55 protein-coding genes (1 of these 55 cut by a window edge) are annotated in these 55,792 nt (G+C 72.7%); 25 read left to right on the top strand and 30 right to left on the bottom strand.

The window, feature by feature from the left end; all coding sequences use genetic code 11:
* The 17 genes from RIU97_RS17430 to RIU97_RS17350 all read right to left on the bottom strand — a co-directional run.
* On the bottom strand, positions 1-68 hold the start of the coding sequence (locus tag RIU97_RS17430; protein ID WP_404957780.1) for an NADase-type glycan-binding domain-containing protein. 646 nt of this gene lie to the left of the window's left edge; only the first 68 of its 714 coding nucleotides appear in the window; it begins with the start codon at positions 66-68; its stop codon lies off the left edge, out of view.
* Between the two features lie 1,646 nt (positions 69-1,714).
* Entirely contained in the window at positions 1,715-2,287 is a 573-nt protein-coding gene (locus tag RIU97_RS17425; RefSeq protein WP_404957778.1) for a phage tail protein, read from the bottom strand.
* Positions 2,284-4,254: a putative baseplate assembly protein gene (locus RIU97_RS17420; RefSeq protein WP_404957776.1), complete on the bottom strand. Its 1,971-nt coding sequence runs from the start codon at positions 4,252-4,254 to the stop codon at positions 2,284-2,286. Before RIU97_RS17420 ends, RIU97_RS17425 begins: the two co-directional genes overlap by 4 nt.
* Positions 4,254-4,676 carry a GPW/gp25 family protein gene (locus tag RIU97_RS17415; RefSeq protein WP_319733867.1) on the bottom strand — a complete coding sequence of 141 codons (423 nt, stop codon included), beginning with the start codon at positions 4,674-4,676 and terminating at the stop codon, positions 4,254-4,256. The genes RIU97_RS17420 and RIU97_RS17415 overlap by 1 nt, the downstream gene beginning before the upstream one ends.
* Positions 4,676-4,993 (bottom strand): PAAR domain-containing protein, encoded by a 318-nt coding sequence (locus tag RIU97_RS17410; RefSeq protein ID WP_404957774.1) that lies wholly within the window; start codon positions 4,991-4,993, stop codon positions 4,676-4,678. Before RIU97_RS17410 ends, RIU97_RS17415 begins: the two co-directional genes overlap by 1 nt.
* Positions 4,994-5,043: 50 nt before the next feature.
* Positions 5,044-6,861: a VgrG-related protein gene (locus RIU97_RS17405; RefSeq protein ID WP_404957772.1), complete on the bottom strand. Its 1,818-nt coding sequence runs from the start codon at positions 6,859-6,861 to the stop codon at positions 5,044-5,046.
* Positions 6,858-7,583, bottom strand: coding sequence for a LysM peptidoglycan-binding domain-containing protein (locus RIU97_RS17400; protein ID WP_404957770.1), 726 nt, complete (start codon positions 7,581-7,583; stop codon positions 6,858-6,860). The genes RIU97_RS17405 and RIU97_RS17400 overlap by 4 nt, the downstream gene beginning before the upstream one ends.
* Positions 7,584-7,663: 80 nt before the next feature.
* Positions 7,664-8,089, bottom strand: a complete 426-nt coding sequence (locus tag RIU97_RS17395; RefSeq protein ID WP_319732158.1) for a phage tail protein — start codon at positions 8,087-8,089, stop codon at positions 7,664-7,666.
* A gap of 34 nt (positions 8,090-8,123) precedes the next feature.
* Positions 8,124-11,489, bottom strand: coding sequence for a hypothetical protein (locus tag RIU97_RS17390; RefSeq protein ID WP_404957767.1), 3,366 nt, complete (start codon positions 11,487-11,489; stop codon positions 8,124-8,126).
* A 4-nt stretch (positions 11,490-11,493) separates the two neighbouring features.
* Positions 11,494-11,652, bottom strand: a complete 159-nt coding sequence (locus RIU97_RS17385; RefSeq protein WP_404957765.1) for a DUF6760 family protein — start codon at positions 11,650-11,652, stop codon at positions 11,494-11,496.
* Entirely contained in the window at positions 11,649-12,146 is a 498-nt protein-coding gene (locus RIU97_RS17380) for a hypothetical protein (RefSeq protein ID WP_361761634.1), read from the bottom strand. Before RIU97_RS17380 ends, RIU97_RS17385 begins: the two co-directional genes overlap by 4 nt.
* Positions 12,143-12,583, bottom strand: a complete 441-nt coding sequence (locus RIU97_RS17375) for a phage tail protein (protein ID WP_030388073.1) — start codon at positions 12,581-12,583, stop codon at positions 12,143-12,145. The genes RIU97_RS17380 and RIU97_RS17375 overlap by 4 nt, the downstream gene beginning before the upstream one ends.
* A gap of 35 nt (positions 12,584-12,618) precedes the next feature.
* Positions 12,619-14,178 (bottom strand): phage tail sheath family protein, encoded by a 1,560-nt coding sequence (locus tag RIU97_RS17370; protein ID WP_404957762.1) that lies wholly within the window; start codon positions 14,176-14,178, stop codon positions 12,619-12,621.
* A 170-nt stretch (positions 14,179-14,348) separates the two neighbouring features.
* On the bottom strand, positions 14,349-16,442 hold the full coding sequence (locus tag RIU97_RS17365) for an ATP-binding protein (protein ID WP_404957760.1): 2,094 nt from the start codon (positions 16,440-16,442) through the stop codon (positions 14,349-14,351).
* A complete protein-coding gene (locus tag RIU97_RS17360; RefSeq protein WP_404957758.1) occupies positions 16,439-17,143 on the bottom strand; it encodes a DUF4255 domain-containing protein in 705 nt (234 codons plus the stop codon). Before RIU97_RS17360 ends, RIU97_RS17365 begins: the two co-directional genes overlap by 4 nt.
* Positions 17,140-20,328, bottom strand: coding sequence for a hypothetical protein (locus RIU97_RS17355; RefSeq protein WP_404957756.1), 3,189 nt, complete (start codon positions 20,326-20,328; stop codon positions 17,140-17,142). Before RIU97_RS17355 ends, RIU97_RS17360 begins: the two co-directional genes overlap by 4 nt.
* Positions 20,329-20,506: 178 nt before the next feature.
* A complete protein-coding gene (locus tag RIU97_RS17350) occupies positions 20,507-21,178 on the bottom strand; it encodes a LuxR C-terminal-related transcriptional regulator (protein ID WP_404957753.1) in 672 nt (223 codons plus the stop codon).
* A gap of 171 nt (positions 21,179-21,349) precedes the next feature.
* Here RIU97_RS17350 and RIU97_RS17345 point away from each other — a divergent pair, with 171 nt between their 5' ends.
* Complete coding sequence (locus RIU97_RS17345; RefSeq protein ID WP_404957751.1) at positions 21,350-22,732, top strand: hydrolytic protein; 1,383 nt, start codon at positions 21,350-21,352, stop codon at positions 22,730-22,732.
* Between the two features lie 403 nt (positions 22,733-23,135).
* Positions 23,136-24,083 carry a helix-turn-helix domain-containing protein gene (locus RIU97_RS17340; protein WP_404962867.1) on the top strand — a complete coding sequence of 316 codons (948 nt, stop codon included), beginning with the start codon at positions 23,136-23,138 and terminating at the stop codon, positions 24,081-24,083.
* Here RIU97_RS17340 and RIU97_RS17335 read toward each other — a convergent pair.
* Together RIU97_RS17335 and RIU97_RS17330 are read right to left on the bottom strand one after the other, a co-directional pair.
* Positions 24,080-25,804: an ice-binding family protein gene (locus RIU97_RS17335; protein WP_404957749.1), complete on the bottom strand. Its 1,725-nt coding sequence runs from the start codon at positions 25,802-25,804 to the stop codon at positions 24,080-24,082. The genes RIU97_RS17340 and RIU97_RS17335 overlap by 4 nt on opposite strands.
* Positions 25,805-26,382: 578 nt before the next feature.
* The gene (locus RIU97_RS17330; RefSeq protein ID WP_404957747.1) at positions 26,383-26,991 is read right to left on the bottom strand and encodes a hypothetical protein; all 609 of its coding nucleotides are present in this window, start codon (positions 26,989-26,991) and stop codon (positions 26,383-26,385) included.
* Between the two features lie 133 nt (positions 26,992-27,124).
* On the opposite strand from RIU97_RS17330, the gene hemL reads away from it, so the two are divergent.
* The 8 genes from hemL (at position 27,125) to RIU97_RS17290 (ending at position 35,517) form a co-directional block, all read left to right on the top strand.
* Positions 27,125-28,447, top strand: coding sequence for a glutamate-1-semialdehyde 2,1-aminomutase (gene hemL, locus RIU97_RS17325; protein WP_404957745.1), 1,323 nt, complete (start codon positions 27,125-27,127; stop codon positions 28,445-28,447).
* The gene (locus RIU97_RS17320; RefSeq protein ID WP_404957743.1) at positions 28,444-29,124 is read left to right on the top strand and encodes a histidine phosphatase family protein; all 681 of its coding nucleotides are present in this window, start codon (positions 28,444-28,446) and stop codon (positions 29,122-29,124) included. Before hemL ends, RIU97_RS17320 begins: the two co-directional genes overlap by 4 nt.
* Before the next feature lie 175 nt (positions 29,125-29,299).
* A complete protein-coding gene (locus RIU97_RS17315) occupies positions 29,300-30,526 on the top strand; it encodes a hypothetical protein (RefSeq protein ID WP_404957741.1) in 1,227 nt (408 codons plus the stop codon).
* A 198-nt stretch (positions 30,527-30,724) separates the two neighbouring features.
* The gene (locus tag RIU97_RS17310) at positions 30,725-31,369 is read left to right on the top strand and encodes a TlpA family protein disulfide reductase (RefSeq protein WP_404957739.1); all 645 of its coding nucleotides are present in this window, start codon (positions 30,725-30,727) and stop codon (positions 31,367-31,369) included.
* 55 nt (positions 31,370-31,424) lie between these two features.
* Positions 31,425-32,147: a cytochrome c biogenesis CcdA family protein gene (locus RIU97_RS17305; RefSeq protein ID WP_404962866.1), complete on the top strand. Its 723-nt coding sequence runs from the start codon at positions 31,425-31,427 to the stop codon at positions 32,145-32,147.
* Between the two features lie 13 nt (positions 32,148-32,160).
* Entirely contained in the window at positions 32,161-33,906 is a 1,746-nt protein-coding gene (locus tag RIU97_RS17300; protein ID WP_404957737.1) for a cytochrome c biogenesis protein ResB, read from the top strand.
* Complete coding sequence (gene ccsB, locus RIU97_RS17295) at positions 33,903-34,988, top strand: c-type cytochrome biogenesis protein CcsB (RefSeq protein ID WP_404957735.1); 1,086 nt, start codon at positions 33,903-33,905, stop codon at positions 34,986-34,988. Before RIU97_RS17300 ends, ccsB begins: the two co-directional genes overlap by 4 nt.
* Before the next feature lie 25 nt (positions 34,989-35,013).
* Positions 35,014-35,517, top strand: coding sequence for an SRPBCC domain-containing protein (locus RIU97_RS17290; RefSeq protein WP_404957733.1), 504 nt, complete (start codon positions 35,014-35,016; stop codon positions 35,515-35,517).
* A gap of 73 nt (positions 35,518-35,590) precedes the next feature.
* Here RIU97_RS17290 and RIU97_RS17285 read toward each other — a convergent pair whose 3' ends face one another.
* Positions 35,591-36,055 carry a MarR family winged helix-turn-helix transcriptional regulator gene (locus RIU97_RS17285; RefSeq protein WP_404957731.1) on the bottom strand — a complete coding sequence of 155 codons (465 nt, stop codon included), beginning with the start codon at positions 36,053-36,055 and terminating at the stop codon, positions 35,591-35,593.
* A 93-nt stretch (positions 36,056-36,148) separates the two neighbouring features.
* Between RIU97_RS17285 and RIU97_RS17280 the strand changes: the two genes are divergently transcribed.
* Complete coding sequence (locus tag RIU97_RS17280; RefSeq protein WP_404957728.1) at positions 36,149-36,520, top strand: AraC family ligand binding domain-containing protein; 372 nt, start codon at positions 36,149-36,151, stop codon at positions 36,518-36,520.
* Here the strand turns inward: RIU97_RS17280 and RIU97_RS17275 are convergent.
* A complete protein-coding gene (locus RIU97_RS17275) occupies positions 36,471-37,139 on the bottom strand; it encodes a calcium-binding protein (protein ID WP_404957726.1) in 669 nt (222 codons plus the stop codon). The genes RIU97_RS17280 and RIU97_RS17275 overlap by 50 nt on opposite strands.
* On the opposite strand from RIU97_RS17275, the gene RIU97_RS17270 reads away from it, so the two are divergent.
* Both RIU97_RS17270 and RIU97_RS17265 read left to right on the top strand, forming a co-directional pair.
* Entirely contained in the window at positions 37,138-37,359 is a 222-nt protein-coding gene (locus RIU97_RS17270) for a hypothetical protein (RefSeq protein ID WP_404957724.1), read from the top strand. The two genes, RIU97_RS17275 and RIU97_RS17270, sit on opposite strands and share 2 nt — an antisense overlap.
* Positions 37,360-37,374: 15 nt before the next feature.
* Positions 37,375-38,499, top strand: a complete 1,125-nt coding sequence (locus tag RIU97_RS17265) for a hypothetical protein (RefSeq protein ID WP_404957722.1) — start codon at positions 37,375-37,377, stop codon at positions 38,497-38,499.
* Here RIU97_RS17265 and RIU97_RS17260 read toward each other — a convergent pair.
* Positions 38,496-38,822 carry a PLD nuclease N-terminal domain-containing protein gene (locus RIU97_RS17260; protein WP_404957720.1) on the bottom strand — a complete coding sequence of 109 codons (327 nt, stop codon included), beginning with the start codon at positions 38,820-38,822 and terminating at the stop codon, positions 38,496-38,498. The two genes, RIU97_RS17265 and RIU97_RS17260, sit on opposite strands and share 4 nt — an antisense overlap.
* An 89-nt stretch (positions 38,823-38,911) precedes the next feature.
* On the opposite strand from RIU97_RS17260, the gene RIU97_RS17255 reads away from it, so the two are divergent.
* Genes RIU97_RS17255 through mqnP form a run of 4 tightly spaced genes read left to right on the top strand, consistent with a single transcriptional unit; the run spans position 38,912 to position 42,151 of the window.
* Positions 38,912-40,369 carry a menaquinone biosynthesis decarboxylase gene (locus tag RIU97_RS17255; protein WP_383574776.1) on the top strand — a complete coding sequence of 486 codons (1,458 nt, stop codon included), beginning with the start codon at positions 38,912-38,914 and terminating at the stop codon, positions 40,367-40,369.
* Positions 40,366-40,833 (top strand): hypothetical protein, encoded by a 468-nt coding sequence (locus RIU97_RS17250; protein WP_404957718.1) that lies wholly within the window; start codon positions 40,366-40,368, stop codon positions 40,831-40,833. Before RIU97_RS17255 ends, RIU97_RS17250 begins: the two co-directional genes overlap by 4 nt.
* The gene (locus RIU97_RS17245; RefSeq protein ID WP_404957716.1) at positions 40,830-41,231 is read left to right on the top strand and encodes a hypothetical protein; all 402 of its coding nucleotides are present in this window, start codon (positions 40,830-40,832) and stop codon (positions 41,229-41,231) included. The genes RIU97_RS17250 and RIU97_RS17245 overlap by 4 nt, the downstream gene beginning before the upstream one ends.
* Positions 41,228-42,151, top strand: coding sequence for a menaquinone biosynthesis prenyltransferase MqnP (gene mqnP, locus RIU97_RS17240; RefSeq protein WP_404957714.1), 924 nt, complete (start codon positions 41,228-41,230; stop codon positions 42,149-42,151). Before RIU97_RS17245 ends, mqnP begins: the two co-directional genes overlap by 4 nt.
* Before the next feature lie 32 nt (positions 42,152-42,183).
* Here mqnP and RIU97_RS17235 read toward each other — a convergent pair whose 3' ends face one another.
* Positions 42,184-42,804, bottom strand: coding sequence for a rhomboid family intramembrane serine protease (locus tag RIU97_RS17235; protein WP_404957712.1), 621 nt, complete (start codon positions 42,802-42,804; stop codon positions 42,184-42,186).
* Between the two features lie 91 nt (positions 42,805-42,895).
* Between RIU97_RS17235 and RIU97_RS17230 the strand changes: the two genes are divergently transcribed.
* Complete coding sequence (locus RIU97_RS17230) at positions 42,896-43,585, top strand: UbiX family flavin prenyltransferase (RefSeq protein WP_404957710.1); 690 nt, start codon at positions 42,896-42,898, stop codon at positions 43,583-43,585.
* Here the strand turns inward: RIU97_RS17230 and RIU97_RS17225 are convergent.
* Positions 43,582-43,716, bottom strand: coding sequence for a hypothetical protein (locus tag RIU97_RS17225; RefSeq protein WP_404963118.1), 135 nt, complete (start codon positions 43,714-43,716; stop codon positions 43,582-43,584). The genes RIU97_RS17230 and RIU97_RS17225 overlap by 4 nt on opposite strands.
* 122 nt (positions 43,717-43,838) lie before the next feature.
* Here RIU97_RS17225 and RIU97_RS17220 point away from each other — a divergent pair, with 122 nt between their 5' ends.
* From RIU97_RS17220 to RIU97_RS17200, 5 genes are all read left to right on the top strand, one after another.
* Positions 43,839-44,294: an Lrp/AsnC family transcriptional regulator gene (locus RIU97_RS17220; RefSeq protein WP_030710106.1), complete on the top strand. Its 456-nt coding sequence runs from the start codon at positions 43,839-43,841 to the stop codon at positions 44,292-44,294.
* Positions 44,295-44,354: 60 nt separating this feature from the next.
* Entirely contained in the window at positions 44,355-45,518 is a 1,164-nt protein-coding gene (gene mqnE / locus RIU97_RS17215; RefSeq protein WP_030710107.1) for an aminofutalosine synthase MqnE, read from the top strand.
* A gap of 108 nt (positions 45,519-45,626) precedes the next feature.
* Positions 45,627-46,151: a GNAT family N-acetyltransferase gene (locus RIU97_RS17210; protein WP_404957707.1), complete on the top strand. Its 525-nt coding sequence runs from the start codon at positions 45,627-45,629 to the stop codon at positions 46,149-46,151.
* 138 nt (positions 46,152-46,289) lie between these two features.
* Positions 46,290-46,601, top strand: a complete 312-nt coding sequence (locus RIU97_RS17205) for a DUF4229 domain-containing protein (protein WP_404957705.1) — start codon at positions 46,290-46,292, stop codon at positions 46,599-46,601.
* A 374-nt stretch (positions 46,602-46,975) separates the two neighbouring features.
* Positions 46,976-48,292 carry a dicarboxylate/amino acid:cation symporter gene (locus RIU97_RS17200; protein WP_404957703.1) on the top strand — a complete coding sequence of 439 codons (1,317 nt, stop codon included), beginning with the start codon at positions 46,976-46,978 and terminating at the stop codon, positions 48,290-48,292.
* A 76-nt stretch (positions 48,293-48,368) separates the two neighbouring features.
* On the opposite strand, the gene RIU97_RS17195 is transcribed toward RIU97_RS17200, so the two are convergent.
* The 5 genes from RIU97_RS17195 to RIU97_RS17175 all read right to left on the bottom strand — a co-directional run bounded on the left by RIU97_RS17195 (position 48,369) and on the right by RIU97_RS17175 (position 52,846).
* Positions 48,369-48,683 carry a hypothetical protein gene (locus RIU97_RS17195; RefSeq protein ID WP_404957701.1) on the bottom strand — a complete coding sequence of 105 codons (315 nt, stop codon included), beginning with the start codon at positions 48,681-48,683 and terminating at the stop codon, positions 48,369-48,371.
* Entirely contained in the window at positions 48,680-49,000 is a 321-nt protein-coding gene (locus RIU97_RS17190; RefSeq protein WP_404957699.1) for a hypothetical protein, read from the bottom strand. Before RIU97_RS17190 ends, RIU97_RS17195 begins: the two co-directional genes overlap by 4 nt.
* Positions 48,997-50,388, bottom strand: a complete 1,392-nt coding sequence (locus tag RIU97_RS17185; RefSeq protein ID WP_404957697.1) for a hypothetical protein — start codon at positions 50,386-50,388, stop codon at positions 48,997-48,999. Before RIU97_RS17185 ends, RIU97_RS17190 begins: the two co-directional genes overlap by 4 nt.
* Positions 50,385-50,768 (bottom strand): hypothetical protein, encoded by a 384-nt coding sequence (locus RIU97_RS17180; RefSeq protein ID WP_404957696.1) that lies wholly within the window; start codon positions 50,766-50,768, stop codon positions 50,385-50,387. The genes RIU97_RS17185 and RIU97_RS17180 overlap by 4 nt, the downstream gene beginning before the upstream one ends.
* A 140-nt stretch (positions 50,769-50,908) precedes the next feature.
* Positions 50,909-52,846: a WD40 repeat domain-containing serine/threonine protein kinase gene (locus RIU97_RS17175; protein ID WP_404957694.1), complete on the bottom strand. Its 1,938-nt coding sequence runs from the start codon at positions 52,844-52,846 to the stop codon at positions 50,909-50,911.
* A gap of 690 nt (positions 52,847-53,536) precedes the next feature.
* On the opposite strand from RIU97_RS17175, the gene RIU97_RS17170 reads away from it, so the two are divergent.
* Complete coding sequence (locus RIU97_RS17170) at positions 53,537-54,310, top strand: helix-turn-helix domain-containing protein (protein WP_404957692.1); 774 nt, start codon at positions 53,537-53,539, stop codon at positions 54,308-54,310.
* Positions 54,311-54,322: 12 nt separating this feature from the next.
* On the opposite strand, the gene RIU97_RS17165 is transcribed toward RIU97_RS17170, so the two are convergent.
* A complete protein-coding gene (locus tag RIU97_RS17165) occupies positions 54,323-54,751 on the bottom strand; it encodes a MarR family winged helix-turn-helix transcriptional regulator (protein ID WP_404957690.1) in 429 nt (142 codons plus the stop codon).
* A 130-nt stretch (positions 54,752-54,881) separates the two neighbouring features.
* Between RIU97_RS17165 and RIU97_RS17160 the strand changes: the two genes are divergently transcribed.
* The gene (locus RIU97_RS17160; RefSeq protein WP_404957687.1) at positions 54,882-55,766 is read left to right on the top strand and encodes an MBL fold metallo-hydrolase; all 885 of its coding nucleotides are present in this window, start codon (positions 54,882-54,884) and stop codon (positions 55,764-55,766) included.
* Positions 55,767-55,792 lie beyond the last annotated feature (26 nt).

Genomic DNA, 55,792 nt, shown 5'->3' with positions numbered 1-55,792 from the left:
AAGCGGCGGTCGGGCGGGTTGGGCGTGCCGCAGGCGGGGCAGGGCACGCCGGCCACGTCTTCGCTCACCGCGACGGGTCGCACGACCGGGCGCGGCGCGACGGCCTTCGCGGGCCGGACGGGCTGGGGGGAGGCGGGTACCTGCGGTGCTGTGGCGGGTGCCTGCGGTGCGACGGCCTCGGGGGCGGCGGGTCGCCTGGCGGCGGGCGGGGCGGCGGGGGGCCGCGCCGGGGGCGCCGTCGCGGGGGGCCGGGGCACGGGCGGCGCTTGCGGCTCGGGCCGCGCCCCGCCGCCGGTCCGGCCCTCCGGCAGCCCGGAGTCCGAGGCGGCGGGCGTGGACGGGGTGGACCGCCTCCGCAGCCAGGACAGCAACCGACCCGCGCCGGCGGGTGCGGACGGGGTGGACCCGCCCCGTGGCCCGGTGGGGGGCTGCCGATCTGTGCCGGCCGGTGCGGGCGCGGCGGCGGACTGCGCGCCGGGGGGTGTGGGTTGGGGTGCTTCCGCGCCGGCGGGCGCGGACGGGGTGGACCCACTGTGTGGTCCGGAGGGGGACCGCTGATCTGTGTCGGCCGGTGCGGGCGAGGCCGGTTCCGTGCCGGTGGGAGCGGGCCGGGGCGACTGCGCGCTGGCGGGTGCGGCCGGGGTGGACTGGGGGTCGCTGGGCGTGGGTTGGGGTAGCTGTGCGCCTGAGGGTGCGGACAGGCCGGACCCGTCGCGCGGCCCGGAGAGGGGTCGCCGATCCGCAGTGGCGGGTGTGGGCGGGGCGGACTGGCCGTCGGAGGGTGCGGACGGGGTGGATCCGCTGCGCGGCCCGGTGGGGGGCTGCGGATCTGCGCCGGCCGTCGTGGGCGCGTCGGAGGGTGCGGACGGGGCGGAACCGCTGCGCGGGCCGGAGGGCCGCTGATCCGTGTCCGCGGGTGTGGGCAGGGGGGCCCGTGCGCCGACCGTCGTGGGCGGGGCCGACTCCGGGCCGGCGGGGGTGGGCTGTGCCCCGGAGGGGGCGGACGGGGTGGATCCGCTACGCGGTCCGGTCGGGGGCTGTCGATCTGCGCCGGCCGTCGTGGGCGGGGCCGACTCCGGGCCGGCGGGGGTGGGCGGGGCCGACTCCGGGCCGGCGGGGGTGGGCTGTGCCCCGGAGGGGGCGGACGGGGTGGATCCGCTACGCGGTCCGGTCGGGGGCTGTCGATCTGCGCCGGCCGTCGTGGGCGGGGCGGGCTGCGGGTTGGCGGGTGCTGACGGGGTGGGCCTGATGGGGGGGCCGGAGGGGGGCTGCCGATCCGCGTCGGCGGGTGTGGGCAGGGGGGATTGCGCCTCGGCGGACGCGGGCGCGGGCGGGGCCGGCTCCGTGTGGGCGGGCGCGGGCGGGTGGGACGGCGCGTTGGCGGGTGCGGGCGGGTGCGAGTCCGTCCCGGCGGACGGTCGGGAGCCCGCCCGTTCCGGGGCCGTGGCCTCGCGGGCCGTCCCCCCCTGTGCCGCGGCCTCCCGGGGCGTGCCTTCCCGGGCAGTGGCCTCCCGGGGTGGGGGATCCTGGGGTGTCGTGTCCGGCTGGGGCGGGTGCTCAAGGGTGTCGTCCACCGAACCCGCGGCGGGCGCCGGGTCGGCCGGGCCCCGCCTGGGGGTGGCGTCCGACCAGCCCAGGTAGGCGCCGCAGTTGCCGCAGAAGTCGTCCGTCACGCCGTTGGACGCCCCGCACACGGGACACGCACGCATCGCCGTCACCTTTCCTCACCCCCGGGCGGTCCCGGCAGGACCTCGACCCGGCAGACCGTGTGGACGGGGCACAGGGTGCGGACGAGCGCGCGGACCCGGTCCGCGTCCACCGCGTACGCCGCCCCCTCGCGGTGCGGCCACACCCGGATCAGGACCTCGTCGGCCGGGGGAGGGGGCAGGTCCGCGCCCGCCGTACGGGACCAGGTGGCCCCGCCGTCCCCGCTGACCTCGGCGGACACGCCCAGGACCAGGCGCAGGGCCTCGGTCAGGCCGCGCCGGGTGCCGCGCCAGCGGTGCAGTTCCACCGCGCGCGCCACCGCCTCGCGCCGCAGTCCGGTCGGCCACCGGGGGTCGTCGATGCCGCCCACCCAGGAGGCCAGCCAGGACAGGAAGTCGGCCGGGGCCAGTCGGGGGTCGAAGTAGGAGGGCAGGTTGTCGAGGGTCGTGAACACCGGGGCCAGGACGGTGTCCAGGCCCGCCGTGAACCGCTGGGCGAAGTCGTCTTCGGCGTACAGCGCGGGGAGCTGCTCGCCGATCGGGTGCCGGCTGGGCAGGCCGGGCACGGCGGCGCGGCTCATCCGTGCACCCCCGTCTCCGGTTCCGTCACGACCACCTGGTGCTGGTAGGAGAAGACGAGCGCGCCCGCTCCGATGTCGATCCGGTCGACGGGGGCGCCGCGCCGCCCCGTGATCGGGTCGGCGGCGAACATGCGGATGTCCTCCACCAGGACGTCCCCAATGGCGCGTTGGAGTACGCCGAACACCTCGCCGTACTGGACGGGGCGCCCGAACGGCCAGCCGGCGCCGTCGGGTCCGCCGTGCAAGGGGTTGAGGTGGCGGAACAGTGCGGCGAGCGCCGCCTCGCGCACCCGGTCGGCGTCCGCGGCGGGCGCCGACAGCCGGGCGACCACGGTGATGCCCTGGTAGACGGGCGGCTCCACGACGAGGCGCGTGCCGATCAGGCGCCGTTCGTCGAGGGTGGCGGTGATCGTGGTGAGCATCTGGTCGGAGGGGATCAGCTGCTCGAAGCGGAGCCGGTCGTCGCCCTCGTCGGCGACCGCGTCCGGCACCACCAGGACGCGTACCGCGCCCGCGCCGCCGGAGCGGTCCCGGTCGGGCAGGCAGCGGACGCGGCGTACCGAGGGCGCCGCCTGGCGGGCGATGATCTCGTAGTCCTCGGCGGTCACCGCGCGTTCCTGCATGCGCAGGGTCTCCGGCGCCCGCAGCTTGGCGTTGTCGATGGTCTCCCCGGCGACGCCGCCGCGCGCCGCCTCCCGGTTGGTGACCCGGGCGACGTAGGGGACGGAGCTGCGCAGTACGGAGATCGCGCCGCGGGAGACGTTGCCCGCCGGGCCGCCTCCGGTGCGGTAGCGGGCCACGCGGACCTGGGAGCCCTTGGGCGGTACGGCGCCGCAGGGGCGCAGGCTGCCGTCGGCCTCGCGCAGCACCGGTGGGAACGAGAACTCGCCGGTGGTGGCGTTCACGCGGACGTGCCGGTCCTCGGGCGCCGAGCGGCCGAAGTGCTCCACCACGTCCCAGCGCTGCCATCCTTCGGGGGAGGACACCTCCACCACCGGGGGTTCCCCGTCGAGCAGCACGGGCGGGCGGCCGAGCCGGAAGGTCTGGCCCGCCACCCCCTCGGACGCGCCGAGCGGTACGTCGGTCACGCGCTCGGCGTGCTCCACGGTCATCGTGCCGCCGACGGTGAAGACGGCGGCCTCGCGCACGGTCGGGGACTCCGAGTAGAACGGCTGGCCGGGCTCGGGTTCGGTGACCCGGCAGCGCAGCCAGCCCGCGCGGGTGCCGCTGATCAGCGATGCGGTGTGCCCGGCCGGGACGTACACGATGATCTCGCCGGGCCGGTTGAGGCCGCCGGTGCTGTCGGAGTCCGTCTCGCAGCGCTGCCACCGGCCGCCGTCCCATGCCTCCCACACCAGCGGGGGCTGGCGCGGGTCGACGCCGACGCCCTCGACGCGGCTGTCGAGGCGGACCGCGACCACGCAGCGCGGTACGGCCGTCGGGAGACCGAACAGGAGCGCGTCGCCGGGCTCGGGGGTCGCCTGGAAGCACGGTATGTCGCGGCCCTCGGCGAGGGCACCGGTCCGGTCGGTCTGATCGCCGGTGCGGGGCGCGGTGACCAGGCGCGTCAACTCGCTGGGCACGATGCGCAGGTCGTCGGAGGTGGCGAAGACCACGGCCTCCTCGCTCTCGCCGGCGGCGGTCGTCACCTCGGTGCCCGCGGGCAGCGTCACCGTGTCGGGCTGCGGGGCCGACAGCCAGAAGTCGACGTCGGCGGCGGCGGCCGAGGGCGGGTACAGCTGGATGTCCAGCAGGTCGAGGAACGCCAGGTAGTTCTTGTCCGGGACCCGGTTCAGCCGGTACAGCAGCTGGTCCACGAGGTAGGCGAACGTCTCGATCAGGGTGACGCCCGGGTCGGAGACGTTGTGGTCGGTCCATTCCGGGGCGCGCTGCTGCACGTACCGCTTCGCCTCGTCGACGAGTTGCTGGAACCGCCGGTCGTCCAGGTTGGGGGAGGGCAGGGCCATCAGTCCGCGACCATTTCCTCGGCCCCCTCCTCGGAGGGGATCGTGTAGAAGGGGAAGACCAGGTTGCGCCGGTCGTTGGTGGTGCGCACCGTGTAGTGCACATCGATGTAGAGGGTGCCCGCCTCGACGGCGTCGAAGGCCACGACGACCTCGTCCACCGCGATCCTGGGCTCCCAGCGTTCCAGGGCCTCGCGCACCTGCTGGGCGACCCGGCCGGCGGTGTCGCCGTCGCCGGGGGCGAAGACGTACTCGTGGATGCCGCAGCCGAATTCGGGCCGCATCGGCCGTTCGCCGGGGGCGGTGCCCAGGATCAGGCGGATGGCCTCCTCCAGCTCCCGTTCCCGCTCGACCATGGCGATCCCGCCGGTGGGGCCGACCCGCAGGGGGAACGCCCAGCCGCGCCCGATGAACCGTTCGCTCATCACACACCGCCGATCAGGACGGTCGGGGCGCCGGTCAGGACCATCGCGCCGCACGCGGTCTGGTCGCGCGCCCGCGCGGCGGGCAGGCCGCCGATGAGCACCGTGCCCGTGGCGACGGCGGCCGGGTTCGGCAGGATCACGTTGGCCGGTCCCGTTGCCGCGTGCGGCGGGACCACGCAGACGTGCAGGCTGCCGACGACGGCGGCGGGCTGCCCGCCGATCAGCACCGTCGCCACCGCCGCGGCGGCGCCGGGCGGCGGCGTGGCGAGCCGGCCACCGTGGTTGGTGGGGTCGCCGGTGCGGGCTGCGGCTGGCATCGGGTGCTCCTCGGGGAAGGCGGTCGTGGGGCAAGGGGGCATGGGGAGACTCAGTTGATCCGGATGAGCCGGGCCTTGAGGACGGCGAGCAGGCCGCCGTTGACGGTGACGTCCGAGGTCCCGTTCACCTTCACCGACCGGCCGCCGATGCTGACCCCGACGGTGCCGTCGATGTCCACCTGGCGGCCGGACACCTTCACGGTGCCCTGCGGGGCGTCGAGCGTGATGCCGTTCTTGTCCATCAGGACCGAGGTCAGCGGCCGGCCCCGCCCCGCGTACACGGTGAGCTCGATGCGGTCCCGGCGGTCGTCCATGCGTACTTCGAGCCGCTCGTCCCCGGTCACCAGCCGCAGCCCCGAGGGGCCCGGCGCCGGCGCGTCGAGCAGTTCCACGCGGTGGCCCGAACGCGACACCACCGAGCGGCGGTTGACCTTGCCGCTGGTCTTGTCGATCAGCGGCACGTCGTGCGGTGAGGGCTGGTCCACGCCGTTGTAGAGCCCGCCGATGACGTACGGGCTGTCGAGCAGTCCCTGTTCGAACCCGACGAGCACCTCGTCGTTGACCTCGGGGCTCACCACGCCGCCGCCGCCCTTGCCGCCCCACTGGACGGTGCGCACCCAGTCGGTGACGTACGTGTCGTCCAGCCAGGGGAACTTCAGGCGGACCGCGCCGCGTTGGGACCCGTTCGGCTCGCGCACGTCCGTCACCACGCCGATCGCGAGACCCGGGATGCGCGGGCCGCGCCCCGGCGCGTTGGCGCCGGTCACCAGGCCGGCCAGGGAGCGGTCCGGGCTGGAACTGACCCACACGGTGGTGCGGTAGCCGCCGTGCGGCTCCAGGACGTGCTGCACGGCCGTGGCCGTGTAGCGGCCGGAGAACGCCTGTCCGACGTTGCCGAGCGCGACCGCCTTGCCGGCCCGCAGCAGCGGGTTCCCCTCGGCCACCGCCTCCAGCTCGCCGAAACCGGAGCTGATCCGGTCCGCCGCCGCCTTCGCGACCGCCGTGGTCTCGGCCTGCGTACGGTACGGGGTGTCGGTGACGGCCACGGCCGACTTGCCGAAGCGCGCGGCGAGCTGGGGGCTGAGGCCCGGCACCACCGTGTCGCTGACCACCGACGGCTGCTGGGCGACCAGTGGCCGCTTGGTGGTGACGTCCCAGCCGCGCACCTGCACGGTCGAGGAGCCGTCGGCGGCCGACAGTGCGGCCCGCAGGGCGAGGAGGTTCCTCCCGTACTCCAGGACCATCGGATTGCGCACGGCCGACGTCGACGGGGCGGGCGCCCCGGAGGCCTTCACGGGCCGGGTGAACTGGAGCAGCCCCTGGTCGTCGACGCGCACCTGTGCGCCGCTCTCGCCGGCGAGGTACTGCAGGAAGTCCCAGTCGGAGACGTTCGCCTGGGACAGCTGCTTGTACGTCACCGGGGCCGCCTCCACCTTTCCGACGGCGAGGCCCGCTCCGGCGGCCACCTTGCGCACGATCGCGGCGGCCGTCATGTTCCGGTACGCCACGACCTTCCGGCCGCGCTGGAGGCGGTGCGCCTTGGAGTAGGCGCGGACGACGGTGAAGGAGCCGGTGCGGTCCCGGTCGATCTCCAGGGCGGTGACCTCGCCGTTGAACAGCCGCTCCCGCGCCTGCCCCTTCACGGTCATCACCGACACGCGCAGCGGGCTGCCGATGGTGATGCCGGTGGCGCGCAGGAACTCGTGGTCGGGGTCGCGGTAGGTGAGCACGGCGGTGTCCGGCAGGCCCACGTTCTCGTCCACCACACAGCTCACCAGCTGCGCCGCCCAGATCGGCGGCAGTTCGCCGGGGGCCTCCACGATCGGGTCGGCCGCGAACGACCGGCCTCCGGGTTCGGACCCGCTCACCGCTGCTCCTCCTCGCCGTGCTGGTCCCGCGTGCCGGGCACCACGATCTCGGTGCCGGGGGCGAGCGCCATCGGGTCGTCTATGCCGTTGGCCTCGGCGATGGCCCGCCAGGCCGTCGCGTCGCCGTATTCGCGCCAGGCCAGCATGGCCAGACTGTCGCCCGCGACCACGGTGTGCGTGCTGCGGGCGGTGCGGGAGCCGGAGGTCGGGTTCTGGCCCGGGGGGTCGACGCTCGCCTCCTCGATGGACAGCGAGCAGGTGGCCCGCAGCGGCTTGCCGTCCACGTCGAAGAGCGTGTACGACACCGACAGGTTCGACAGGACCCCGTCGAACGACGTCGTCCGCGCGCTGCCCCACTCGAAGCGCACCCAGGGGCTCGCCGGCTTCTTGCGGCCGAGGCTGGCCGGGGTCGGCACGCACGCCTTCATCAGCTTCTCCACCGCCTGCTCCACCGAGTTGTCGTGGGTGGCGGTGGCGTCCAGGAACACCTCCAGGCTCAGGGTGCGCGGACCGCTGCCCACGAACTCGGGCAGCGCCGACTGTCCCGCCATCCGGGACGGGGAGCGCCGCCACTCGGTGGTCTTGCCCAGCTGCAGGGTCGACGGGTTGAACTGGAGATCGAGCTTCGCGATCGTCCCGCCCGGTTTGGCCCCGACCGAGGCCGGGGGCTCCTTGAGGGTGAGCTGGGCCCTGGCGCGGCTGGCGCGTGCCGATGAGGCCATGGCGTGGACTCCCTTCCGGAGCGGGGACGACGAGGAGGACGGATGCGGGCGGGGGCGGGACGCGGGCGGGGCGCGGGCGGTCAGGAGGGCAGCAGCCCTTGGTGGGCGATCTCCAACGTCTCCACCGCCGCCGCGGAGTTGGCGGGGTCGAAGGAGGGCCCCTGCCAGCGGACCGGGACGATCCCGAACACCTGCCAGCTGATGATCCGGCTCAGATCGGGCCGCAGGGCGACGATCTCGCCGTCCTTGGGCTCGACCCGCCGCAGCGTCTCGTCCAGCCAGCGGCCGATCTTCGCCGTGTCGGTGGTGACGGGCCGGGTGAGGGTGATGTTCGACCAGGTCACACGGCCCGGCAGCTGCCAGGTGAAGCCGTTGTTGCCGCCCTCGGCGTAGCTCTCCATCTCGACTTCGGCGCCCATGCCGGAGCAGGTGTGGAAGGCGCCCAGGTCGTTGCCGCCGATCGCCAGCCGGAAGAACACGCTGGTCGCGAAGATGTTGTCCGTCATCGGTCCGTCGTCCGTTTCTCGTGCGTACGTGTTCTCAGCGACGGCCGTCGAAGGGCCGGCCCGCGCGTTCCCGGCCGCGCCGCAACTCGGTGCGCAGCAGTCGGGAGACCGGATCGAGCAGGCGGCGTGCGAGATCGTCCAGATCGGCGTCGGCGACCTGCGGTGCCGCGTGCCGGTCGGCCGGGGCGTGCCGGTCGGGCTTGGCGCCCCCGGCCGTCCCCGGGCTGGTCCGGGGCCCGCCCGGGGCGCGCTGCACCGGTGCCGGGCCCGCCGGCCGGGGGACGCCCGGTGGCGGTGCCGCGGGGCCGGCCGTTCCCGGGGCGGCGGTGGGGGCCGGTGTCCTGGGGCGCACGACGGGTACGGGCTGCGCCGAGGGCAGGGCCGGGGCCGGCTGGACCACGAGCGGCGGCGTGTGCGGGCCGGTCACCGGGAGGGGGGTGGCCGCGGCGCGGGCGGGGGCCGACGCGGGCGTGGGACGGGGGCCGGGCGCAGGGCGTACGACGTGGCCTCCCCGCGGCCCGTTCACCGCGGCGCGCTGGACCTGCTGCGGTGCGTCGGACGGGGCGGGCCAGCGAGCCGCGACCACGGGGCGGCTCGCCGGGCGGGGGGCGGGCGGGGCCGCGCTCCCCATGTCACGGGTGCCGAGGGGCAGGGGCCGTGCCGCCAGGAGCTGGAGGGTGCGGGACGCGGAGGGCGCCGCCGTGGCATCGTCTGCGGTCTTGTCGGTGACCGGGCGGGCGACGACCAGCGGGGCCGGGCGAGCGGAACCGGAGGGCGCGGCGGTACGGCGCTGTACGCCGCCGGCCCCCAGCAGGGGCGCGTGGCCGGCCGGCACCGACGGCGCCCCGGGCGCGGGTGCGCGCTGTACGTCGGCGGCGGAGCCGGGTCGAGCCGCGCGGGACCGGTACGAGGGGGAAGCCGGCGGCGTCGCGCTCGGCGGCAGCGAGGGCAGCGGCGCCCCCAGGCCTGTGCGTACGCGCGGCGCGGACCGCCCCGGGCCGGACCCGCGGGTCACCTCGGCGGGCGTGCCCGGCCGGAGCTGCGGGAAGGACTTCGACCCAGTGCCGTCACCGGCCGACGGCTCCGCCTGGCGCTGCACGATGGGCATCGCCGGGGCGGGGGCGGGAGCTGCTGCGGCCCGGCCCGACGGTATGGCGGTGGCGGGGAGCTCGGCGAGGGGTGCGCCGAGCGGCGGCCGGCTGCGGGCACGCTGCACGGGCGTGTCCGGGTCTGCTGCGGGCTCGGCCCGGCGCTGCGCGGTGGGCTGCGGCGCACCGTTGTCGGGAGTGGCGGGCTCCGCCTGGCGCTGCACGATGGGCATCGCCGGGGCGGGGGCGGGAGCTGCTGCGGGGCGGCCCGACGGTATGGCGGTGACGGGGAGTTCGGTGAGGGGTGCGCCGAGCGGCGGGCGGGTTCCCGCGCGCTGCACGGGCGCGCCCGGTCCGGCTGCGGGCTCCGCCCGGCGCTGCAGCATCGGCTTCGCCGGGTCGGCCGGCTGCTCCGCACGGTGCTGCGGCGAGGGCTTCGGCCCACCGTTGTCGGGCGTGGCCGCGCCCTCGGCGGAGGGCTCCGCCTGGCGCTGGACGATGGGCATGGTCGGGGCGGGCGCGGGGGTCGTTGCGGGGTGGTTCGACGGCGTGGCCGTGGACGGCAGCTCGGTGAGGGGTGCACCGAGTGGCGGGCGGCTTTCCGTGCGCTGCACGGGTGCGTTCGGGCCTGTGGTGGGCTCTGCCCGGCGCTGTGCGGAGGGCTTCGGCAGACCGTTGTCGGGAGTGGCCGCGCCCTCGGCCGCGGGCTCCGCCTGGCGCTGCACCACCGGCTTCGCCAGGGCGGCGGGCTGCTCCGCGCGGTGCTGCGCGGTGGGCTTCGGCCTACCGCTGTGGGGTGTGGCGCCGGCCTCGGCCGCGGGCTCCGCCTGGCGCTGGACGATGGGCATCGCAGGGGCGGGGGTCGCTGCAGGGCGGTCCGACGGTGGGTCTGTGGACGGCAGTTCGGTGAGGGGAGTGCCGAGTGGCGGGCGGCTTTCCGCACGCTGCACGGGTGTCTCGGGGCCGGTCGCGGGCTCCGCCTGGCGCTGCGGCATCGGCTTCGCCGGGGCAGCGGGCTGCTCCGCGCGGGGCTGTGCCGTGGACTTCGGCCCACCGCTGCGGGGTGTGGCCGCGCCCTCGGCGGAGGGCTCCGCCTGGCGCTGGACCACGGGCATGGCCGGGGCGGGCGCGGGGGTCGTTGCGGGGCGGTCCGACGGCGTGGCCGTGGACGGCAGCTCGGTGAGGGGCGCGCCGAGCGGTGCGCGGCTTCCCGCGCCCTGTACGGGCGTGTCCGCGTCGGGGGTGCCCAGCGGTGCACGGCCTTCCGCACGCTGTACGGCCGTGGCCGTGAGCGGAGCCGTCCGCGCCGGGACAGGCCGGATGACGGGTACGCGGCGCCTTGGCGTGGCGGGGACGCGCGCGACGGTCAGCGTGCGGCCGACGGCGCGCGGCCGGACCGCGGCGGTGCCGGGGGTCTCCCCACCCGTGCCGGCCGGGGCGGGCGCGGACCCCGTAGAACCGGACGGGCCCGCCGCGGACCGCTGGACGGGCGGTCCGGAGGGGGACGGGGCGGCGCCCCCGGCGGACGCGCCCCGGGTCGCCGGTGCGGCGGGGACCACCGCGATCCGGCGGATCAGCGGGAACCGCGGAGGTGTCGGCGCACGGTCGGGCGCGGCAGGGGCCACGGCGGCACGGCTGCCCGTCGCCGCGGCCCGCTGCAGGGCGGGAGCGGGCGTGCCGAGTACGGCTGCGGTGTGCGTGGACGCGAGGCCGCGGGCGCCGGGCGCCCCGGGTGCCTGCGGCGCGCCGGCGCGCATCGGCGACGCGGCGTTCGGCACGGGCACGCCCGGTCCGGACACCACCGGATCGGCGGCCGCGCCGCTGGCGCCCGAGCTGCTCGGACGGGACGACGGGGCGTCGGGGCGTACGCGCCCCGGTGCGCCCGGAGCCGAGGGCTGGTCCGCTTCGTGCGGCTGTCGCAGTGCCCGCAGCAGCAGCGGGCCGCCGCCGCTGGCGGCGGGGGTGGGGGTGGGGCGGGTGCCGGCGGGGCGGGTGACCCCGCGTACGAGACCGGCCGGGGCGGACGGCAGCAGGGCGTGGGCGAGCCCGGTGTCGAACGACGGATCGCGCCACGCGGCCAGGCCGGACCGGAAGGCGAGCCCGTCGCTGACGCCGATGGCCGCGCGGGACACGGTCAGTGCGGGCGGCGCCGTCATGCGCCAGCCGCCGTCCCAGTCGCCGGGTACACCGACGGGCACACCGGCCTGTGGTGCGGCGGCCTGTGGTGCGGCGGCCGTGTTCCGGGCCGTCGGCGCCGCGGTCGCGGCGTCCGGCACGGCGGCGCGCCGACGCAGCCTGTCCCGCCATGCCATGCGTTCAACCGCCTTCGCTCACACGGGTGTTGATGCGAGCTATCTCGGAGACCCACTCCTGGCGCTCGCCGTGGGTGAGGTCGAGGATCTCCTCGCGTTGCCAGTGGAAGTGGTAGGCGATGTACGCGATCTCCTCCCTGAGCCGGGGGAGGGCGTACGTCACGATTCCCCCAGGCGCCCACCGGAGAGGTCGACCTCGAAGCCGCCTTCGCAGTGCGGGCAGGTGACCGCCGCGCGGGTGTGGCCCTCGCTGTTGACGCGCCGGTAGAAGTCCTGCAGGAACGCGACGTCGGTCGCGTACATCCGTTCCACGATCCCGGCGTGCACGTCGGTGATGGTGCCGAGCCGGGTGATCACCTGGCTGAGCAGCACCACGCTCAGGTACGCCGGATTCTCCTTGACCCGCAGGTCGATCTGGGGCCGCAGTTCGTCGCGGGCGGTGGCCAGGCGCATCGAGCCGTGCCGGTGCACCGTGCCCGCTTCGTCGACGTAGCCGCGCGGCAGCTCGAACTCGAACTCCGTCCGCAGCCCGTGGTCCTCGCGTGCCGCCGGAGCGGCGGCGGCCGGGGGTGCCACCGCCTGCTCCGGGGCCGTCGTGGGCGCCGTGACCTGGAGGATCTCCTCCAGATTGCCCGCAGTCACCGTACGACGTCTCATTCGACGATGATCTCCTCGAACACGATGGTCACGGACTCGGTGGCCGCGGCGGACTCGCCGGCCTTGAGGGAGGGGCCCTCCCACTTGGAGGCCCAGCCCTGCATCAGCTGGATGCGGCGGACGGTCGCACCCGTGGAGTCCTTGATCTCGATGGTGAGGTTCTGCCGAGCGGTGTCGACGGCCCCGTTGTTCAGGGTCTCCTTGATCCACTTGGTGAACTCGCTGCTCTTGTCGAGTCCCCGGGTGATCGTGACCTCGCCGGCCTGGCGGGCGCCGGGCTGCTTGCGGATGATCTGCTTGCCCTCCGCGCTGACCTGGCGGACCTCGACGACCTCTTCTTCGACGGTCAGGCCGCTGATCTCCTGGATCGATTCGACCAGGTAGCCGCCGAGCTGTACGCCGAAGATATGGGTGGAAAGAGCATCGCCCTCTGCCATGACTGTCCTTCACCTTTCCTTGCTGCCCCGGAGGGTCACTCGTCGATGAGGCTGGTGCTGTCGGAGAACTGGGCCAGCCGGAACACCACGAACTCGGCGGGCTTGACCGGCGACACGCCGATCTCACAGACCACGCGGCCCTGGTCGATCGACTCCTGCGGGTTGTTGTCCCGGTCGCACTTGACGTAGAACGCCTCCGCGGCCGTGCGGCCGAACAGCGCGCCGCGGCGCCACTCCTCGGTGAGGAACGCGGTGACGTTGCGCCGGATGCTGGACCAGAGCCGGTCGTCGTTCGGCTCGAAGACCACCCACTGGGTGCCCAGGAGGATGGACTCCTCCAGGTAGTTGAAGAGGCGGCGCACGTTCAGGTAGCGCCAGGCCGGGTCGGAGGAGAGGGTGCGGGCACCCCAGATCCGGATGCCGCGGCCGGGGAAGGCCCGTACGCAGTTCACGCCGATCGGGTTGAGCAGGTCCTGCTCGCCCTTGCTCAGGCGCAGTTCCAGGTCCACCGCGCCGCGGATCACCTCGTTGGCGGGGGCCTTGTGCACACCGCGCTCGGCGTCGCTGCGCGCCCACACGCCGGCGACGTGGCCGCTCGGCGGGACGGTCGTGTTGCGCCCGGCGGCCGGGTCGAAGACCTTCACCCACGGGTAGTAGAGGGTGGCGTAGCGGGAGTCGTAGCCCGCCTCGTCGTTGCGCCAGGTGCGCACCTGCTGGGCGGAGAGTCCGGGCGGGGTGTCCAGGACGGCCACCCGGTCGCCCATCTGCTCGCAGTGCGAGATCACCGCGAGCTGCACGGTGCGGACGCCTTCGGAGTCGATGTCGCCGCGCTGGTAGGCGCTCATCAGGTCCGGCACCGCGACCATGGTGATCTCGTCGATGGTCTCCAGGCCGGCGAAGCCGGTGCGGGCGGCGGAGTCGCCGACGTACTCGGCCGGGTCGAGCCGGGCCACGCCGCCGCGGCCGGCCGCGGCGGGCGACGCGGCGGGGGCGTCGGGCACGACGACGGTCTGCACGGCGGGCCGGGTCTGGGTGGCGCCCCGCTGCTCGGTGACCTCGATCAGCTTCGAGGCGCGGGCCTGGGTGACGAGGTAGCCCTTGACGTTCTTGCGGGCGGACACCTCGTAGGTCTCGGCCACCTGCTCGCCCTGGCGCACCAGGACCTTGAAGCGGTCCTCGGGCGGGTTCTCGCCCTCCGCCTCGGCGATCTCCACGGACACGCCGGTGGCGCCCGGCCGGGCCGCGATCAGGAAGCCGCCGAGTTCGACCGGCTCCACGGCGCGGGGCTGGGGGGCGGCGCCCGCGGCGGCCGGTGCGGAGGCGTCCTGGGCCTGCCCGCCGATGCGGACGACGTACGCGGCGCCGCCGCCGTTGGCGAAGTACCCGTAGACGGCGTGGGGCAGGTAGGTGCCCTCGGTGAAGCCGCCGAACCGCTGGGAGTACTGGTCCCAGCTGGTGACCAGCGTCGGCTCGTGGAACGGGCCGCTCTGGGCGAAGCCCACGAACGCGGCGACGGCGGTGCCGACCCCTTCGATCGGGCGAGCACCGGACTGCACCTCCTCCACGTACACGCCCGGGGTGAGGTACGTCGGCATGCTCGCTCCTTCGGGTTACGGCTTCACGATCAGGTCTGACCACAGCCTTTCCGGCGGCCGCCCTCGCGGACAAGGGCGTTCGGACCTGGCCGGGGGCAAGTGTGCTGCCCTCCCGGTCGCCCCCGCCGGACCGGCCAGGCACCGTGCCCGGCCCGGCCCGGCCGACCCGCTCACACCTGCGTGACCTCGCCCAGGTACGGCCCGAACTCGCCCTCCAGGACCAGCCGGCCGAGCTTGCGGTACTCCTGGGCGACCGCCGTCACCACCTGGCTCATGGTCAGCGGTTCACCCGAGGCGGCCGCGAAGTAGGCGGCCGTCACGGCGCAGGCCCGGATCGAGCCTCCGGCCAGTTCGAACCGGTCCGCGCAGAAGCCGAGATCGAGGTCGCCGGCCCGGGGCAGCCGGTCGCCGAGACACCGCTCCCACAGGGCCAGGCGCTGGGTGGCGTCGGGGACGGGGAAGTCCGCGACCACGTCCAGGCGGCGGGTGAACGCCTCGTCGAGGTTGGCCCGCAGATTGGTTGTCAGGATGGCGATGCCGTCGAACGACTCCATCCGCTGGAGCAGGTACGCCGACTCCATGTTGGCGTGCTTGTCGTGGGCGTCCTTCACCTCCGAGCGCTTGCCGAAGATCGCGTCGGCCTCGTCGAAGAGCAGCACCGCGTTGACGGCCGACGCCTCGGTGAAGATCCGCTCCAGGTTCTTCTCGGTCTCGCCGACGTACTTGTCGACGACCGTGGACAGGTCCACCACGTACAGGTCCATGCCCAGGTCGGCCGCCACGACCTCGGCGGACATGGTCTTGCCGGTGCCGGAGGACCCGGCGAACAGGGCGATCACCCCGCGCCCGCGCCCGCCGCCGGGCCGCATGCCCCACTGCCCGAGCACCTGGTCGCGGTGGCGGGCGCGCACGGCGAGTTCACGCAGCCGGCGGTGGGTGGGGGCGGGCAGCACCAGGTCGTCCCAGCCCACCGCGGGCTCCACCCGGCGGGCGAGGCGGGCGAGCCCCGCGCCGTTCTGGGCCCGTACGGCGGTGCGCAGGTCGTCGGGGGAGAGGGGGCGGCCGTCGAGTGCGGCGGTGCGCACCGCGGTGTCGGCGGCGCGCCGCAGCTGCCCGGCGTCGAGGCGGTGCGCGGACACGGACCGGGCGAGCGCGTCGGCGTCGCCGCCCGCGCCGTGTTCTCCGTCGGCCCGCTCCAGGGCGTGCCGCCAGCGGGTGACGTGCCGGTCGGGGGTGGGGGACGCCACCGTCAGCGTGACGGGGGTGTCGGCCGCCCAGGCGGGTTCCCAGCCGCTGGTTCCGTACGTGAACAGGGGGATGCCGCGCAGCACGGTGCACAGGGTGCGCAGGACGCGGGCCCGTTCGTCGGGCTGGTCGGGCAGTTCCTCCAGCGGCCCGATCAGCACGCCGGCGCCCGTCAGGCGGGCCTCGCGGGCGGTGGCGCGGGCGAGTTCGGGCAGGGCGCGGGCGTGGTGGGCGAGTGCCGCCGCGTCCAGGGCCAGGGGGCCCGGCCCGTGCGCGTGGAGCGCTGCGGTGGCCAGGCCTTCGGGATCGCCGCCGCGGGTCCGCAGGTGGACGTGGCGGGTGCCGCTGGCTGCGGCGGCGACGGCCTGCCGCAGCTCGGCCGGGTCGACGGCCGGGTCGTCGGTGGCCCGCCGGAGGACTTCGGCCAGGCGCGGGTCGGGGGAGGCGTCGCCGAGGAGATGGGCGGTGATCCGGTCCGGGACGGCCAGCACCCTGGACAGGGGCGGCCGTTCGGGCTCGGTGACCTCCAGCAGGCCGCCCGCGACGAGCGGTGCGGTGGGGGAGAGCCGGAACCGTGCGGCGGCCACGCCGGTGCGGCCGCACAGTTCGAGGGCGAGGCCGACGGTGGGCCGGCGGCGCGTCAGGTCGTCGTTGAGATAGCCGTAGAGCCGTTCGAAGCGGGAGTCCAGGTCCGGCGCCATGGCCACCAGGAGCAGGTCCACGTCGAGCGGGTCCAGCGCGAAGCGCGTGGCGAGGACGTCGAGCGGTGAGCCGGGCGGGGGCGCGGCCGGTGCGGGCGCGGGCAGGCCGGGGCCGTGCGGCGCGTCCAGGATGCGGGTGGCCGCCTCGGGCGTGAGGTACTGGCCCCGGTAGGGGTCGTCCGGGTCGGGATCGACGGCCCGCCGCAGCGCCACGGTCCGGCGTATCCGCTCCTCGACGAGCCGCAGCCGGGTCCACAGGTACGGGGTGGTGTCGGCCGGGACCGCGGGCGCGGTCGCCGGCGGGACGGTGTGCGTCACGGCTGCCGTTCCCCCCGTCGGCGGCGGGCGGGGGCGTTCGGGCGTTCGCGAGAGCCGCCGAAGCCTTCCGGTCCCGGTGCGGTCAGCCCGGTGTAGCGCAGCCGGCGCGCGTTCTCGGCCCCGTCCGGTTCGGCCTGCGGTACGGAGTTCACGACGAGGCCCTCGGTGACCGGCGGGGCCGTGATCGTGCTGATGCCCGCCAGCGGTGCCTTCACGCGCAGCCCGAGGGACGGCTTCAGCTCGCCGCCCAGCGCCGACCACACGTCGGAGGCGGCCGGTGCGTCCATGCCGGTGCCGCCCGCGTCCACGTCCACGAGCAGGCCGAGTTCGGCGAGCGTGCCGGTGAGCAGGCGCGGGGGCAGCGTGTCGGTGTTCACGAGGCAGGAGAGCACCTGGGAGAGCAGCCGGTGCTCGTCCTGCGGCCTGCTCGCCCACGCGGTGACCAGGTACGTCAGCTCGAACCAGCGCGGCGGGGTGCGGCGCGCGACGACGAAGCCGTCCGCGTCGTACACCTCGCCCGCGCCGCTGCCGCGCCGGGTGTGGTCCTCGCGGATGTCGTACAGGAACACGCAGACCGTGGGTGCGCTGCGGCGGGCCGCCCAGTCGCTCGTCGGGGCGTCGAAGACCACCTCGATGCCCGACGCCTCCAGGCCGGACTCCGCCAGCAGGCGGCGCAGCCCTTCGTCGACTTCGTGGATCACCGGCGGGTCACCTCGTCGGGCGGCTGTACCGAGCCGTTGACCACGAGGAAGTCGGTCTGCACCGGTGAGAAGCCCGGGCCGCTCGCGGTGATGGTCCGGGGGCCCGTCTGGTCCTTGGCCAGGATCAGCAGCTGGCCGATGAACGTGCCGTCGCGCTGCGGGAAGGTCGGTGCCGCCGCTGCGGTGATGCCCGGCTTCCACGTGAACCGCACCGGCACGCCGGGCGGGAAGTCCTCGCCGCGCACGGAGGTGACGAAGCCGGGCTTGCCGATCGGCGGCACGGCGACGATGCGCGGCTGGAGGATGCGCAGTTGCTGCTGGGCGGTGTTGTCGCGGGGGTCGGCGTCCGTGCCGGTCGTGGTCAGGTTGCCGGTCACCTGGCCGGTGAGTGCCTTGTCGGGGCTGAGGACGACCCGCAGGACGGTCCGGGCGCCCGGTGCCAGGTCGGGCAGTGCGCACTCCCAGTTCTGGTCGCAGCCCGCCGGCGGCCCGGAGTCGGGCACGCCCTGCGGGAGGCCGATGCGCAGCCGCAGGCCGGTGGCCAGGGCGTTGCGGCCGTTGCGGACGGTGTACGTGACGACGACGCGGCCGCCGACGTAGCCGGGGTTCGGCTGCGCCGTGATGCTCAGCCCGGGGCCGGCCGGGGGCGCGGGCGGCTCCGGCTGCGGGGCCGGTGTCGTGGGCGGGGTCGTCGGCGGGGCCGGGGTCGGCGTCGGCGGGGTGGGGGTGGGCTTCGGCGGGGTGGGCGTGGGCTTCGGGGGTACGGGTGCCTCGCGCACCGGCACCACGGTCCGCCCGGAGTTGTCGCTGGGGCGGGGGTCGAGGACGGTGCCGGTGACCGACCAGTCCACCGGCTGGTCCCCGGGGGTGACGCCGGTGAGGGTGACGGTCACCGTGACGGTGGCGCCGGCGGGCACCACGCCCAGGGTGCAGGTCAGCGCTGCCGCGTCACAGGTGGCTCCGGGTGCGGTGAGCGCGGTGACGCTCACGCCGAGCGGGGGCGCGACGGTCAGCCGGGTACCGGGCGAGGCCGCCGGGCCGTGGTTGACGACGTCCACCCGGACGGTGCCGGAGCCGCCGGCGGTGAGCGGCGCGGCCTTCTCGGGCGCCCGCACCGCGAGGTCCACCGACTGCTGCACGCCGGGTTCCTTCTGGCGGCCCGGCAGGCCGGTGACGAGCAGGTTGTGGTCGCCGGAGGCCACGTCCACCAGCTTCAGCTTCTCCGGGCTGTTGGGGGCCCGTGAGCCGCGGGCACTGAGCACCAGGCTCTTGCCGTCGGCGGTCCATGCGGCGTCGCGGGGCTGGAACGGTCCCTTGGCCGTGGGTTCGGGCAGCTCCCGGCCGCAGGCCCCCGGCACGTCGCGGGCGGCGTCGGGCAGCAGGACCCGGCAGGCACCGCCGGCCGCGGCGGCGAGCAGGATGCCGCTGCGTTCGTCGACGCGGCCGGCGCCGTTCTTGCGGTTGAAGGCGATGGTGGCGCCGTCGGGCGAGAACGCCGGGCTGTCGTCGATGACTTCGCAGGCACCGGGACAGATCGTGGCGCTCAGGTCGCGCTGCCGGTCCAGGTGGTCCACGGGCACGGTCCAGATGTGCTTGTTGCCGCCCCTGTCGTTGATCACGAGGTTGCGGGTGAAGGCCAGTGTCGTGCCGTCGGAGGACCACGTGGGCTGGGCGTCGCCGCCCCGGGCCTGGCCGGCGGGCGGGGCGATCTCGCCGCGGATCGCGCCGGTCGCGGCGTCCGCGATCAGGATGCGCGCGGGTCCCGCGGCGCCGCCGACGCCGCCGGGCGAGGTCCGGGTGAAGGCCAGGAGCTTGCCGTCGGGGGAGAACGTGGGGTCGGTGTCCCAGTCCTTGGGGCCGCGGCCCGCGAGCGGCAGGGCGGTGGGGCTGGTCCCGTCGGCGTTCGCGATCCAGATCCGTTCGATCCGGCCGTCGCGCGTGTCCTCGAAGCGGGTCAGCACGATCCTGCGCCCGTCGGGCGTGTAGTTCTGCCGCTCGGTCCACGGGTCGGAGCCGGGTGCCGGCTGGAACAGCGGGTCCTTGGCCGGGTCGGTGTTGGTGTCGGCCGCCGGGTCCTCCTTGAGGATGTCCAGGCCGAGGTCGCGCGGGTCGGAGCCGTCCATCCGGGCGTCCTGCAGGGTCACCACGTGCGGCCCGGCCGCCGAGATCCGCTCGACCACGGCGCCGCCGCCGGTCAGCGGGCCGAGCCAGGTGGCCGAACCGACCTCGCGGTCCTCGCTGAGCACCAGCTGGGGCGTGTCCGCCGAGTGCGCGGGCACCCGGAAGACGTGGTCCCAGTCGCCCTTGCAGTCGCAGGTGCGGTCCGGGCTGAGGAAGAGCACACCGTTCCCGTCGGGCAGCCACGTTGCCCCGCGGGTACGCCAGTCGGCCTGGGCGCCCGCCAGCAGCGGGCCGCCGCCGCGGCCGTCGGTCCACCGCAGGCGGGGCCCGGCAGGTCCGGTGGCGGTGTAGGCGATCAGGTCCCGGTTCGCCTTGTCGTCCACCGGATTCCACACCGGCTCGGTGGCCGTGCCGTTGCCGGGGTCGGTGACGCGGGTGGCGGCGCCGCCCCGCAGGGGACGTACGTAGACCTGCCGGCCGGTGGCTCCGTCGCTGTCGGAGGAGTACGCCAGGCGTCCGCCCTCCGGCGAGACCGTGGGGTGCTCCTCGTTCGCGGGGGAGTCGGTCAGCCGGGTGAGGCCGGTGCCATCGGTGCGCACCAGCCACAGGTCGCGCTGGACGCCGCCGGACGGGGCGGGCTGGGCCGAGTCGAAGACGACCGACCGGCCGTCCGGGGTCAGCCGGGGGTTGGCCGCGTCCAGGCCGCTGGTCAGGCGCCGCACCGAGCCGTCCGCGGAACGCAGGTAGACCTGCGGGGTCCGCTCGTCGCGGCGGCCGGCGAAGACCAGCTGGTCGCCCAGTGCGGCCGGCTGGGTGTCCAGGTGGGCCGGGCCCTCGCCGAACAGCGGGGTGCTGGACGTGCCGGTCGCCACCCGGCCCAGACTGCGGTGGCGCGTACCGGCGTACACGACCCGGCCGTCACCGGCGTCGGCCGCCAGGGGGCGCGCCTCGGCGTCGCCCGGGCCGGTGGCCGCCGTCACCGCGAGCAAGGGCACCAGCAGCAGCAGCGGCGCGCCGGCCCTCCCCCAGCGGCGTCGACGACTGCCGGAGCCACCCGTGCCCATCACGGTCCACCTCACAGTCCGGTACAGCATTCACGTATGACCCCGCCACCTTGCGGCCCGGTACGTGCGGCCGGCAGGGCCGCGGGGCCGCACCCGGGGGAAGCACCCGGTGCGCTTTCGGGCAGCGGGGGGTGCGGCCCGCCGGCCCTCGCCGTGCGCGCCGGCGCCCGCCGTACGGTCAGATCAGCCCGTTGCGCAGGGCGTAGCCGACCGCATGCGTGCGATTGCGCAGCTGCAGCCGCGTGATGATCTCGTGCAGCACGTTCTTGACGGTCCGTTCGGAGTACGAGGTCTTGCGCGCGATCTCCGAGGTGTCCAGGCCCTCCGACACCAGGCGCAGCATGTCGGCCTCGCGCGCGGTGAGGGTGGACAGGGACACGGCGTGCGGGTCGAGGGTCGAACGCTGCAGGCTGCCCACGTGGTCGAGGAGTTTCGCGAGCAGGTCGCCGGGCAGCACGCCCTCACCGTTGGCTATCGCCAGGACCAGGCGCAGGAGCCGGTCCTGGTCGGCCTCGGCGCGCCTCAGCACCGCGGTGACCCCGCATTCGATGGCGCGCTGCAAGGCGTCCCCGGACTCGAACGTGCCCACCACGAGCCCGGTGCGCGTGCCGGAGTTGTGCCGCAGCCGGTACAGCAGGGCGGCCGTCTCGTCGTCCACGCTGTCCACGGCGACGAGCGACACCTGCGCGCCGCCGGCGTCGGCGACGTCGACGAGTTCGATCTCGCGCCGCTGGCGCAACTGGTGGACGACTCCGACGTGCAGGACCGGGTCCGGCGCGTACACGGCCACGGTGACCCGTTCGCCGGCGCCGGATGAGGAGGCGGGTGCGTAGTTCTCAGGCTGGGTCATGTGTTGTCGTACCTGTTCCAGGATGCGTATGTGGGGCCACGGATGGAGGGGAATGGTCAACAGGGGTGTGAGTAGCCGTAGTTGCTGAGCGTCTGTGGGGGCATCAGGGTTGCCCGGGGCGTTGCCCTCGCGTCCGTGGAAGCGGCAGGTACGGCGGCGTAGCGTCGAGGCGTGATATCCCCTGCAGCCTCTTCCAGCCCTGGCGCGCCCGGCCTCGACATCCCGCCGGTGTCGGTGACGCCGGGCGGTAGCGCATCCACCAGCCTGACCGTCCGCAACGACAGCGACATCGTCGAGGCGTACCGCCTGGAGGTCGTGGGCGACTGCGCTGCCTGGACCACGGTGGAACCCGAGCGCGTCTCCCTCTACCCCGGCACCTCGGAAACGGTGACGATCCGTCTGGAGCCGCCCCGTTCGTCGCAGGTGCGCGCGGGGGACGTGCCGCTCGCCGTGCGCGTGCTGCCCACCGAGCACCCCGAGGCCGTGCGGGTCCCCGAGACCACCGTGCATATCGAGGCATTCCGGGAACTCCGGGCTGAGAGCGCTCCCAAACGGCGCCGCGGCTGGCTGCGCGGACGCTATCGACTGGCCGTGCGCAACGAGGGCAACTGCCCCGTGCAGCTGGGCTTCACGCCCGCCCAGCCGGGGGAGGAGCTGAAGTTCGCCTTCACCCCCGCGGCGCTGAAGCTGGAGCCGGGGGAGTCGGCGGAGGTGGGACTGCGGGTCCGCACCGGCAGTCCGGTGTGGTTCGGGACGCCGGTGACCTGGCCGTTCACCGTGGAAGTGGCCGAAACCGGAGCCGCGGCCGGTGACAGCGCCGCGGACGGTGGCGGCGAGGAGGGCAGGGAGCGGCCGGGGCAGGTCCCCGTCCGGGCGACGCTGGACGCGGAGTTCGTCCAGATCCCGATCTTCCCGACGTGGCTGCTCGCGGTGCTGGCCGCACTGCTCGCGCTGCTGCTTGCCTGGTTCCTGCTGGTACGTCCGGCCGTGCGCAGCACGGCCAAGGAGGCCGCCGACGAGGCGGTCCAGAAGAAGCCGACGCCCAGCGCGGACCTGAACGGGCAGACCCCGGTGACCGGCGACGGCAAGCAGCCGGGCGGCGGAGGCAAGGGCGCCCAGCCCGGCGCGGGCGGAGCCGGTACGGGGACCGGTACGGGTACGGGAGCCGGCGGCGGAGGCGGCGGTACGGGATCCGGAGGACAGCAGAGCTCGGCCACCATCGACCTGCAGACCGGCGGTGGGCAGAGCAAGACCGGCACCTACACGGTCCCCGCGGGCAAGGTCTTCGGGATCACGGACATCGTGGTCGCGAACTTCCAGGGCGACGAAGGCGTGGTCACCATCGACTTCGGCGACCGAAAGATCACCACGATCGCGCTGGAGACGTTCCGCAACCAGGACTACCACTGGGTCACCCCCATCAGCATCACCGAGAGCCAGACTGTGACCGTCCAGGTGACCTGTGCGAAGCCGGGCACCCCGGCCACCGGCCGTCAGGCGCAGGAGTGTCACGAGGTACTCAATGTGAGCGGAGTGCTGAGCGACCTCCGGTGACCCGAGCGGCAGGGCCATCGTCGGTCAGGTTGCACGCCAGGGCAAAGGGGGCCTTTGTCCTGGCGTCCGGAAATCGTTACTCCTGAGTAGCGAACGGACGTTCCCGCCGCGACCGCGCGCTTTCATTTCTGCAATGCCTGGACCGGTTAACCCGGGTACGCAGGACACCAGCTGACGAAGCGCCAAAGATGGCCTGTTTTCGACTCTCTCTTTTGGTCCGGTCAGTGGGTAGGGACACCCACCTCGGGATGTCGGGGTGCAGCAGCTGATCGCCTGGCATATTGCGCAGCAACCTGCACCGGACGTCACCGTGCACGACACGGCGCGAAGGCCGATCCAACAGCCCTTGGCCGTGGCAATCTGCTCGCCAGCGCAAGGGTTTGGAGCGGAGGAGAGCACGTCCGTGGGTGTCACTGTCAATCCCACCGTCAGCAGGCGGCGACTGGGTTCGGAGCTGCGCCGGCTCCGGGAGATCAGCGGTATGACGACGCAGCAGGTGGCGGCACGCCTGCTGATTTCCCAGCCCAAGATCAGCCTGCTGGAGAACGGCCGCCGCCTCATCAAGCCGCGCGACGTGCGGGATCTCTGCGGGCTGTACGGGGTCCGGGATCGGCGGCGCGTCGACCACTTGATGCAACTGGCCAGGGAATCGGGCCGGCCGGGCTGGTGGAACGCCTACGACGACATCCCGTACGGCGCCTACATCGGCCTGGAGGCCGAGGCCGCCGCGATCCGCATCTACGAGCCCTTCGTGATCCCCGGCCTGCTGCAGACTCCCGCGTACGCCCGGGCGGTCATCGCAGGAACGATCCCTCATGCCACTGCCGAACAGGCCGCCACACGCCTCCAGGTGCGGATGCGGCGCCAGGACCGGCTGCGCGCGCCGGGCAACCCGCTGCGCTTATGGGTCGTGCTGGACGAATCGGCGCTGCGGCGCGTGGTGGGCGACCGCGAGGTCATGCGCGAGCAGTTGGACCATGTGATCCGCCTCAGCGCCCAGCCGCTCATCACCCTTCAGGTCCTCCCCCACGGTGTGGGTGCGCACCCGGGCGTCTCGGGACAGTTCTCGCTGCTCGAGTTCGCCGATGCCGCCGATGCGACCGTGGTGTATCTGGAGAGGTTCACCAGCGACCTCTATCTGGAGAAACGATCCGACGTGCGACGCTACGGCGACATGTACGCGCACCTGCAAGGCCGGGCACTGAGTCCGGACCGTACCCGGAACTTCCTTGAGGAAGCCGTCGAGGCGCACGCGGGCACGGACCCCACTGAGCCCCTGGACGGAGCGTCCAGGGGCTCAGCCGCCGAACGGCGGACCGGATGGAAGACGGTCACGCCTGCGACGGGCTAGTCCTGTCGGGTGGTTGCACCTCGCCGGGTCCGCTTCATGGCGAAGAAGGCCGAGCCTCCGATGAAGGCGAGCGCGGCTGCGGTGGCGGTCATGATGCCGGCCTCGCTGCCCGAGCCGGTCGTCGCGGCGAGGTCTGCCGACGCCACCTTCGGCTGCCGGTCGGTGGCGGCGCTCACGTGGGCGAAGTTGACGCTCTTGGCGGTGTGGTCGGGGCGGAACTGGCCCAGAGCGTCGTCGAGGCCGCCGGGCAGGAAGTCAGCCCACGGGGGCTTGCCCTGGTCGGGGCGGTCGGGGCCGTCGTGACCGTGGCCGGGCGGCTTTCCGTGGTCGTCGTCGTGACCGTGGCCGGGCTTGCCGTGGTCGTCATCGCGACCGTGATCGCCCTCGTCGCCCTCGTCGCCCTCGTCGCCCTCGTCGTCGTGACCGTGGTCGTGGTCGTGGTCGCCCGAGTCACCCTTTTCGCCCTTGTCACCGCGAGGCCCCTTGGGTCCTGCGGGTCCGGCGGGTCCTGCCGGTCCGGCGGGTCCGGCCGGCCCTGCGGGTCCTACGGGTCCTGCCGGTCCGGCGGGTCCGGCAGGGCCGGGGGAACCGCTGGGGCCGGGAGCGCCGTCGGGGCCGGGGTTGCCGTCGGGGCCGGGTGCACCGGGTGCACCGGGTGCGCCGGGGCTGCCGGACGGGCCGGGGGCTCCGTCGGGACCGGGTGCGCCAGGGGCGCCGGGGCTGCCGGACGGGCCGGGGGCACCCGTCGGACCGGGGGCACCCGTCGGACCGGGAGCGCCGGGGCTGCCGTCGGGGCCGGGGGCGCCGGTCGGGCCGGGCGAGCCGTCGGGGCCGGGGGCACCCGTCGGACCGGGGGCGCCGGTCGGGCCGGGCGAGCCGTCGGGGCCGGGGGCACCCGTCGGGCCGGGGGCACCCGTCGGACCGGGGGCGCCGGTCGGGCCGGGCGAGCCGTCGGGGCCGGGGGCACCCGTCGGGCCGGGCGAACCGGTCGGTCCGGGCGAACCAGTCGGTCCGGGCGGGCCGGTCGGTCCGGGCGAACCAGTCGGTCCGGGCGGGCCGGTCGGGCCGGGCGAGCCGGTCGGTCCGGGAGGCCCGCTCGGCCCGGGCGGGCCAACGGCGCAGGCCGCCCTCGTGATGGTGTTGGTGTCCAGCGTCACCGCACCATTACGCGCCAGGGCGCGGCCTTCGAGCACGGCGCCGGTGTTCAGCGTGATGGACGTCAGGGCCAGGATGTTGCCCTTGAACTGCGTGTTCGTGTCGAGCGTGGCGGAGCTGCCCACCTGCCAGAACACGTTGCAGGCATTTGCTCCGTTGATCAGGGCCACGACGCTGTTCGGAGCCGTGATCAGGGTCGAGGGGATCTGGAAGATGAAGACGGCTTCGGGGTTGTTCTGGCCGTCGAGGGTGACCGTGCCGGTGAGGTTCAGTGTCGACGAGGCCGTGTAGACGCCGGGCGCCAGCGTCAGTCCGCCGATATCGGGCGGAGTGGCGGTGCCGGGGCCCCGGCTTGCCGCGTCGTTGTAGGCGATGACGAGGTCGGACTTCGCCTGAGCGGCGGCGGCGTCGGTGATGTGCTGCGTTCCGTTGACGATGCCGGGCGGGAAGCCGGTCACCGAGGTGCCCGGGTGGAGCCCCAGATCGCCGTTGATCACGGTGGGGCCCGTGTTGGTGACCGTCGAACCAGCCAGGACCGCGTAATTGGTGGCGGTCCCCAGGTTCACGGGGGCTTCCAAGGCGTGTGCGAGGTTCGGCACCAGGGTTGCCGCCGCCAGAAGCGCTGCGGGGAGCAGGACGAGGACTCCCCGTTTGAACAGACTGCGTCGAGGCCTTTTGTCGGGTGGACCCGACCGGATGACATCCAATGCCACAGCAGGACCTTTCTTGTTGCTTCGGGTCTCAGTCCTCCCGAAGGAGGTGCCCGAGCGCCCGCGACGATGGCTCCTCAGGGCCGCAAGCCCCCCTGCCTGCGTCGGCGTGCAGGCTCCCCGTGAGCGGGGACCGAGAGCGACTGCCCGAGGTAGTGATACGCCGTCACGCGGGAGTAGTCACGCATATTTCACAGCAATAGGCGACAAATCGGAAAAAATGGTCTATGTGAGTGATGCCATGTCAGAACCGCCGAACAGGCGGGGGCACCCCACTGGCCTGCCGGCTCAGGGCGGGCTCAGGCAGGCTCAGGCGGGTTCGGTGCGGTCGGCGACTTCGCGGCGTGATCCGGCAAGGGCACAAGGCCGCGCAAGGCCGCGCAAGCCGGGGCGGCCCCCCGTAGAGGGCCGCTCATCGTCGACGAAAGGCCAGGTCAGGGCCAGACCAGGCAGTACGGCTGGTGGCCCGCCTCGTGGAGGCGGTGGGAGAAGTCCTGCCACTCGTGGAGCAGCTGGTAGACGTTGAAGGCGTCGCTCGGGCCGCCGCGGTCCGGGACCGTGGACCAGATGAAGGCCGCCGCGCCCACCGACTCCTCGCCGATGCCGCGCAGTGGGTCGACCACCGTCATGGGGAGCTTGACCACCGCGTAGTCGGGGTGGAGGACGACCAGCTCCAGCGGCGGGACCTTGTGGAGGGGTATGCCCTCGATGCCGGTCAGGACCATCGCGGCCACCGTCTCCGGCTTGATCTTGGTGAAGAGGCCGCCCATGCCGAGCTCGTCGCCGCCGAGCTCCTCGGGCCGCATGGTGACCGGGACGCGGGCCGCCGTGGCTCCGTCGGGGGCGCCGAAGTACTTGTACGTCACACCCATGCCGCGGCCCCTGGGGAGGCCGTCCGGCGCTTCCGTCGGGTCCGGGACGGCGTCGGCCGCCTCGGTGGCACGGCGGCGGTGCTTGCCCCGCCGGCGGGCCTCGCGGGCTTCGCGGGCGCGCTGCGGATCGAGGCCGTCCGTACCCTCGCCCGGTCCACCACCGCGTTGCATATCTCCACCCGACTGGTCTTGCTTGCCCCGGCCCCGCGGCCCCCGCCACGCAGCCTGATCATCATGGCAGTGACCTCCCCCGCGGCGACGCGGTGAAACGCCCGTCCGCAAGTCTGTCGCGGCCTCTGAGACCATGGCTGGTGTGAGCTACCCGTACCCGTATGAAGCCCCAGTTTCGCAGACGCTCTTCGAGCGCGCCTCCCTCGTGACCCCCGGCGGCGTGAACTCTCCCGTGCGCGCCTTCCGCGCCGTGGGCGGTACGCCCCGGTTCATGGTGTCCGGCACCGGTCCGTACCTCACCGACGCCGACGGTCGCGAGTACGTCGACCTCGTGTGCTCGTGGGGACCGATGATCCTCGGCCATTCCCACCCCGAGGTGATCGCTGCCGTCCAGGCGGCCGTGGCCCGCGGCACCTCCTTCGGCACGCCCGGCGAGGGCGAGGTGGCGCTCGCCGAGGAGATCGTGGCGCGCATCGAGCCCGTCGAGCAGGTGCGGCTCGTCTCCTCCGGGACGGAGGCCACGATGTCGGCGATCCGCCTGGCGCGCGGTTTCACCGGCCGGGCCAAGGTCGTGAAGTTCGCCGGCTGCTACCACGGCCATGTGGACGCGCTGCTGGCCGCGGCCGGTTCCGGGCTCGCGACCTTCGCGCTGCCGGACACCCCCGGTGTGACGGGCGCGCAGGCCGGCGACACGATCGTCCTCCCCTACAACGACCTGGAAGCGGTCCGGGCGGCCTTCGCCGCGCACCCCGGCGAGATCGCCTGCGTGATCACCGAGGCCGCGCCCGGCAACATGGGCGTCGTGACCCCGGCCGAGGGCTTCAACCAGGGGCTCGCCGACCTCTGCCGCGAGAACGGCGCCCTGTACATCTCCGACGAGGTGATGACGGGCTTCCGTACCTCCCGCGCCGGCTGGTACGGCGTCGACGGGGTCAAGCCCGACCTGATGACCTTCGGCAAGGTCATGGGCGGCGGCTTCCCGGCGGCGGCCTTCGGCGGCCGCGCCGACGTCATGGGCCACCTCGCACCCGCCGGCCCGGTCTACCAGGCCGGCACCCTCTCCGGTAACCCGATCGCCACCGCCGCCGGCCTCGCGCAGCTGCGCCTGCTGGACGCGGCCGCGTACGAGAAGGTCGACGCGGTGTCGAAGGAGATCCAGGGCCTGGTCAGCGGGGCGCTGGCCAAGGAGGGTGTGGCGCACCGGCTGCAGACCGCGTCGAACATGTTCTCCGTCTTCTTCACCGAGGACGAGGTGCGCAACTACGACGACGCCAAGAAGCAGGAGAGCTTCCGCTTCAACGGCTTCTTCCACTCGATGCTGGCGCAGGGCGTCTACCTGCCGCCGTCCGCCTTCGAGTCCTGGTTCGTTTCCACCGCCCACGACGAGCGGGCGGTCGAGCGCATCGCGGCGGCGCTGCCCGCCGCCGCCCGAGCCGCCGCGGAGGCCACCGCATGAGCAGCAGCGAGATCACCGTCGTGCACCTGGTGCGCCACGGCGAGGTGCACAACCCGGACGGGGTCCTGTACGGGCGCCGCGAGGGCTACCACCTCTCCGAGCTGGGCCGGCAGATGGCGGACCGGGTCGCCGAGCACCTCAAGGGCCGCGACATCTCCTACGTGGTGTCCTCCCCGCTGGAGCGGGCGCAGGAGACGGCGGAGCCGATCGCCAAGGTCCACGGCCTGAGCCTGGCGACCGACGCCCGGCTGCTGGAGGCGGAGAACGTCTTCGAGGGCAAGACCTTCGGCGTCGGGGACGGCGCGCTGCGCAAGCCCGGCAACTGGAAGCACCTGACGAACCCGTTCAAGCCCTCCTGGGGCGAGCCGTACGTCGAACAGGTGGTCCGGATGATGAGCGCGCTGGAGGCCGCGCGCGACGCGGCCCGCGGCCACGAGGCGGTGGCGGTCAGCCACCAGCTGCCGATCTGGATCGTGCGCAGCTTCGCGGAGAAGCGCCGGCTGTGGCACGACCCGCGCCGCCGCCAGTGCACCCTCGCCTCGCTGACGTCCTTCACGTTCCAGGGCGACAAGCTGGTGTCGGTGGGCTACAGCGAGCCGGCCCGGGACCTGGTCCCGGCACACCTGCTGGCCGGGGCGAAGCCGGTGAAGGGTGCGTCCAAGGCGTTCGGCGCCTGACGGATCGTTACGCCGTCCGGCTTCTTGATCGACATTTCGTTACGAAGCGTTACAGCTTTACCTAAATAAATACAAGTTGCGCCGGGAATCACCCTTTCAGTGCCGCAAGTCGCTCCGAATTGTCCGTTTATATGGAATTCGACGTGAGCTTGCGAGGGACGACGGGGAGGGTGGCGTGCGCGACTTCAGTCGAAGGGGAGTGCTCGGACTCGGACTTGGGGCCGCCGCCGCGATGGGGATCGCGGGCTGCGGCTCACTCGGCAAGACCGAGCCCGGCACCCCCGGACCGATCAAGAACCCCAAGCCCGGCGGGAAGCCGGCGGCCAAGGTCATCGGCGACGGCTCCACCGCCGACACCGGCCCGCAGCCGAACCAGCCGGACAAGCCCGTACCCCTGCAGCCGGGCGAGACCCCGCCGCAGTTCGTCGTCTTCAGCTGGGACGGCGCGGGGGAGATCGGCAACGGACTCTTCCCGCGCTTCCTCAAGCTCGCCAGGGACCACGGCGCGGCCATGACCTTCTTCCTCTCCGGCATCTACCTGCTGCCCGAGTCGAAGCGGGCCCTCTACCAGCCGCCGAACAACCCGGTCGGCGCCTCGGACATCGGCTACCTCAAGGACGAGAACGTCCGCTCCACCCTCAAGTGCGTCCGCGAGGCCTGGCTCGACGGGCACGAAATAGGCACGCACTTCAACGGCCACTTCTGCGGCGGGTCCGGCTCCGTCGGCCGGTGGACCCCGGACGACTGGCAGAGCGAGATCGACCAGGCTGTGTCCTTCGTCACCAACTGGCGCACCCACACCGGTTTCACCGACCTCGACCCGCTGCCCTTCGACTACCGCAAGGAACTGGCCGGGGCCCGCACCCCCTGCCTCCTCGGCCGGGACAACCTGCTGCCCACCGCCCAGCGGCTGGGCTGGCGCTACGACTCCAGCTCGCCCGGCGGCCTCCAGGTCTGGCCGGTGCGCCGGTCCGGCGTCTGGGACCTGCCGCTGCAGTCCCTGCCCTTCCCCGGGCACTCCTTCGAGGTGCTGTCGATGGACTACAACATCCTCGCCAACCAGTCGAAGAACACCACGAGGGGCGTGCCCGCCAACTATCCGGCCTGGCGCAGCCAGGCCACGGCCACCTACCTCGGCGGCTTCCGCCGGGCCTACGAGACCAACCGTGCGCCGCTCTTCATCGGCAACCACTTCGAGGAGTGGAACGGCGGCATCTACATGGACGCCGTCGAGGAAGCCCTCAAGGGCATGGCGGACAAAAGGGATGTACGGCTCGTATCCTTCCGGCAGTTCACCGACTGGCTGGACGTCCAGGACCCCAAGGTGCTCGCCAGGCTCCGCGGTCTCGGCCCGGGCCGGTCACCGGCCGGCGGCTGGAACACGTACCTGACCGCGGCCTGACGACGGCCTGACCGCGGCCTGACCGCGGCCTGACGACGGCCTGACCGCGGCCTGACCGCGGCCTGACGACGGCCTGACGGTGGCCTGACCGCGGCCCGACCACTGGCCGGTCTGCGCCCGGCCATTGCCTGACCAGGGCATTGACATCCCCGCGGGGGGCGCGGTAGATCCGCGAATTGCTCATGCGAAACTTTTCACATGAGCCTTAGCCGCGCTGCTGTCCGTCGAAGTAGCCGCCGCTCGACCAGCGGCCGCGCCACCCTGCCAGTCCTGACTGCGGTGACCGTCGCGGGCGTCATGGCCCTGACGTCCTGCAGCGGCTCGGACGGCGGCAAGACGACCTCCACCGGTGGCAACTACGTCACGGGCGCGACCGGCATCACCACCGCCGCCAAGGGGGAGCGCACCGAGGCCCCCAAGCTCGACGGCGAGACCGTCGACGGCAAGACCCTCGACACCACCACCCTCAAGGGCAAGGTCGTCGTCCTCAACGTCTGGGGTTCCTGGTGCCCGCCGTGCCGCGCCGAGGCCCCCGCCTTCGCGAAGGTCTCCAAGGAGCTGGCCGACGCCGGCAAGGACGTCGCGTTCGTCGGCATCAACACCCGCGACCTCAGCGCGCAGAACGCGGTCTCCTTCGAGGAGACCTTCGGGATCACCTACCCGAGCCTCTACGACCCCGCCGGGAAGCTGATACTGCGCTTCCCCAAGGGCACGCTCAACCCGAACGCGATCCCCTCCACGATCATCCTCGACAGGGAGGGCAAGATCGCCGCCCGCACCCTGGCCCCGCTGGGCGAGGAGCAACTGCGCTCGATGATCGACCCGATCCTCGCGGAGCAGTGACCTCGTGGTCGACTACGTGCTCGCCGCCGAGGCGGCCGGCGTGAACACCACCGTGATGAGCGGGGCGCTGCTGCTGGCCCTGCCCATCTCGGTGCTCGCCGGGCTCGTCTCCTTCTTCTCGCCCTGCGTGCTCCCGCTGGTCCCCGGCTACCTCTCCTACGTGACCGGCGTCAGCGGAGCCGACCTCGCCGAGGCGCGACGCGGGCGGATGCTGGCGGGCGCGGCCCTGTTCATCGCCGGCTTCACCGCCGTCTTCGTCTCCACCGGCGCGCTCTTCGGCTACTTCGGGGAGACCCTCCGGGAGAACAACGAGATCATCTCCCGGGTCCTGGGCGGCCTGGTGATCGTTCTCGGCCTCTTCTTCATGGGCGCGATACCGGGTCTGACGATGCGGGAGTTCCGCTTCCACAAGAAGCCGACGGCGGGCCTGCTCGGCGCCCCGCTGCTCGGCGTGCTCTTCGGCGTCGGCTGGACCCCCTGCATGGGTCCGACCCTCGCGGCCGTCACCACGCTCTCCCTCGACCAGGCGAGCGCCGGCCGGGGCGCGCTGCTGACCGTCGCCTACTGCCTCGGACTCGGCCTGCCGTTCATCCTCACCGCGATCGCGTTCCGCAAGGCGCTCGGCGCGTTCGGCTGGGTGAAGAAGCACTATGCGTGGGTGATGCGCATCGGCGGAGGCATGCTGATCCTGACCGGTCTGCTGCTCGTCACAGGAATGTGGGCCAGCATCGTCAGCGACATGCAGAGCTGGACCCAAAGCTTCACGGTGGGGATCTGAGGACTACACGGACATGAGTACGACTGACAAGGCACCCTCCGAGGCGTCGCCCGAGTCCGCCGCCGCGGACGCCACCGAGTCCGCCGCCGCGGACCCCGCGGAGGCCGTGGCCGGAGCCCAGCTCTCCACCGCCCCCCTGGAGGACAGCCCCACCGGGCCGGCCGCCGGCATCGGCGTGATCGGCTGGGCCCGCTGGTTCTGGCGGCAGCTCACCTCCATGCGGGTGGCGCTGATCCTGCTCTTCCTGCTGTCCCTGGGAGCCATCCCCGGCTCCCTCATCCCACAGAGCAACGTCGACGAGTCGAAGGTCATCGACTGGAAGCGGACCCACGGGTCCTGGGTGACCGTCGCCGAGAAGCTCCAGCTCTTCGACGTATACAGCTCGGTGTGGTTCTCCGCGATCTACCTGCTGCTGTTCATCTCGCTGGTCGGCTGCATCCTGCCGCGCTCCTGGCAGTTCGTCGGCCAGCTCCGCGGCCGTCCGCCGGGCGCCCCCAAGCGGCTCGACCGGCTCCCCGCCCACACCACCTGGCGCACCGGGAAGACCCCGGACGAGGTCCTCTCGTACGCCACGGCGGTGCTCCGCGGGCGGCGCTTCCGGACCGAGGCGGGCGAGGGGCACGTCGCGGCGGAGAAGGGCTACCTCCGCGAGGCCGGCAACCTGATCTTCCACGTCGCGCTGATCGTGATGCTGGTGGCCTTCGCCTGGGGCCAGTACTTCAAGTCCGAGGGCGGCAAGCTGGTCCTGCGGGGCACCGGCTTCTCGAACACGCTCACCCAGTACGACGACTTCAAGGCCGGCACCCTCTTCCACCCCGACGACCTGCCGCCGTTCAGCTTCACGCTGGACCGGTTCGACGCGACGTACGAGCTGACCGGCCCGCAGAAGGGCACCCCGCGCGACTTCAAGGCGTACGTCACCTTCAGCGACGGCGCCCACGGCAGGCCGCAGAAGCGCGAGATCCAGGTCAACAAGCCCCTCCAGGTCGACGGCTCCAAGGTCTACCTGCTGGGTCACGGCTACGCGCCGATCATCTCGGTGACCGACCCCACCGGCAAGGTGATCTTCAAGGACGCCGTGCCGATGCTCCCGCAGGACTCCAACCTGACCTCCACCGGAGCGATCAAGGTCACCGACGGCTACAAGGACAAGAACGGCAAGCAGGAGCAGCTCGGCTTCAACGCCGTCTTCGTGCCGACCTACGCCGGCGAGGGCCAGGGCACGATGTTCTCCCAGTTCCCGGCCGTGCTCCAGCCGCGGCTCATGCTCAACGCCTGGCACGGCAGCCTCGGCGTGGACTCGGGCCTGCCGCAGAACGTGTACGTGCTCAAGACGGACAAGATGCAGTCCTTCAAGGACGAGTCCGGCGAGGCGTTCAAGCAGAAGCTCTCGCTCGGCGACACGATGACCCTGCCGGACGGCGCGGGCACCGTGAAGTTCGAGGGCATCGAGCGGTGGGCCACCTTCTCCGTCACCCACCAGCCCGGCAGCGGCCTCGCCCTCGCCGGCGCGATCGCCGCCATCGCGGGCCTGGCCGGATCCCTGTTCATCCAGCGCCGCCGGATCTGGGTCCGCGCGGTGGCCGGCCCGGACGGCGTGACCGTCGTCGAAATGGCGGGTCTGGGCCGCAGCGAGTCCGCCAGGCTCCCGCAGGAGCTGGCGGCCCTCGCCGCCGCGCTGCACCAGCAGGCGCCGACCGCGCCCGCCGCACTTGCCGAACCACGTGTCGAAGAAACCCCTGAAGGAGAGCGCGGATGACGCCGCTCGCAGCCGCAGCCAATGAGAATCTGGCTCAGATCAGCAACTACCTGATCTATTCGTCGATGGCGGTCTACACGCTCGCCTTCTTCGCGCACATCGCCGAGTGGACCTTCGGCAGCCGCAGCAAGGTGGCCCGTACGGCCGCCGCGCTGACCGGCGCGGCGGGGTCCCAGGACGCGCCCGCCGTGCAGGTCCGAGGCAAGGGCGGCGGCACGGCCGTCCTCGACCAGCCGAAGGTCGTCACCCGCTCGGCCGCCGGTACCCGCGACGTGCCGGACGGCCCCGGAGCCGGCGGCGGCACCGTGCAGGGCGACCTCTACGGCCGGATCGCGATCTCGCTGACCGCGCTCGCCTTCCTCATCGAGGCGGGCGGCGTCGTCGCCCGCGCGATGTCGGTGCAGCGGGCCCCGTGGGGCAACATGTACGAGTTCTCGATCACCTTCTCCACGGTGGCCGTCGGCACGTACCTGGCGCTGCTCGCCCTGAAGAAGAACGTCCGCTGGCTCGGCCTGATCCTGGTCACCAGCGTGCTGCTGGACCTCGGCATCGCCGTCAAGATCCTCTACACCGACAGCGACCAGCTGGTCCCGGCCCTGCACTCGTACTGGCTGTGGATCCACGTCTCCACCGCGATCTTCTGCGGCGCCGTCTTCTACATCGGCGCGGCCGGCGCGGTCCTCTACCTCTTCCGCGACGCCTACGAGGGCCGGCTCGCGAACGGCCGGACCGCGGGGAAGTTCTACGCGTCCGTCATGGAGCGGCTGCCCTCCGCGGCCTCGCTCGACAAGTTCTCGTACCGGATCAACGCGGCCGTCTTCCCGCTGTGGACCTTCACGATCATCGCGGGCGCGATCTGGGCGGGCGACGCCTGGGGCCGGTACTGGAACTGGGACCCCAAGGAGGTCTGGTCCTTCGTGACCTGGGTGGCGTACGCCTGCTACCTGCACGCCCGCGCCACCGCAGGCTGGAAGGGCCGCAAGGCCGCGTACCTCGCGCTCTTCGCCTTCGCCTGCTGGATCTGGAACTACTACGGCGTGAACATGTTCCTCAACGGCCTGCACTCCTACTCGGGCGTCTGACCGGCGGGAGTGGGACGCTGGTGGCATGTCTCTCGTGAGCCACGCCACCAGCGAGCGCCGCGGCGAGGACCGCTGGCTGCTCCGCTTCGAGCTGCACCTGCCGTACTCCTACGCGGCGCTCTGGCCCGCCCTGACCACGCCGGACGGGCTGCGTGGCTGGCTGGCCGCGGCGGACGTCCTGGAGCGCAGGCTCGGCGGGGCGGTCACGCTGCGCTGGCTGAACACCGGCACCGTGGCGACCGGGCGGATCACCGCCTGGGACGTCGAACGGGTCGCGGAGTACACGGTCACCGAGCACGGACGGATCCGCTTCCACCTGGAGGCGGTCGGGACCGATTCGACGGTGATCCGGTTCGTGAACGAGCGCGGCGGGCCGGAGGACGAGCGCCTCGACTGCCTGGCCGGCTGGCACGAGCACTTCGAGCTGCTGGAATCCGCGCTGGGCGGGCGGCCGGCGAACTGGGCGGCCTGGACGGACGCCCGCTGGTCGCAGCTGCGCGACGCCTACGCCTCCTTCACCAGGGCGTGAGCCGCCAGGGCCTGAGCAGACCGGGTCTGAGCTGCCAGGGTCTCAGCTGCCAGGGCCTGAGCTGCCGCCGCCCTCACCACACCGGGCGCAGTGGCGGCAGGCCGCCGTCCCCGTGGAGCGCGCGCACGAGGCGCCCGAGCTCCTGGCGCAGGACCGTGAGGTCGGCGCTGCCGGCCAGTTCGGCCTCCAGCTCGTGCAGGATCCGGCCCGCGACGCCGAGGTGGGTGTGGGCCGCCGGGGTCAGCACCACCAGTTTGCGGCGGCCTCCCCCGGGGTGCGGCTCGCGCCGCACGTAGCCGCGTTTCTCCAGGTCGTCGACGATCTGCCCGGCGGCCTGCTTGGTCACCCCGAGCCGTTCGGCGAGCTCGGTGGCGGTGGCGCCGGGGCCCTTCAGGGCCTGGAAGGCCATGCCGTGCAGGGGGCGCAGGTCCGCGTATCCGGCCTCGGCGACGCGCCGGGTGAACTCGCCCAGCATCAGCTGGAAGCCCAGCCCGAGCAGGAAGGTCAGCTCGACGCCCTCGTTCTCGTCTCTCGTCACGCAAATATGGTGACACGACTGAGTCAAGCTGCTTTACTCACCCCTGTCGAGTAAAGCAGCTTGACTCAGTCGCGCCGAAAGACGAGGACCGCCTTGCACGTCATCACCGTTTCGCCCGAGCACGTCACCGCCACCCCGAACGCCACCATGACCGGCCACGCCGCCCCCAGCCGCGGCAGCTCCGAGCTCAGCACCTGGCACGTCGACATGGCCGCCGGCATCACCGGACCCGAGCACTCCGTCAACCGCGAGCAGGTCTGGCTGCTCACCGCCGGCTCCCTGGAGGTCACCTGCGACGGCCGCACCGAGAAGGTCGCCGCCGGCCAGACCCTGGTCCTTCCGCCCGACGTACTGCGCCGGATCCACGCCTGCGAGCACTTCGAGGCGTACGTGGCCATGCGCGCCGACGGGGTGGTCACCGTCCCGGGCACCGAGGGCACCCGCGTCCTGCCCTGGGCGCAGTGACCCGAAGGGGTCGGGAGCGCGCGGTCGCCGCACCGGGTGCCGGGGCGCCCGCCCCGGCCACCACCCGGCCGGCGCCCGCCCCGGCCACCACCCGGCCGGCGCCCGCCCCGGCCACCACCCGGCCGGCGCCCGCCCCGGCCACCACCCGGCCGGCGCCCGCCCCGGCCACCACCCGGCCGGCGCCCGCCCCGGCCACCACCCGGCCGGCGCCCGCCCCGGCCACCACCCGGCCGGCGCCCGCCCCGGCCACCACCCGGCCGGCGCCCGCCCGCCGCAGCCCCGGCACGCTGACGGCCGCCGCCACGAACGGGACGAGCAGCGCGGCCCGGTACCCCTCCAGCGGCACGGCGAAGGAGGCCGACACCGCCGTCACCGCCGACAGCCCGAGCGCCGCCCCGAACGGGAAGGCCGTGTAGAGCAGCCCGCCCGCGAGCCCCCACCGGGGCATCGCCGCCGCCCTCGAACGGGCCGCGGCCACCGCCCGCGCCGCCGACGGCGTCCTGCACGTCGGCTTCACCACCCCGCCCACCGGGGAGCTCGTCCTCAAGGCGGCCGAGGCCCTGCGCGCCACCCACCCCGGCCGGGCGGCGCATCCGCGCGGGCCCGAGGTGACGAACATGCAGGAGGCGCTGATGCTGGTCGCGGCCGGCCGGGGCGCGCTGCTCACGGCCGCCCACACGGCGACGTACCACGCCCGCCCGGGCGTCTCCTACGTCCCCTTCACGGACGCCGAGCCGGTCGGCTACGGCCTGGTCTGGCGCGCGGCCGACAACTCGGGCGCCGTACGCGCCTTCGCGCGCGCCGCGCTGAAAGCCTCCGGCCGAAACGTTCCTGCCTGAGGCACGATTGGAACCGTGATCTCCGAAGACGAACCCAAGAGACTTGCGGACCAGAAGAGTTGGCGGGCGACGACGCTCCCGCTCGGGATAGGCGCGGTCGCGCTGCTGGCGGGTGTTCTCCTGATGCTGGTGCCCGTACGGACCGCCGACGCGGCCGCCCGCGACTTCGCCACCGCGCAGGTCTGTGCCCCCGGCCTGCCGCCGCGCGTGGAGGCGCAGTGCCGGAGCTCGGTCCCGGCGACGCTGGAGCGGTACTGGACGAGCGGGGGCCTCTCCAGGACCGAGCACATCGAGGTCGTGCGCGGTGACGGGAAGAGGCAGCGCGTCGACCTGGAGCAGGACTTCCACCGGACGGTCCCCGCGGGGGGCGAGGCGGTGCGGCTGGTCAGCTGGCGCGGCGAGGTCCGGTACGTCACCTACGGCCCCGGGTACGCGCACACCGCCTTCACCGAGGCGAATCCGTACTTCGCCTACGCGGTGCCGTTCGGCTGGGGGGCGCTGCTGCTGGTCCTCGGGCCGCTCCTGATCTGGATCGGCTCCTGGCAGCGCTGGCTGTCCCACCGCTCCCGGCGGGCCGACCCCTGGCAGGTCGGGGTGCCCACCGTGACCCTGATCCTCCTGGCCGTGGGGGTGCTGGGCCTGCCCACGGTCGGGGACGTCCGGATCGAGGAGGCCCTGACCGTGAGCGGCGCCGGCGCCGGGCTCGCCGTCCTCGTCATCGGCGCCGTCTGGCTCTACCAGCGGGTGCGCGGCGAGAGCGACACGATCGAGGTGGCGCCGCGCCGTGACGGGCGGGTTCACGTCATCGACGCCCAGGTCCTGGGGGACAACACGTTCTTGGGCCCCAAGCCCTACCTCGTGGTGGCCCCGGGGGTGCTGGCCTTCACCACCGACCCGACCGGGAGCTACGGCCGCACCCCGCTGCCCTCCGGGCTGGTGCTGGAGAGGGTCCGGCCCGTCTTCGCCTCGGACCCCGGCGCCAAGGACCTGTACGTCGGCCGTTCCCCGCGCCCGTACCTGGTGGCCCAGTGCCGGGACGGGGAACGCGAAGTGCTCATCGCCGTCCAACGCAAGAACATGCGGTGGCTGGTCGGCGCCCTGCCGCAGGGGGACCCGGCGGCCGCGGCGGACAGGGCCTAGTCCTGGTCCTGGCCCTTGTCCTTCTCGTCTTTCCTGTCCTTGTTCTCCTGCTCGTCGCGCAGGGACTTCAGGAACTCCGGGTTGTCGTCGGGCGCGACCCACTGGGTCCGCCCCCGGCCGCCGCGCCCGCCACCGCCGACGGCCGAGCGCTTCTTGCCCGCGAACAGCCAGACCACCGGTCCCACGATGGAGAAGAGCAGGATGATGATCACCCACACCACCTTGGGAAGGTGCTTGACGTCTTCCTCGGGCGTGTTCAGGCAGTCGATGAAGGCATAGATGGTCAGCGCGAGGATCAGCAGGAACGGCAGATAGCGCAGCACGGTGTGGAACCGACTCCCCGGCAGTGACGGCAGGCCCGCTCGGGCCCCGGTGACACCTCCAGAGTAGTTGGTGACGGATACTTGCCCCTATGGCTTACGACGATCTCCGCTCGCTGCTCCGGGCTCTGGAGCGGGAGGGCGACCTCAAGCGCATCAAGGCCGAAGTCGACCCGTACCTGGAGGTCGGGGAGATCGTCGACAGAGTGAACAAGGCGGGGGGCCCGGCCCTCCTCTTCGAGAACGTCAAGGGCTCGGCCATGCCGCTGGCCATGAACGTCTTCGGGACCGACCGCCGCCTGTTGAAGGCCCTCGGCCTGAAGTCGTACGGCGAGATCAGCGAGAAGATCGGCGGCCTGCTCAAGCCGGAACTGCCGCAGGGCTTCATCGGGGTCCGCGAGGCCTTCGGCAAGCTCGGCTCGATGGTCCACGTGCCGCCGAAGAAGGTGAAGGGCGACTCCGCGCCCGTCCAGGAGGTCGTCCTCACCGGCGACGACGTGGACCTCGACCAGCTGCCGGCGCTCTTCACGTGGCCCAAGGACGGCGGGTCCTTCTTCAACCTCGGCCTGACCCACACCAAGCACCCCGAGACGGGCGTGCGCAACCTCGGCCTCTACCGCCTCCAGCGCCACGACAAGCGCACCATCGGCATGCACTGGCAGATCCACAAGGACAGCCGCAACCACTACGCCGTCGCCGCCAAGCGCGGCGAGCGGCTGCCGGTCGCGATCGCCTTCGGCTGCCCGCCCGCGGTGACGTACGCGTCCACCGCGCCGCTGCCGGGCGACATCGACGAGTACCTCTTCGCCGGCTTCGTCGCCGGCAAGCGGATCGAGATGGTCGACTGCAAGACCGTCCCGCTGCAGGTCCCGGCCAACGCCGAGGTCGTGATCGAGGGCTGGCTGGAGCCCGGCGAGATGCTTCCGGAGGGTCCCTTCGGCGACCACACCGGCTTCTACACCCCGCAGGAGCCGTTCCCGGCCCTGAAGATCGACTGCGTGACGATGCGCAGGCGTCCGCTGCTCCAGTCGATCGTCGTCGGCCGGCCGCCGACCGAGGACGGGCCGCTGGGGCGGGCCACGGAGCGGTTCTTCCTCCCCCTCCTCAAGATCATCGTTCCGGACATCGTGGACTACCACCTGCCCGAGTCGGGCGGCTTCCACAACTGCGCGATCGTCTCGATCGACAAGAAGTACCCCAAGCACGCGCAGAAGGTCATGCACGCCATCTGGGGCGCGCACATGATGTCGCTGACCAAGCTGATCATCGTGGTGGACGCCGACTGCGACGTCCACGACCTGCACGAGGTGTCCTGGCGGGCGCTCGGCAACACGGACTACTCCCGCGACCTCACCGTCGTCGAGGGGCCGGTGGACCACCTGGACCACGCCTCGTACCAGCAGTTCTGGGGCGGCAAGGCGGGCATCGACGCGACGAAGAAGCTGCCCGAGGAGGGCTACACCCGCGACGGCGGCTGGCCCGACATGGTCGAGTCCGACCCGGCGACCGCCGCCCTCGTGGACCGCCGCTGGAAGGAGTACGGCCTGTGAGCGACGCGATGGGTGGACCGGCGCTCTTCATCGGCGGCGACACGACGTTCGTGCTCCTCGTGCGCCCGGAGCTCGACCCGTCGGACGCGGGCGTCCGGGCGGCCGCCGAGCAGGCGGGCGTCTCGGCCGAGGAGTTCGCGGGCCCGGGCAACGTGTGGGCCCTGGTGCTGGACGACGACTTCGAGTGCGACGGCGGCTTCGAGCTGCCGGGTCTGCGCGACGCCGAGGTCGACGACTTCGCGGAGCGGCTGCAGGCCGCGCTGGGCGCCGGCGGGCCGTTCACCGTCGAAGCCGGCGCCGTGCTCCGACTCGACGCCCGCCCGGAGGGCGAGGGCTACGTGTTCACGGCGCACGCCACCCCGCCCGAGCCCGAGGGCGCGCCCACGGTCTCCCTGCAGACGGGCACGATCCCCCGCGCGACCCTGCTGACCGACCTAGAGGACTTCCGCAGGAGCCTTGCGTGACCCCGAGACTGCGGATCGGTGGCGACGAGGTCTGGGTCGCGCTCACCGCTCCCGAGCGGCCGTCCGACGAGTGGCGGATCACCGCCGACCGGGGCGGCGAGTTCACCGCGGACTTCGGGGCGTACGTGGAAGCCGAGGAGGTCACCGCCTTCGCGGAGGGCCTGCTGGCCCGCACCCGTACGGCCGGAACCGAGGCCTTCCGGGCCGAGGTGAGCGAGGGCCGCGGCAACCCCCTGCAGCTGTCCGCCACCCCGGTCGGCGACGACGCCCTCGCGTTCATGGTCCGGCTGACCCCGTTGGGACACGACCAGACCAATCACCTCGACATGGAGATAGGGCCGGTACCGCTCGACGGGCTGGGGGCCGAACTCGACCAGTTCCGGAGGGATCTCGCATGATGACCACCGCCGAGGGCGTCCTCGGACCCGGCCCCACGCCGGAGGCGAGCGGCAAGGTCAAGGCCTTCCTGCGGCTCGTGATGATCGAGCACTCGGTCTTCGCGCTGCCCTTCGCCTACATCGCGGCGCTCACCGCCATGTTCCAGCTCGACCGGAACGTGCACTGGGGCAAGCTGCTCCTCGTCACCGTCTGCATGGTGGGGCTGCGGACCTTCGCGATGGCGGCCAACCGGATCATCGACCGCGAGATCGACGCCCGTAACCCGCGCACGGCCGGCCGCGAGCTGGTCACCGGCGCGGTGTCGGTCCGCGCGGCCTGGACCGGCGCCGGGATCGCGCTCCTCGTCTTCCTCGGCTCGGCCGCGCTGCTGAACCCGCTCTGCCTGATGCTGGCGCCCGTCGCGGTGATCCCGATGGTGGTGTACCCGTACGGCAAGCGGTTCACGAACTTCCCGCACGCCATCCTGGGCCTGGCCCAAGCCATAGGGCCGATCGGGGCCTGGCTGGCCGTCACCGGCGAGTGGTCCTGGGACGCGGTGATCCTGGGCCTGGCGGTGGGCGTGTGGATCGGCGGCTTCGACCTCATCTTCGGCTCCCAGGACGTGGCCTCGGACCGCGCGGACGGCGTCAAGTCCGTCCCGGCCCGCTTCGGCGTCCCGGCCGCCCTCTGGGGCGCCCGCGGCGCGCACGTCGTGACCGCGGCCCTGCTGGCCTGGTACGCCCTCGCCACCGACGCGGGCCCGCTGTTCTGGGCGGGCCTGGCGATCGTCGTCATCGCCTTCTTCTACGAGCACACCATCGTGACCCCGCACGACCTGTCCCGCCTGAACCGCGCCTTCTTCACGGTCAACGGCTTCATCGGCATTGCCCTGTTCGTGTGCGCCCTGCTGGATCTCGTGCTCCGGGGTCTGACCTTCTGAGGAGGCCGGCCTGCCCGTGGATCCCTCTGCCGTCAGCCCGTGAGGACGGGCCTGCGGCGTGCCGGGCGGCGGTAGAACAGGGCCGTCAGCACGCCGCCGACCAGGCCGCAGAGGTGGCCCTGCCAGCTGACGCCCGAGTCCGTCGGGAGGATGCCCGTCACGATCGTGCCGCCCCAGACGGCCGCTATGCCCACGGCGACGGCGACGCCCGGCACCTTGCGCTCCACGAAGCCGCGGACCAGCAGGTAGCCGAAGAGGCCGAAGACGACGCCCGAGGCGCCCAGGGTCATGGTGTTGGGCGGGGAGACCAGCCAGGTGCCGATGCCGTCCGCCAGCATGATCAGCCCGCAGACCGCGAGGAAGCGCCGGATCCCGGACAGGGCCGCTGTGAAACCGAGGACCAGCAGCGGAACGCTGTTGGAGGCGACGTGGTCGAAGCCGAGGTGGAGGAAGGACCCGGTGACGACGCCCGTCAGGCTGTCCGGGTCGCGGGCCACGGTCCCGTACGCGTCCAGCGCGTGCCCGGTGACGTGGTCGACGGCCTCCAGGACCCACAGCAGTGCCACCCAGCCCAGCATGAGCTTCGCGGCCGCCTTCGCCCGGTCGCTCTGCCGCCACTCGCCCTGATGCACCGTCGTGCTCGTCGTGCTCATCGTGTCCGTTCCCCCTCGTAGCGCCCCGAGTACGGAACGTCCAGGCACCTTACCGAGTGCCCGTCGGCGGTGGCCGGATAGTCTCGGAGGTATGACTGAGCGCAAGCGCACCCCGTGGGTGGTCGGGGTTTCCGGGGCGTCCGGGACGCCGTACGCGGCGGCGGTGCTCCGCGGGCTGCTGGCGGCGGGCGAGAGCGTCGACCTCGTGGTGAGCCGGGCTTCGCGGCTCACCCTGTTGGACGAGACCGGGATCGCCTTCCGCGACGCGCACTGGCGGGACGATCTGGGGGAGTGGCTGCAGCGGGGGGCCGACGGGAAGCCCGGGACCTTCGCGCGGCCCGGACTGGACGACGTCCGCTACTGGGGCGCCGGGGACCTTGCCGCCGGACCGAGTTCGGGTTCGTACCCGGTCAAGGGGATGCTGATCGTTCCCGCGTCCACGGCCTGCGTGGCGGGGGTGGCGCTCGGACTGTCGAAGGACCTGCTCCAGCGCGTGGCGAGCGTGACGCTCAAGGAGCGGCGCCGGCTGGTGGTCGCGGTGCGGGAGACCCCGCTGAACGGGCAGACGCTGCGGCATCTGGTGGCGCTGGACGAGGCGGGCGCGATCGTGCTGCCCGCCTCTCCGGCGTTCTACGCGGGCGCGACGCACATCCAGGATCTGGTGGACTTCGTCGCGGGGCGGGTGCTGGACGCGGCAGGGGTGCCGCACCGGCTGTACCGCCGCTGGGAGGGGGAGCTGGGTGGTTCCCGTACTCCCCGGGAGGCGAACGGTGGTGACTAGGCCTTCTTGCCGGACAGCGGCTTGCGGGACTTGTCGACGCGGTAGGCGGCGGCGGGCTGGTGGGCACGGGATCGGTTGGCCAGCTCCTGGAGCTGTCGCATGTGTGCGTGGGCCATCTCGATCGTGAACACGGTGAACCACTCCTGAAGATCGTTATTGATCTGCTGAAAGATTTCACAGGGTGTTGACCCTGTGTGCCTTAGATTCTATACCTAGACTTGCAGGATCGCCGAATAATGGAAGGCTCCACGTAATGGACACGGTGGACAGGCAGCTCATCCAGGCACTCCGGGAAAACGGTCGTGCCTCGTACGCGGAGCTGGGCCGTCTCGTGGGCCTCTCCGGCCCCAGCGTCACCGACCGCATCAACCGTCTGGAGACGGCCGGCGTGATCACCGGCTACCGCGCGACGGTGGACTCGCGGTCGCTCGGCCTCGGCGTCACGGCGCTGATCGGACTCTCCATGTCCGATGCCGCGGACCACGAGGACGTGGCCCGGCGGCTGCGCGACCTCAACGAGATCGAGGACTGCTGGTTCATCGCGGGCGACGACTCCTTCATGCTCAAGGTGCGCGCCAACGACGTGGACGGCCTGGAGAAGATCATCCGCAGGCTCTCCGGCACCAAGGGCGTCTCGCGCACCCGCACCACCATCGTGCTCTCCACGAAGTGGGAGAACCGGGTCGGGGAGCTGCCCGAGGAAGCCTGAGAGTACGGTTGGGCAGGGTTCGCAGGACAGGCAGAGGCATCTAGAGGAGGCGACCGGTACATGGACGCTGGGCTCAAGCGTGAGCTGGAGGAGAAGGTCCGCTCCGGCGAGCGGCTGACCCGTGAGGACGGCATCGCCCTCTACGAGTCGGACGACCTGGCCTGGCTCGGTGGCCTCGCCCACGAGGTGCGCACGCGCAAGAACGGTGACGTCGTCCACTTCAACGTCAACCGGCACCTCAACATGACGAACGTGTGCACCGCCTCGTGCGCGTACTGCTCGTTCCAGCGCAAGCCGGGCGAGAAGGACGCGTACACGATGCGCATCGAGGAGGCCGTGCGCCTGGCCAAGGCCATGGAGAACGACAACCTCACCGAGCTGCACATCGTCAACGGCCTGCACCCGAACCTGCCGTGGCGCTACTACCCGCGCTCGCTCTCGGAGCTGAAGAAGGCGCTGCCGAACGTCTCGCTGAAGGCGTTCACGGCGACGGAGATCCACCACTTCGAGACGATCTCCGGCATGTCGGCCTCCGACATCCTGGACGAGCTGATCGAGGCCGGCCTGGAGTCGCTCACCGGCGGCGGCGCGGAGATCTTCGACTGGGAGGTGCGCCAGCACATCGTCGACCACCGCACCCACTGGGAGGACTGGTCGCGCATCCACCGGCTGGCGCACTCGAAGGGCCTCAAGACCCCCTCGACGATGCTGTACGGGCACATCGAGGAGCCGCGCCACCGCGTGGACCACGTGCTGCGGCTGCGCGAGCTCCAGGACGAGACCGGCGGTTTCCAGGTCTTCATCCCGCTGCGCTACCAGCACGACTTCGTGGACATGCAGGACGGCAAGGTGCGCAACAAGCTCCAGGCGCGCACGACGATGGCGACCGGCGCGGAGGCGCTGAAGACCTTCGCCGTCTCGCGGCTGCTCTTCGACAACGTGCCGCACGTCAAGGTCTTCTGGGTGATGCACGGCGTGCAGACCGCCCAGCTCGCGCTGCAGCACGGCGCGGACGACATGGACGGCTCGGTCGTCGAGTACAAGATCACGCACGACGCCGACAACTACGGCACCCCGAACAAGCTGGGCCGTGACGACCTGCTGGAGCTGATCCGGGAAGCGGGCTTCCGCCCGGTCGAGCGCAACACGCGCTACGAGATCATCCGCGAGTACCCCGGTCCGGACGCGGGTCTGCGCGAGACCCCGCAGGCGATGCGGGTCTGACGCCCCGTCGGCCCCGGCCGACCCCCACTCGGTGAGTTAACCCCGGCCCATGGGCCGGGGTTTAACTTTTTCTGGACGGGCCGATGAGGTAATGGGTAAACTTGCATAATGACCCTTACTTTCACCCTGGACCCGGTCGTCGACCCTTCCCTGCGTGAGGGAATCCTCGGGCTGTGGGCCGACGTCTCGAACGCGGGCGGCGCCGTGCGCTTCGTGCCGCCGGTCGTCGTCGACGACATCCGCCCCGAACTGGACGAGCACCTCGCCGGCGTGGCCGCCGGGAGCTGTCGCCTGCTCCTCGGGCGGGACGGGGACGGCTCGGTCGCCGCGACCGCGTTCCTCACCCGCAACGCCCACCGACTGCAGCTCCACTGGCTGTGGGCGTACACGGTCATGGTCCATCCGCGCCATCAGGGCAAGGGCTACGGGCGCGAGCTGATGGCCGCGACGGAGGCCGCGGCCCGCTCCCTCGGGGGCATCGACGCGATCCGCCTCACCTGTCGCGGCGGTCACGGCCTGGAGCACTTCTACGCGGCCTGCGGCTACAAGGAGGTCGGCCGCGTCCCCGGCGCGGTCCGGGTGGCCCCGGGCGACGACCGCGACGACATCACGATGCTGCTGCCGCTGTACTGACGGGCGCCGTCGCCCCCCGTACCCCGGAGGGCCGCCGCGGAGCCCCGGCGTGCTTCACTGGACGGGCACCGGCCGGCGTACGGCCGACTGCCGACGCACCAGCCGACGTACGACCACGACGAGAGAGAAGGGGTCACCGTGTCCCTCAAGCCGAGCGCGACGATCCGATACACCGCGATGCGCCTGGGCATCTTCGTCGGATGCCTCGTCGTCGTCGCGGGCCTCGTCCGGCTCCGGTGGGTGCCCGCCGGGCTCGGCGACGCCAACGCCGCCTGGGTCGTGCTGCTCGCCCTCGTCATCTCCGCCCCGCTCTCCTTCGTCCTCCTGCGCAAGCAGCGGGAGGAGATGTCCCAGCAGATCTCCGGGCGCGTCGCGGGTGCGAAGCAGAAGCTCGCCGCGAACCGCAGCCAGGAGGACCAGGCCGACGACGCGGCGCGCGTGAGCTCATAACGCCACAGTTGGCTTCATCACACATCGAACCGCCCCAGCACCGGGTATACCGCCCGTAACGCTGGGGCGGCCGTGTTTTCCGGGTCGGCGCAAGAGGGCCTCGTGCGCCGTTGTCTCAAAGGGCCCCTTTGAGATTCCCAAAGGAGAAGTGTTAGCGTGTTGAACATGTTGACCACAGCTGCGCACCCGATGACCACGAGCGTTCCGCTCGTGATGCGCCTGCACGTCGACCTCTGCCGCCGCGCGTCCGCGGCCTGTTGCTGTTGAGCTGAATCGATACAGCAGCGGTCCCGGCCGGCCTACCCGGCTGCCGCACCGCATCACCACCGCAGCACTTCCCCCCTGTCTTTGTGCGTCACCTCCGGAGAGTGTCCGTGTCCGCGACCCCCCAGGCCCCTGCCAAGGCCTCGTTCAAGTTCCCCTTCTGGGCCCAGATCGTCGCCGGTCTCGCCCTCGGCGTCCTGTTCGGCTGGATAGCCCGCAGCCAGGACGTCAGCTGGCTCGCCACCACCCTGGAGAAGACCGGCGACATCTTCGTCCAGCTGCTGAAGCTGGCCATCGCCCCGCTCGTCTTCTTCGCGATCCTGGTGTCGATCACCAACCTGCGGAAGGTGAACAACGCCGCGCGGCTCGCCTCGCGCACGCTGCTCTGGTTCATGATCACCTCGCTGATCGCGGTCGGCATCGGCCTCGCGATCGGCCTGCTGACCGACCCGGGTTCGGGCACCGGCCTCACCGCGGCCGACGGCAAGGAGCCCAAGAAGACCGGCTCCTGGATCGACTTCCTGACCGGGATCGTGCCGACGGACATCGTCACGCCGTTCACCGATCTGAAGGTCCTTCAGATCGTCTTCCTGGCCGTCGTCGCCGGTATCGCCGCCCTCCAGCTGGGCAGCAAGGCGAAGCCCGTCCTCGACCTCGCCGAGTCCGCCCTGGAGCTGCTCCAGAAGGCCCTGTGGTGGGTCATCCGCCTCGCCCCGATCGGCACCATCGGCCTGATCGGCACCGCGATCGCCACGTACGGCTGGGACCTGATCGGCAAGTACGCGACCTTCACCGCCGACATCTACATCGGCTGCGCCCTCGTGATGTTCGGCGTCTACCCGCTGCTCCTCGCCACGGTCGCCAAGGTCAACCCGCTCCAGTTCTTCAAGGGCGCCTGGCCGGCCATCCAGCTGGCCTTCGTCTCCCGCTCCTCGGTCGGCACCATGCCGGTCACCCAGAAGGTCACCGAGCGACTCGGCGTTCCGAAGGAGTACGCCTCCTTCGCCGTCCCGTTCGGCGCCACCACCAAGATGGACGGCTGCGCCGCGATCTACCCGGCGCTCGCCGCGATCTTCATCGCGCAGATCTTCGACGTGCAGCTGGGCATCAAGGAGTACCTGCTCATCGTCTTCGTCTCGGTCATCGGTTCGGCCGCCACGGCCGGTCTGACGGGCGCGACGGTCATGCTGACGCTGACCCTCTCCACGCTGGGCCTCCCGCTGGCGGGCGTCGGCCTGCTGATGGCGATCGACCCGATCCTGGACATGATCCGCACCGCCACGAACGTGGCCGGCCAGGCCCTGGTCCCGGTCATCGTCTCGGCCCGCGAGGGAATCCTGGACAAGGAGGCCTACGCCTCCGCCTCGGCCTCCCCGCTGGACGAGGAGCCCTCCTCCACCCCGGCCCCGGTCGCCGTCGCGGCCTGACCTCCCGCACCCGCCGCAGCCCCCGCCCCCGTCCGGGCGGGGGCTGTGGCGTTCGCCGGGAGGCGTGCCGCAGGCGTCAGACGGTCTGCGCGCGGAAGTACGCGACCGTCGCGATCAGGAACGGCACGGCGAACCACCACCGGCCCATGGTCCGCCGGAACACGGGGGTGATGGTGATCAGCAGCCCCAGCAGACACAGGACGACGGAGCAGTTGCCCATGAACCGGGCGTCTTCGCGGAGCTGGTCGTACGGCGACTCGGGCTCCGTGGCCACGGCGGCCCAACAGGCGAACGCGGCGGGGACGTAGAGCAGGACGAGCGGGATCCCGAGCACCCACTGCAGACAGCCCCGGTCCTCGGGCAGGTCGATGTTCTCGCGGGGGAGCCTCATCCGAGCGTCACCATCCGGATCCAGGCGATCGCGCCGAGGACGACCGGCGGGGCGAACCACCACGGGCCCAGGGTGCGGCGGACGGGCGGGACGAGGGTGATCAGGATCCCGAGCACGCTGAAGATGACGGCGAAGAGGGCCATCGCCGTCGTCCCGGCGTACCCCGGATCGTCCCACTCGGCCGCCGGGCCGAAACGCACCGCCGTGTAGACGAAGAACGCGTTGAGCAGGTGGAGGAGGCCGAGCGGGACCCCGAGGACCCACCTGAGCAAGCGCTGGTCCTCGGACGGGCCGGCGCTCTCGCGGGAACGTGTCATCGCATTGCTTCCTTGACCTGGCCGAGCCCCTCGGTGAAGTTGTCACCGTAGTCCTGGGCCTTCTGCGACTCCCAGTACGGGCCGCCGTTGTAGCGGGCGGCGATCTCGCGCATCTGGGCGCCGGTCAACTGGTCGGCCGGCACGTCCGCGTACGGGGTCTCCGACTTGATCTGTGCCAGGAAGCCGGCGGCTATGAACGCGTTCTGGCGGTGGTCCTGGAGGGACTCCTCCACGAGAGCGCGCTGGGCCTCCGTGAGGTGCGCGGGATCGTATCCGAGCACTTCGGCACCGCGCCGGACCTGGATGGCGATCGGCCCGAAGGAGGTCTGGTCGGGCGCCCCGCCGAGCCGGTTGGGGAGGTTCTCGGGCGTGATGGGGCTCAGGGGGAACGCGGCGGTGTGGCGGATGTGGTCGGTGAAGTCGTCGACGTAACCGCCCTGCCCGGCGATCTCGTTCCAGGCGATCCCCGCGACCAGCTCCTCGGGCAGGCCCGCGTGCTGGGCGGCGGCCCGGAGGATCTCCTTGTTGCGGGAGATCCACTGGGCCTTCTCCTGGTCGTTGTCCGGCGGGTTCCAGTACATCTCCTCGCCCTGCGGCAGGCCGGCGACGCGCATCCGGATGTCCTTGAGCTCCGGCGAGACGTAGGTCTTCTCCCCGACCGTCCCGTGCATCTCCCGCTTCGGGCCGCTGCCCGGCAGGTGGGTCAGCGGACTGTTGCGCGCCTCCTCGCCCTCCCGGCGCAGGTCGGCCATGGCGGCGTACAGGTCGGGCCGCTCCCCGCCGCCCTGGACCCGGAGCGCGGGCATCAGCTCGTACGCCTGCTTCATCGCGTGGACGCAGGTGTCGCGCGCCTCCTGCTCGACGGTCCTGGCGAGGTGGAAGCCGCCGCCCGCGGCGTCGTGGAGCCGGTTCGCCTCGTCGCGGATGTCGTCCACGTCCATGGTCACCTCGGCCAGGAAGTCGAAGACGCCGGTCGTGGCGCGCATGTCCTCCCACTGGCGCATGGGCTCCGCCTGCTGCGCGACCTTGGTGATGGCGACGCCCTTGGTGCCGATGAGCGCGGCGAGCGCCCGTTCCGACCGGGTGCCGTTGCGGTAGTGGGACCTGGCCGTCTCCAGCGCCAGGGCGTAGGCGTGCAGGGCGCTCGCGGCCTTGTCGAAGCCCTCGGCCATGTGCGTCACCAGCTGCCGGGCATCGGTGAGACGCGCGAAGTACGTCGTACTCCCGTCGCTCTCCCACTTGGTGCGCTCCGCCCGCCGGGCCGGTTCCTCGACCTGCACGAGGAGGTCGCGCAGTCGGCGGAACTCGGCCGCGTTCCGTTCGACCAGCGCGGGATTGCACTCCGCCATGAACGTGACGTCGGCGTGGTAGCTCAGGCCGCTGCTCATCTGTCCTTGTCCTCCGGCTTCAGGTACACGCCCGTCTCCACGATCCTGCGGAGGAAGGCAGCCGCGGTGTCGTCGTCCACCCGGGCGAAGCTGGTGCCGGTGGTCTTCAGACGGGTGGCCAGGCCGGCGAACAGGGCGACCGTGTCCTTGAACTGGTCGTCGGCGAACCGGGCGAAGCGGAGGGTCTGCGCCGCGACATCGGGGTGCGCCCGGGGCGCGCGGGCCATCGTGCTCGCGTCGCCGTCGGGGCGGCCCTCGTGCAGCAGCGCGGCGATCTCGATCAGCAGGTTCGCGTTGCCGTTGACGGACGAGACCCCGGCCACCAGGCTTCCCGCGGCGCTGCCGCCGCCGGGCTCGGGCGCCACCTGGTTGAGGCGCATGGCGGGAGACGAATGCCCGGCTACGACGGCAGCCTTGTGATGCGCCCATTCCGCGTCGAACGACAACTGGTTACCCCTGACTTGACCCGAAAGCGCTGGATCATGTCCATGCTAATACGGGGGAAACGGCCTCGGCGCCGTCAGGAGAGCTTCCATATCCGGACGGTGGAGTCGTCGCTTCCGCTGGCGAGGGCCTTGCCGTCGGGGCTGAACGCCACCGAAACGACCTGACTGGTGTGGCCGGTGAGGGTTGCGGTGCTGGTGCGGGAGGCGAAGTCCCAGAGCCGGACGGTGTGGTCGCGGCTGCCGCTGGCAAGGGTTTTGCCGTCGGGGCTGAACGCGACACAAAATGCGGAATCGGTGTGCCCGTTGAGGGTCGCGGTGCTGGTGCGGGAGGCGAAGTCCCAGAGCCGGACGGTGTTGTCGCGGCCTGCGCTGGCGAGGGCCTTGCCGTCGGGGCTGAACGCCACCGAAGCCACGGTACTGGTGTGGCCGGTGAGGGTTGCGGTGCTGGTGCGGGAGGCGAAGTCCCAGAGCTGGATGGTGGCGTCACCGCCGACGCTGGCAAGGCTCTTGCCGTCCGGGCTGAACGCCACCGACTCGACGGTGTTGGTCCGGCTGGTGAGGGTGTTGGTGCGGGAGGCGATGTCCCACAGGCGGACGGCGTTGCCCCCGGCGCCGGCGAGTGCCTTGCCGTCGGGGCTGAACGCCACCGACCACACGGAACCGGTGTGGCCGGTGAGGGTTGCGGTGCTGGCGCGGGAGGCGAAGTCCCACAGGCGAATGGTGGAGTCGCGGCTGCCGCTGGCGAGGGTTTTGCCGTCGGGACTGAAGGCGACCGAAAGCACGGAATTGGTGTGGCCGGTGAGGGTTGCGGTGTTCATGCGGGAGTCGATGTCCCAGAGCCGGACGGTGTTGTCGCGGCTGCCGCTGGCGAGTGTCTTGCCATCCGGACTGAACGCCACCGATACGACGGGGGCAGGGGCGGTGTCGCTGGTGAGGACGAACTCGGGCCGGCGGCCGACGGCGGGGTCACCAGTGTCACCGGTGTCATCGGCGAATTGCCGAGCTGTGACGACCCCTGCCGTCCCCGCGGCCAGTGCGGCGAGGCCGCCGAGGACGACAGTGCGGCGGCGCGGGCCGCGAGCGGGGGTGCGCGGGGGCTCCGGTTTGCGGCTGGGCGGCGGCGGCAGTGCGGGCTGGGTGGGGGCGGTGTGCAGGGCCGGGGCGGTGTGCACGTCGGGGACGGCCGTGGCCGGGCGCCGGATCGCGCGCAGGCGCTCGGTGGTGGTGGGCGCGTCCGGTCGCTCGGCCGGGTCCTTGGCCAGCAGCGAAGCGACCAGTTCCGCGAGGCCGGCGGGCACGTCCGCCCGTACGATGCGCAGGTCCGCCGGAGTCTCGTCCAGGTGCCGGCGCATCAGCACCCACGGCTGCTCGGTGGCGGGGAACGGCGGGGCGCCGGTCAGCAGCGCCTGCAGCACGCACCCCAGGGCGTACAGATCGCACCGGGCGTCGACGTGCTCGCCGCGCCACTGCTCCGGGGCCATGTAGGACGGAGTGCCGAACGGCCGGCCGGTGACCGTCAGCCCGCCCGTGGCGTCCGCGGTGCGGGCGATGCCGAAGTCGCAGATCTTCAGCCGCCCGTCGGTCAGCAGGAAGAGGTTGGCGGGCTTGAGATCGCGGTGCACGACCTTCTGGGCGTGCGCGGCGGCCAGCGCCTCCGTGGCCTGTAGCGCCAGACCGATCGCCTCAGCCGCCGGGAGGCCGCCGGGGGATCGGCTCAGCAACTGGGCGAGGTCCTCCCCCTCCAGTAGCTCCATCACGATGAAGAACCGGTTCTCGTGCTGCCCGATGTCGTGGACGACCGTGATCCCCGGGTGCTGGAGTCGCGCCCCGATGGCCGCTTCGCGGCGGAACCGCCGCAGCAACTCGTCCGTCGCGTCGAAGTCCAGCAGCACCTTCACCGCGACCGGACGGCCGAGCTCGACGTCGTACGCCCGCCACACCTCGCCGATCCCGCCCTGCCCGAGCCGGACGTCCAGCCGGTACCGCCCGGAGAAGTGCTCTCCCGTACGCATGGTCCGCCCCCCGGTCGTACAGCAACTCGCGCTGTGGCTTTGGCCATTGTGTAACACGAAGGTCAGGCGTACGAGACGAATCCCGTCCAGGTGCGGGGTGAAGGCGAGGTGGGGGAGGTGGGCGTCCTTGGAGTCGCGGACGTGAAGGCCCGCGACTCCAGGGGCGTGCCCGCTTGGGCCCGGATCATGCCGTCGAAAGGTCGCCGAGTGGGGTCTGCCGACGCAAGACCACCGGGTTCCGCATATCCGCGACGCGGAAGGGGACGCGGAGGCGGGCGGAGGCTGGTTCCCTGCAAGGCGGTGTGGGTGGAGGACCGCCTCGCCACCGGGTCGCGGGGGGCTGCGATCCGGCGTGCTCAGACGCATAAGAACCCAAAGAACCGGGGGAAAGAACCAACCAACCCCACCAAACCCGGCGCGTGTCGCTCGGACGGGTGAAACGTGCCAACTGGGCTGGATTTGGGGAGGGTTGGCGGGCATATGCTCGCTCCGACCACCTCAGAAATGAGACGGCCCCCGACGGGACTGGCATCCCGGCCGAGGGCCTGACCAACAAGGAAGCACAGACCCTTCCCAATGGCTCTTCAGCACCTTAGCGCGCCGTCGCGCGCAGCGGCCCGTGTTCGACCCGGGACCCCCCGATCCGGTGTCATTCACGTCAACACGCCGCACACGCGTCACTTCACCGTGGTGGGCAACCACCTCCTCCAGCACGCTGACTTGTCGGCGACGGCGATCGGGGTCGCCGCCTACATCCAGTCGCTGCCCGACGGCGCCCCCGTCGGAATCAAGGCGCTCACGGACCGGTTCCGCGAGGGCGAGGTCCGGATCGCCGCCGCCCTGCGGGAGTTGGAGCGCCACGGCTACCTGGAGCGGCGGCGCGAGCGGCTGGCGACCGGGCAGGTGGTGACCCGGACGTTCTCGTACAACAGGCCGGGGGCCGTCGCAGACCCTGACGGCCCGCCGCCTCCGGATGGCCCGCTGCCTCCGGATGGCCCGCCTCCGCCGCCGCCACCGCCGGTCCGGGAGCCCGTGCCGGAGCCCGTGCCGGAGCCCGCGCAGGCTCGGAGGGCCCGGGCGTTCGATGCGCTGCCCGTGCCGCGGGCGCTGCACCACGGTGCGGCCGGTCTGCTGGCCGGGCTGCGGCGCTACGATTCGCGGCTCCTGCTGGCCGAACGCGACGTATGGCGGCTCGTGCCGGGGGTGTCGGCCTGGCTGGAGCGCGGGGCCGACCCCGAGGTGGTGGCGCGAGCGCTGTCCGGTGGCCTCCCCGAGCACATGCGCGAGCCCGCGGCCGTACTCGCGTACCGGCTCACCGCACTGGTCCCGCCGCACCTGCCGCCCGCCCCGGTGATCCGGCGGCCCAGACAGCCGGATCCGTTCCAGACCTGTGACGGCTGCGAGCGCGCCTTTCGGGCCGCGGCTCCGGGGCGTTGCCGCGACTGTCCGCCGGTCGCCGCGTAGGGCTCGTAGGGCTCAGGGAGAGGTGACGGCCTGTTCCAGGAGGCCGTGCAGGGCGCGCTGTTCCTGCTGGCTGAGGCCGGACAGGGGGGAGTCCACGGCGAGGAGCGCGAGGAGGCGTTCGCGCAGCGCGGTGCCCTCGGCGGTGAGGACGAGGTGCTTGGCGCGGCGGTCCGTGGGGTGCGGGTGGCGCTCGACCAGGCTCTGCTTCTCCAGCTTGTCGACGACGAAGGTGGTGTTGGAGGGCTCGCAGCTCATGCGTTCGGCGAGCTCCCGCATGGTCATCGGCCCGCTCATCTCCCGCAGCGCGGTCGCCTGGGGCGCGGTGAGGCCGAGGGTGGCGGCACGCTCCCGCACGTGCTCGGCGATCCGCTGGGCCAGTCCGTTCACCAGGCCGCACAGCTGGCGCTCGGCGATCACCTGCTGTTCGGGGGGCGTCGTCATGCCACCACCCTAGCAAGTCCGTCAAGACTGAATATTTCCAGCTTGAATGATTCGAGCTTGATGTTTATGGTGACGTCGTCGCTGCGGGGAACGCTGCCGCGACCTGATGACGACTCACGGAAGAGGACCCATGGCTGACTTGACGGTGGACCAGGACGTGCGGCTGCGTCGGCCGGCGGGGATCCGCTCCATACGGCTGGGCGACACGAGGGTGTCGTACGTGCCGGACGGCGACGTGCGGCTCCGGCCGCTGAGCGTGCTCCCGGGCACCACCGACGAGGTGTGGGCCGCACACCCGGAGTACCTGGACGCCACGGGCCACCTCGTGGGGAGCGTCGGCGCCCTGCTGGTGGAGCACGGCGACCGCGCGCTGCTGATCGACGCGGGCTTCGGCCCGCAGACGCACGAGGCTCCGGAAGGCCCCATCAGCAGGATCCACGGCGGTGCGCTCACGGACGGCCTGGCCGCCCTCGGCCGGCGCCCCGAGGACATCGAAGCGGTGGCCTTCACCCACCTCCACGCCGACCACCTCGGCTGGGCCTGCCATCCCGCCCCCGGCACCGGCCGGCTGGTGTTCGGCCACGCCGACTACCTGGTCTCCGAGCCGGAGTGGGACCGCCGCGACCTCCTGGAGGCCCAGGGCATGACCGAGCAGGTCGCGGCCCTCGCGCCGCGCGTGCGTACGGTCACGGACGGGCAGGAGATCTTCCCCGGCGTGCGCGTGCGGATCACCGCCGGCCACACCGTCGGGCACGCCGAGTACGTCATCACCGGGGGCGGACGGCGACTGATCGCCTTCGGTGACGCCGTGCACTCGCCGATCCAGATCGACCACCCCGAGTGGTCCTCCGCCTTCGACCACGACCAGGCGCGGACCGCCGACCACCGCCACCGCCTCGTCGCCGAGCTGGCGGAGCCCGACACGATCGGCTTCGGCGTCCACTTCGCCGACGTGGTGTTCGGTCGCGTCCAGCGGGATGGAGAGGGCCCGGCCTGGCGCCCCCTGGACGTGTGACGTCTGAACCGCTGGATCAAGCGAGA

This window comes from Streptomyces sp. 147326 (assembly GCF_045000215.1).
Classification (GTDB): Bacteria; Actinomycetota; Actinomycetes; order Streptomycetales; family Streptomycetaceae; genus Streptomyces.
This window is presented reverse-complemented; position numbering and strand designations above follow the sequence as displayed.

Excerpts from the sequence above, each read along its gene's own strand:
- RIU97_RS17425 (WP_404957778.1), bottom strand. The coding sequence starts at position 2,287 with ATGAGCCGCGCCGCCGTGCCCGGCCTGCCCAGCCGGCACCCGATCGGC.
- RIU97_RS17420 (WP_404957776.1), bottom strand. The coding sequence starts at position 4,254 with ATGGCCCTGCCCTCCCCCAACCTGGACGACCGGCGGTTCCAGCAACTC.
- RIU97_RS17415 (WP_319733867.1), bottom strand. The coding sequence starts at position 4,676 with ATGAGCGAACGGTTCATCGGGCGCGGCTGGGCGTTCCCCCTGCGGGTC.
- RIU97_RS17410 (WP_404957774.1), bottom strand. The coding sequence starts at position 4,993 with ATGCCAGCCGCAGCCCGCACCGGCGACCCCACCAACCACGGTGGCCGG.
- RIU97_RS17400 (WP_404957770.1), bottom strand. The coding sequence starts at position 7,583 with ATGGCCTCATCGGCACGCGCCAGCCGCGCCAGGGCCCAGCTCACCCTC.
- RIU97_RS17395 (WP_319732158.1), bottom strand. The coding sequence starts at position 8,089 with ATGACGGACAACATCTTCGCGACCAGCGTGTTCTTCCGGCTGGCGATC.
- RIU97_RS17390 (WP_404957767.1), bottom strand. The coding sequence starts at position 11,489 with ATGGCATGGCGGGACAGGCTGCGTCGGCGCGCCGCCGTGCCGGACGCC.
- RIU97_RS17380 (WP_361761634.1), bottom strand. The coding sequence starts at position 12,146 with ATGAGACGTCGTACGGTGACTGCGGGCAATCTGGAGGAGATCCTCCAG.
- RIU97_RS17375 (WP_030388073.1), bottom strand. The coding sequence starts at position 12,583 with ATGGCAGAGGGCGATGCTCTTTCCACCCATATCTTCGGCGTACAGCTC.
- RIU97_RS17370 (WP_404957762.1), bottom strand. The coding sequence starts at position 14,178 with ATGCCGACGTACCTCACCCCGGGCGTGTACGTGGAGGAGGTGCAGTCC.
- RIU97_RS17355 (WP_404957756.1), bottom strand. The coding sequence starts at position 20,328 with ATGGGCACGGGTGGCTCCGGCAGTCGTCGACGCCGCTGGGGGAGGGCC.
- RIU97_RS17350 (WP_404957753.1), bottom strand. The coding sequence starts at position 21,178 with ATGACCCAGCCTGAGAACTACGCACCCGCCTCCTCATCCGGCGCCGGC.
- RIU97_RS17330 (WP_404957747.1), bottom strand. The coding sequence starts at position 26,991 with ATGCAACGCGGTGGTGGACCGGGCGAGGGTACGGACGGCCTCGATCCG.
- hemL (WP_404957745.1), top strand. The coding sequence starts at position 27,125 with ATGGCTGGTGTGAGCTACCCGTACCCGTATGAAGCCCCAGTTTCGCAG.
- RIU97_RS17320 (WP_404957743.1), top strand. The coding sequence starts at position 28,444 with ATGAGCAGCAGCGAGATCACCGTCGTGCACCTGGTGCGCCACGGCGAG.
- RIU97_RS17310 (WP_404957739.1), top strand. The coding sequence starts at position 30,725 with ATGAGCCTTAGCCGCGCTGCTGTCCGTCGAAGTAGCCGCCGCTCGACC.
- RIU97_RS17305 (WP_404962866.1), top strand. The coding sequence starts at position 31,425 with ATGAGCGGGGCGCTGCTGCTGGCCCTGCCCATCTCGGTGCTCGCCGGG.
- RIU97_RS17300 (WP_404957737.1), top strand. The coding sequence starts at position 32,161 with ATGAGTACGACTGACAAGGCACCCTCCGAGGCGTCGCCCGAGTCCGCC.
- ccsB (WP_404957735.1), top strand. The coding sequence starts at position 33,903 with ATGACGCCGCTCGCAGCCGCAGCCAATGAGAATCTGGCTCAGATCAGC.
- RIU97_RS17290 (WP_404957733.1), top strand. The coding sequence starts at position 35,014 with ATGTCTCTCGTGAGCCACGCCACCAGCGAGCGCCGCGGCGAGGACCGC.
- RIU97_RS17270 (WP_404957724.1), top strand. The coding sequence starts at position 37,138 with ATGCAGGAGGCGCTGATGCTGGTCGCGGCCGGCCGGGGCGCGCTGCTC.
- RIU97_RS17275 (WP_404957726.1), bottom strand. The coding sequence starts at position 37,139 with ATGTTCGTCACCTCGGGCCCGCGCGGATGCGCCGCCCGGCCGGGGTGG.
- RIU97_RS17255 (WP_383574776.1), top strand. The coding sequence starts at position 38,912 with ATGGCTTACGACGATCTCCGCTCGCTGCTCCGGGCTCTGGAGCGGGAG.
- mqnP (WP_404957714.1), top strand. The coding sequence starts at position 41,228 with ATGATGACCACCGCCGAGGGCGTCCTCGGACCCGGCCCCACGCCGGAG.
- RIU97_RS17235 (WP_404957712.1), bottom strand. The coding sequence starts at position 42,804 with ATGAGCACGACGAGCACGACGGTGCATCAGGGCGAGTGGCGGCAGAGC.
- RIU97_RS17230 (WP_404957710.1), top strand. The coding sequence starts at position 42,896 with ATGACTGAGCGCAAGCGCACCCCGTGGGTGGTCGGGGTTTCCGGGGCG.
- RIU97_RS17220 (WP_030710106.1), top strand. The coding sequence starts at position 43,839 with ATGGACACGGTGGACAGGCAGCTCATCCAGGCACTCCGGGAAAACGGT.
- mqnE (WP_030710107.1), top strand. The coding sequence starts at position 44,355 with ATGGACGCTGGGCTCAAGCGTGAGCTGGAGGAGAAGGTCCGCTCCGGC.
- RIU97_RS17210 (WP_404957707.1), top strand. The coding sequence starts at position 45,627 with ATGACCCTTACTTTCACCCTGGACCCGGTCGTCGACCCTTCCCTGCGT.
- RIU97_RS17195 (WP_404957701.1), bottom strand. The coding sequence starts at position 48,683 with ATGAGGCTCCCCCGCGAGAACATCGACCTGCCCGAGGACCGGGGCTGT.
- RIU97_RS17190 (WP_404957699.1), bottom strand. The coding sequence starts at position 49,000 with ATGACACGTTCCCGCGAGAGCGCCGGCCCGTCCGAGGACCAGCGCTTG.
- RIU97_RS17185 (WP_404957697.1), bottom strand. The coding sequence starts at position 50,388 with ATGAGCAGCGGCCTGAGCTACCACGCCGACGTCACGTTCATGGCGGAG.
- RIU97_RS17180 (WP_404957696.1), bottom strand. The coding sequence starts at position 50,768 with ATGCGCCTCAACCAGGTGGCGCCCGAGCCCGGCGGCGGCAGCGCCGCG.
- RIU97_RS17175 (WP_404957694.1), bottom strand. The coding sequence starts at position 52,846 with ATGCGTACGGGAGAGCACTTCTCCGGGCGGTACCGGCTGGACGTCCGG.
- RIU97_RS17165 (WP_404957690.1), bottom strand. The coding sequence starts at position 54,751 with ATGACGACGCCCCCCGAACAGCAGGTGATCGCCGAGCGCCAGCTGTGC.
- RIU97_RS17160 (WP_404957687.1), top strand. The coding sequence starts at position 54,882 with ATGGCTGACTTGACGGTGGACCAGGACGTGCGGCTGCGTCGGCCGGCG.